Origin of the sequence: Antarcticimicrobium luteum (assembly GCF_004358185.1) — a bacterium.
GTDB classification, from domain to species: domain Bacteria; phylum Pseudomonadota; class Alphaproteobacteria; order Rhodobacterales; family Rhodobacteraceae; genus Antarcticimicrobium; species Antarcticimicrobium luteum.
Genome location: NZ_SMUV01000074.1, coordinates 1 through 53,046, shown reverse-complemented (window position 1 = coordinate 53,046; position 53,046 = coordinate 1). Strand labels below are relative to the sequence as shown.

At 67.4% G+C, this 53,046-nt stretch carries 62 protein-coding genes, 1 tRNA gene and 1 pseudogene (1 of these 64 only partly in view); 31 read left to right on the top strand and 33 right to left on the bottom strand.

Annotated features, from left to right (window positions below):
• Positions 1-207: the 3' portion of an acetyl-CoA carboxylase biotin carboxylase subunit gene (locus E1832_RS20335; protein WP_133361621.1), read on the top strand. 1,839 nt of this gene lie to the left of the window's left edge; 207 of the gene's 2,046 nt are visible here — the last part of the coding sequence; the start codon falls outside the window, past its left edge; its stop codon occupies positions 205-207.
• A gap of 87 nt (positions 208-294) precedes the next feature.
• Here E1832_RS20335 and E1832_RS20330 read toward each other — a convergent pair whose 3' ends face one another.
• A complete protein-coding gene (locus E1832_RS20330; RefSeq protein ID WP_133361620.1) occupies positions 295-747 on the bottom strand; it encodes a DUF4174 domain-containing protein in 453 nt (150 codons plus the stop codon).
• A gap of 108 nt (positions 748-855) precedes the next feature.
• Here E1832_RS20330 and E1832_RS20325 point away from each other — a divergent pair, with 108 nt between their 5' ends.
• The 7 genes from E1832_RS20325 to E1832_RS20295 all read left to right on the top strand — a co-directional run bounded on the left by E1832_RS20325 (position 856) and on the right by E1832_RS20295 (position 7,377).
• Positions 856-1,863 carry a hypothetical protein gene (locus E1832_RS20325; protein ID WP_245514067.1) on the top strand — a complete coding sequence of 336 codons (1,008 nt, stop codon included), beginning with the start codon at positions 856-858 and terminating at the stop codon, positions 1,861-1,863.
• Complete coding sequence (gene scpA / locus E1832_RS20320; RefSeq protein WP_133361619.1) at positions 1,826-3,955, top strand: methylmalonyl-CoA mutase; 2,130 nt, start codon at positions 1,826-1,828, stop codon at positions 3,953-3,955. Before E1832_RS20325 ends, scpA begins: the two co-directional genes overlap by 38 nt.
• On the top strand, positions 3,952-4,440 hold the full coding sequence (locus E1832_RS20315) for an MAPEG family protein (RefSeq protein WP_245514066.1): 489 nt from the start codon (positions 3,952-3,954) through the stop codon (positions 4,438-4,440). The genes scpA and E1832_RS20315 overlap by 4 nt, the downstream gene beginning before the upstream one ends.
• Before the next feature lie 87 nt (positions 4,441-4,527).
• Positions 4,528-5,139 (top strand): VOC family protein, encoded by a 612-nt coding sequence (locus E1832_RS20310; RefSeq protein WP_133361618.1) that lies wholly within the window; start codon positions 4,528-4,530, stop codon positions 5,137-5,139.
• Positions 5,140-5,249: 110 nt separating this feature from the next.
• Positions 5,250-5,930 carry a molecular chaperone DjiA gene (locus tag E1832_RS20305; protein ID WP_133361617.1) on the top strand — a complete coding sequence of 227 codons (681 nt, stop codon included), beginning with the start codon at positions 5,250-5,252 and terminating at the stop codon, positions 5,928-5,930.
• A complete protein-coding gene (locus E1832_RS20300) occupies positions 5,930-6,943 on the top strand; it encodes an endonuclease/exonuclease/phosphatase family protein (RefSeq protein WP_133361616.1) in 1,014 nt (337 codons plus the stop codon). The genes E1832_RS20305 and E1832_RS20300 overlap by 1 nt, the downstream gene beginning before the upstream one ends.
• Positions 6,944-6,981: 38 nt before the next feature.
• On the top strand, positions 6,982-7,377 hold the full coding sequence (locus E1832_RS20295) for a hypothetical protein (RefSeq protein WP_133361615.1): 396 nt from the start codon (positions 6,982-6,984) through the stop codon (positions 7,375-7,377).
• An 80-nt stretch (positions 7,378-7,457) separates the two neighbouring features.
• On the opposite strand, the gene E1832_RS20290 is transcribed toward E1832_RS20295, so the two are convergent.
• The 3 genes from E1832_RS20290 to E1832_RS20280 all read right to left on the bottom strand — a co-directional run bounded on the left by E1832_RS20290 (position 7,458) and on the right by E1832_RS20280 (position 10,854).
• Positions 7,458-9,002: a Ppx/GppA family phosphatase gene (locus tag E1832_RS20290; RefSeq protein ID WP_133361614.1), complete on the bottom strand. Its 1,545-nt coding sequence runs from the start codon at positions 9,000-9,002 to the stop codon at positions 7,458-7,460.
• Between the two features lie 78 nt (positions 9,003-9,080).
• A complete protein-coding gene (locus E1832_RS20285; protein WP_133361613.1) occupies positions 9,081-9,779 on the bottom strand; it encodes a P-loop NTPase family protein in 699 nt (232 codons plus the stop codon).
• Between the two features lies 1 nt (position 9,780).
• On the bottom strand, positions 9,781-10,854 hold the full coding sequence (locus E1832_RS20280) for an AI-2E family transporter (RefSeq protein ID WP_133361612.1): 1,074 nt from the start codon (positions 10,852-10,854) through the stop codon (positions 9,781-9,783).
• Between the two features lie 162 nt (positions 10,855-11,016).
• Between E1832_RS20280 and proS the strand changes: the two genes are divergently transcribed.
• Positions 11,017-12,411: a proline--tRNA ligase gene (gene proS / locus E1832_RS20275; RefSeq protein WP_133361611.1), complete on the top strand. Its 1,395-nt coding sequence runs from the start codon at positions 11,017-11,019 to the stop codon at positions 12,409-12,411.
• Positions 12,412-12,496: 85 nt separating this feature from the next.
• On the opposite strand, the gene E1832_RS20270 is transcribed toward proS, so the two are convergent.
• Positions 12,497-12,898, bottom strand: coding sequence for a hypothetical protein (locus E1832_RS20270; protein ID WP_133361610.1), 402 nt, complete (start codon positions 12,896-12,898; stop codon positions 12,497-12,499).
• A gap of 304 nt (positions 12,899-13,202) precedes the next feature.
• A complete protein-coding gene (locus tag E1832_RS20265; RefSeq protein WP_133361609.1) occupies positions 13,203-14,522 on the bottom strand; it encodes a ferredoxin reductase family protein in 1,320 nt (439 codons plus the stop codon).
• A 169-nt stretch (positions 14,523-14,691) separates the two neighbouring features.
• On the opposite strand from E1832_RS20265, the gene E1832_RS20260 reads away from it, so the two are divergent.
• The 4 genes from E1832_RS20260 to E1832_RS20245 all read left to right on the top strand — a co-directional run bounded on the left by E1832_RS20260 (position 14,692) and on the right by E1832_RS20245 (position 17,698).
• On the top strand, positions 14,692-15,978 hold the full coding sequence (locus E1832_RS20260; RefSeq protein WP_245514065.1) for a lipoprotein-releasing ABC transporter permease subunit: 1,287 nt from the start codon (positions 14,692-14,694) through the stop codon (positions 15,976-15,978).
• The gene (locus E1832_RS20255) at positions 15,971-16,654 is read left to right on the top strand and encodes an ABC transporter ATP-binding protein (protein WP_133361608.1); all 684 of its coding nucleotides are present in this window, start codon (positions 15,971-15,973) and stop codon (positions 16,652-16,654) included. The genes E1832_RS20260 and E1832_RS20255 overlap by 8 nt, the downstream gene beginning before the upstream one ends.
• A gap of 217 nt (positions 16,655-16,871) precedes the next feature.
• The gene (locus E1832_RS20250; RefSeq protein ID WP_133361607.1) at positions 16,872-17,279 is read left to right on the top strand and encodes a c-type cytochrome; all 408 of its coding nucleotides are present in this window, start codon (positions 16,872-16,874) and stop codon (positions 17,277-17,279) included.
• Positions 17,276-17,698: a c-type cytochrome gene (locus E1832_RS20245; protein WP_133361606.1), complete on the top strand. Its 423-nt coding sequence runs from the start codon at positions 17,276-17,278 to the stop codon at positions 17,696-17,698. The genes E1832_RS20250 and E1832_RS20245 overlap by 4 nt, the downstream gene beginning before the upstream one ends.
• 255 nt (positions 17,699-17,953) lie before the next feature.
• On the opposite strand, the gene E1832_RS20240 is transcribed toward E1832_RS20245, so the two are convergent.
• Positions 17,954-18,652, bottom strand: coding sequence for a hypothetical protein (locus E1832_RS20240; protein ID WP_133361605.1), 699 nt, complete (start codon positions 18,650-18,652; stop codon positions 17,954-17,956).
• Positions 18,653-18,657: 5 nt separating this feature from the next.
• On the bottom strand, positions 18,658-19,062 hold the full coding sequence (locus E1832_RS20235) for a PaaI family thioesterase (protein ID WP_133361604.1): 405 nt from the start codon (positions 19,060-19,062) through the stop codon (positions 18,658-18,660).
• 144 nt (positions 19,063-19,206) lie between these two features.
• On the opposite strand from E1832_RS20235, the gene E1832_RS20230 reads away from it, so the two are divergent.
• Positions 19,207-20,064, top strand: a complete 858-nt coding sequence (locus E1832_RS20230; RefSeq protein ID WP_165978940.1) for an alpha/beta hydrolase — start codon at positions 19,207-19,209, stop codon at positions 20,062-20,064.
• 7 nt (positions 20,065-20,071) lie between these two features.
• Here the strand turns inward: E1832_RS20230 and E1832_RS20225 are convergent, their stop codons facing one another.
• Positions 20,072-22,393 (bottom strand): response regulator, encoded by a 2,322-nt coding sequence (locus E1832_RS20225; RefSeq protein ID WP_133361602.1) that lies wholly within the window; start codon positions 22,391-22,393, stop codon positions 20,072-20,074.
• Positions 22,394-22,544: 151 nt separating this feature from the next.
• A tRNA-Tyr gene (locus E1832_RS22615) sits at positions 22,545-22,628 on the bottom strand.
• A 122-nt stretch (positions 22,629-22,750) separates the two neighbouring features.
• On the opposite strand from E1832_RS22615, the gene rlmB reads away from it, so the two are divergent.
• The 4 genes from rlmB (at position 22,751) to E1832_RS20205 (ending at position 25,056) form a co-directional block, all read left to right on the top strand.
• The gene (gene rlmB, locus E1832_RS20220; protein WP_133361601.1) at positions 22,751-23,554 is read left to right on the top strand and encodes a 23S rRNA (guanosine(2251)-2'-O)-methyltransferase RlmB; all 804 of its coding nucleotides are present in this window, start codon (positions 22,751-22,753) and stop codon (positions 23,552-23,554) included.
• 70 nt (positions 23,555-23,624) lie between these two features.
• Entirely contained in the window at positions 23,625-23,843 is a 219-nt protein-coding gene (locus tag E1832_RS20215) for a hypothetical protein (protein WP_425358989.1), read from the top strand.
• Positions 23,844-23,955: 112 nt separating this feature from the next.
• Positions 23,956-24,402, top strand: coding sequence for a YHS domain-containing (seleno)protein (locus E1832_RS20210; protein WP_245514064.1), 447 nt, complete (start codon positions 23,956-23,958; stop codon positions 24,400-24,402).
• Between the two features lie 183 nt (positions 24,403-24,585).
• Positions 24,586-25,056, top strand: a complete 471-nt coding sequence (locus tag E1832_RS20205; RefSeq protein WP_133361599.1) for a CoA-binding protein — start codon at positions 24,586-24,588, stop codon at positions 25,054-25,056.
• Positions 25,057-25,543: 487 nt separating this feature from the next.
• Here E1832_RS20205 and E1832_RS20200 read toward each other — a convergent pair whose 3' ends face one another.
• From E1832_RS20200 to E1832_RS20180, 5 genes are all read right to left on the bottom strand, one after another.
• Positions 25,544-26,791 (bottom strand): NAD(P)/FAD-dependent oxidoreductase, encoded by a 1,248-nt coding sequence (locus E1832_RS20200; protein WP_133361989.1) that lies wholly within the window; start codon positions 26,789-26,791, stop codon positions 25,544-25,546.
• 64 nt (positions 26,792-26,855) lie between these two features.
• Positions 26,856-28,055, bottom strand: coding sequence for a benzoate/H(+) symporter BenE family transporter (locus E1832_RS20195; RefSeq protein WP_133361598.1), 1,200 nt, complete (start codon positions 28,053-28,055; stop codon positions 26,856-26,858).
• Positions 28,056-28,166: 111 nt separating this feature from the next.
• A complete protein-coding gene (locus tag E1832_RS20190) occupies positions 28,167-28,481 on the bottom strand; it encodes a phosphoribosyl-ATP diphosphatase (protein WP_133361597.1) in 315 nt (104 codons plus the stop codon).
• Entirely contained in the window at positions 28,481-29,284 is an 804-nt protein-coding gene (gene hisF, locus E1832_RS20185) for an imidazole glycerol phosphate synthase subunit HisF (protein ID WP_133361596.1), read from the bottom strand. The genes E1832_RS20190 and hisF overlap by 1 nt, the downstream gene beginning before the upstream one ends.
• Positions 29,285-29,359: 75 nt before the next feature.
• Positions 29,360-29,797, bottom strand: coding sequence for a DUF2867 domain-containing protein (locus tag E1832_RS20180; RefSeq protein WP_133361595.1), 438 nt, complete (start codon positions 29,795-29,797; stop codon positions 29,360-29,362).
• A 360-nt stretch (positions 29,798-30,157) separates the two neighbouring features.
• On the opposite strand from E1832_RS20180, the gene E1832_RS20175 reads away from it, so the two are divergent.
• Positions 30,158-30,403 carry an EF-hand domain-containing protein gene (locus E1832_RS20175; protein ID WP_133361594.1) on the top strand — a complete coding sequence of 82 codons (246 nt, stop codon included), beginning with the start codon at positions 30,158-30,160 and terminating at the stop codon, positions 30,401-30,403.
• A 235-nt stretch (positions 30,404-30,638) separates the two neighbouring features.
• Here the strand turns inward: E1832_RS20175 and E1832_RS20170 are convergent, their stop codons facing one another.
• Together E1832_RS20170 and hisA are read right to left on the bottom strand one after the other, a co-directional pair.
• The gene (locus tag E1832_RS20170) at positions 30,639-30,929 is read right to left on the bottom strand and encodes a hypothetical protein (RefSeq protein ID WP_245514063.1); all 291 of its coding nucleotides are present in this window, start codon (positions 30,927-30,929) and stop codon (positions 30,639-30,641) included.
• An 8-nt stretch (positions 30,930-30,937) separates the two neighbouring features.
• The gene (hisA, locus tag E1832_RS20165) at positions 30,938-31,660 is read right to left on the bottom strand and encodes a 1-(5-phosphoribosyl)-5-[(5-phosphoribosylamino)methylideneamino]imidazole-4-carboxamide isomerase (RefSeq protein WP_133361593.1); all 723 of its coding nucleotides are present in this window, start codon (positions 31,658-31,660) and stop codon (positions 30,938-30,940) included.
• 136 nt (positions 31,661-31,796) lie between these two features.
• Here hisA and E1832_RS20160 point away from each other — a divergent pair, with 136 nt between their 5' ends.
• Positions 31,797-32,186: a DUF2147 domain-containing protein gene (locus E1832_RS20160; RefSeq protein WP_133361592.1), complete on the top strand. Its 390-nt coding sequence runs from the start codon at positions 31,797-31,799 to the stop codon at positions 32,184-32,186.
• 149 nt (positions 32,187-32,335) lie between these two features.
• Positions 32,336-32,743, top strand: a complete 408-nt coding sequence (locus E1832_RS20155; RefSeq protein ID WP_165978939.1) for a DUF2147 domain-containing protein — start codon at positions 32,336-32,338, stop codon at positions 32,741-32,743.
• 29 nt (positions 32,744-32,772) lie between these two features.
• Here E1832_RS20155 and hisH read toward each other — a convergent pair whose 3' ends face one another.
• The gene (gene hisH / locus E1832_RS20150; protein WP_133361590.1) at positions 32,773-33,411 is read right to left on the bottom strand and encodes an imidazole glycerol phosphate synthase subunit HisH; all 639 of its coding nucleotides are present in this window, start codon (positions 33,409-33,411) and stop codon (positions 32,773-32,775) included.
• A 62-nt stretch (positions 33,412-33,473) separates the two neighbouring features.
• Positions 33,474-34,061, bottom strand: a complete 588-nt coding sequence (hisB, locus tag E1832_RS20145) for an imidazoleglycerol-phosphate dehydratase HisB (protein WP_133361589.1) — start codon at positions 34,059-34,061, stop codon at positions 33,474-33,476.
• A gap of 130 nt (positions 34,062-34,191) precedes the next feature.
• Here hisB and E1832_RS23150 point away from each other — a divergent pair, with 130 nt between their 5' ends.
• Positions 34,192-35,391: a hypothetical protein gene (locus E1832_RS23150; protein ID WP_133361588.1), complete on the top strand. Its 1,200-nt coding sequence runs from the start codon at positions 34,192-34,194 to the stop codon at positions 35,389-35,391.
• Between the two features lie 78 nt (positions 35,392-35,469).
• On the top strand, positions 35,470-35,709 hold the full coding sequence (locus tag E1832_RS20135) for an Lrp/AsnC ligand binding domain-containing protein (RefSeq protein ID WP_133361587.1): 240 nt from the start codon (positions 35,470-35,472) through the stop codon (positions 35,707-35,709).
• Positions 35,710-35,806: 97 nt separating this feature from the next.
• On the opposite strand, the gene E1832_RS20130 is transcribed toward E1832_RS20135, so the two are convergent.
• Both E1832_RS20130 and E1832_RS20125 read right to left on the bottom strand, forming a co-directional pair.
• Complete coding sequence (locus tag E1832_RS20130) at positions 35,807-36,211, bottom strand: hypothetical protein (RefSeq protein ID WP_133361586.1); 405 nt, start codon at positions 36,209-36,211, stop codon at positions 35,807-35,809.
• 10 nt (positions 36,212-36,221) lie between these two features.
• Positions 36,222-37,424 (bottom strand): pyridoxal phosphate-dependent aminotransferase, encoded by a 1,203-nt coding sequence (locus tag E1832_RS20125; RefSeq protein WP_133361585.1) that lies wholly within the window; start codon positions 37,422-37,424, stop codon positions 36,222-36,224.
• Between the two features lie 92 nt (positions 37,425-37,516).
• Here E1832_RS20125 and E1832_RS20120 point away from each other — a divergent pair, with 92 nt between their 5' ends.
• The 3 genes from E1832_RS20120 to E1832_RS20110 all read left to right on the top strand — a co-directional run bounded on the left by E1832_RS20120 (position 37,517) and on the right by E1832_RS20110 (position 38,751).
• On the top strand, positions 37,517-37,924 hold the full coding sequence (locus E1832_RS20120; protein ID WP_133361584.1) for a helix-turn-helix domain-containing protein: 408 nt from the start codon (positions 37,517-37,519) through the stop codon (positions 37,922-37,924).
• Entirely contained in the window at positions 37,921-38,178 is a 258-nt protein-coding gene (locus tag E1832_RS20115) for a succinate dehydrogenase assembly factor 2 (RefSeq protein WP_133361583.1), read from the top strand. Before E1832_RS20120 ends, E1832_RS20115 begins: the two co-directional genes overlap by 4 nt.
• 75 nt (positions 38,179-38,253) lie before the next feature.
• Entirely contained in the window at positions 38,254-38,751 is a 498-nt protein-coding gene (locus E1832_RS20110) for a MarR family winged helix-turn-helix transcriptional regulator (RefSeq protein WP_133361582.1), read from the top strand.
• Here E1832_RS20110 and E1832_RS20105 read toward each other — a convergent pair.
• The 5 genes and pseudogenes from E1832_RS20105 to E1832_RS20085 all read right to left on the bottom strand — a co-directional run bounded on the left by E1832_RS20105 (position 38,745) and on the right by E1832_RS20085 (position 43,208).
• Positions 38,745-39,483: pseudogene (locus E1832_RS20105) on the bottom strand (DUF1194 domain-containing protein). The gene E1832_RS20110 and the pseudogene E1832_RS20105 overlap by 7 nt on opposite strands.
• Positions 39,480-40,271 (bottom strand): DUF1194 domain-containing protein, encoded by a 792-nt coding sequence (locus E1832_RS20100; RefSeq protein WP_206021083.1) that lies wholly within the window; start codon positions 40,269-40,271, stop codon positions 39,480-39,482. Before E1832_RS20100 ends, E1832_RS20105 begins: the two are co-directional and overlap by 4 nt.
• Positions 40,238-40,666: a VOC family protein gene (locus E1832_RS20095; protein ID WP_133361581.1), complete on the bottom strand. Its 429-nt coding sequence runs from the start codon at positions 40,664-40,666 to the stop codon at positions 40,238-40,240. Before E1832_RS20095 ends, E1832_RS20100 begins: the two co-directional genes overlap by 34 nt.
• Before the next feature lie 76 nt (positions 40,667-40,742).
• Positions 40,743-42,146: a surface lipoprotein assembly modifier gene (locus E1832_RS20090; protein WP_133361580.1), complete on the bottom strand. Its 1,404-nt coding sequence runs from the start codon at positions 42,144-42,146 to the stop codon at positions 40,743-40,745.
• 9 nt (positions 42,147-42,155) lie between these two features.
• Entirely contained in the window at positions 42,156-43,208 is a 1,053-nt protein-coding gene (locus tag E1832_RS20085; RefSeq protein ID WP_133361579.1) for a hypothetical protein, read from the bottom strand.
• A 199-nt stretch (positions 43,209-43,407) separates the two neighbouring features.
• Between E1832_RS20085 and thyX the strand changes: the two genes are divergently transcribed.
• The 3 genes from thyX to E1832_RS20070 all read left to right on the top strand — a co-directional run bounded on the left by thyX (position 43,408) and on the right by E1832_RS20070 (position 45,700).
• Entirely contained in the window at positions 43,408-44,313 is a 906-nt protein-coding gene (thyX, locus tag E1832_RS20080; RefSeq protein WP_133361578.1) for an FAD-dependent thymidylate synthase, read from the top strand.
• Positions 44,314-44,317: 4 nt separating this feature from the next.
• Positions 44,318-44,869 carry a hypothetical protein gene (locus E1832_RS20075; protein ID WP_133361577.1) on the top strand — a complete coding sequence of 184 codons (552 nt, stop codon included), beginning with the start codon at positions 44,318-44,320 and terminating at the stop codon, positions 44,867-44,869.
• Positions 44,870-45,283: 414 nt separating this feature from the next.
• Positions 45,284-45,700, top strand: coding sequence for a DUF1810 domain-containing protein (locus E1832_RS20070; protein WP_133361576.1), 417 nt, complete (start codon positions 45,284-45,286; stop codon positions 45,698-45,700).
• Positions 45,701-45,749: 49 nt separating this feature from the next.
• On the opposite strand, the gene E1832_RS20065 is transcribed toward E1832_RS20070, so the two are convergent.
• Positions 45,750-45,956, bottom strand: a complete 207-nt coding sequence (locus tag E1832_RS20065) for a cold-shock protein (protein WP_133361575.1) — start codon at positions 45,954-45,956, stop codon at positions 45,750-45,752.
• A 218-nt stretch (positions 45,957-46,174) separates the two neighbouring features.
• On the opposite strand from E1832_RS20065, the gene E1832_RS20060 reads away from it, so the two are divergent.
• Together E1832_RS20060 and E1832_RS20055 are read left to right on the top strand one after the other, a co-directional pair.
• On the top strand, positions 46,175-46,492 hold the full coding sequence (locus E1832_RS20060) for an arsenate reductase family protein (RefSeq protein WP_133361574.1): 318 nt from the start codon (positions 46,175-46,177) through the stop codon (positions 46,490-46,492).
• A 43-nt stretch (positions 46,493-46,535) separates the two neighbouring features.
• The gene (locus E1832_RS20055; protein ID WP_133361573.1) at positions 46,536-46,904 is read left to right on the top strand and encodes a hypothetical protein; all 369 of its coding nucleotides are present in this window, start codon (positions 46,536-46,538) and stop codon (positions 46,902-46,904) included.
• 36 nt (positions 46,905-46,940) lie between these two features.
• Here the strand turns inward: E1832_RS20055 and E1832_RS20050 are convergent, their stop codons facing one another.
• The 6 genes from E1832_RS20050 to E1832_RS20025 all read right to left on the bottom strand — a co-directional run bounded on the left by E1832_RS20050 (position 46,941) and on the right by E1832_RS20025 (position 52,914).
• The gene (locus tag E1832_RS20050) at positions 46,941-47,504 is read right to left on the bottom strand and encodes a DoxX family protein (RefSeq protein WP_133361572.1); all 564 of its coding nucleotides are present in this window, start codon (positions 47,502-47,504) and stop codon (positions 46,941-46,943) included.
• Positions 47,505-47,507: 3 nt separating this feature from the next.
• Complete coding sequence (locus E1832_RS20045) at positions 47,508-48,263, bottom strand: HvfC/BufC N-terminal domain-containing protein (RefSeq protein ID WP_133361571.1); 756 nt, start codon at positions 48,261-48,263, stop codon at positions 47,508-47,510.
• Positions 48,260-49,117, bottom strand: coding sequence for an MNIO family bufferin maturase (gene bufB, locus E1832_RS20040; protein WP_133361570.1), 858 nt, complete (start codon positions 49,115-49,117; stop codon positions 48,260-48,262). The genes E1832_RS20045 and bufB overlap by 4 nt, the downstream gene beginning before the upstream one ends.
• Before the next feature lie 71 nt (positions 49,118-49,188).
• Positions 49,189-49,494, bottom strand: a complete 306-nt coding sequence (locus tag E1832_RS20035) for a BufA1 family periplasmic bufferin-type metallophore (RefSeq protein ID WP_133361569.1) — start codon at positions 49,492-49,494, stop codon at positions 49,189-49,191.
• A 218-nt stretch (positions 49,495-49,712) separates the two neighbouring features.
• Entirely contained in the window at positions 49,713-51,659 is a 1,947-nt protein-coding gene (gene thrS / locus E1832_RS20030) for a threonine--tRNA ligase (RefSeq protein ID WP_133361568.1), read from the bottom strand.
• Positions 51,660-51,873: 214 nt separating this feature from the next.
• Positions 51,874-52,914 (bottom strand): NADP-dependent oxidoreductase, encoded by a 1,041-nt coding sequence (locus E1832_RS20025; protein ID WP_133361567.1) that lies wholly within the window; start codon positions 52,912-52,914, stop codon positions 51,874-51,876.
• Between the last annotated feature and the right edge of the window lie 132 nt (positions 52,915-53,046).

Below are 53,046 nucleotides of genomic sequence, written 5' to 3'. Positions count from 1 at the left end.
CTTCTGCTGTGCCCGATGCCCGGCCTGATCGTGAAGGTCGATGTCGAGGTCGGCGACGAGGTGCAGGAGGGGCAGGCGCTCTGCACTGTCGAGGCGATGAAGATGGAGAATATCCTGCGCGCCGAGCGCAGCGGCGTGGTCTCCGGTATCAACGCCGCGCCGGGCGACAGCCTGGCGGTGGACGATGTGATCATGGAGTTCGAGTAACCCAATGATACGGCGCGCGGCAGATCCACGGCCCGATGCCCCGGTGCGGATACGCGCCGGGCTCCGGGGGCCGGGCCGCGCGGCGATCTACTTGTCTGGCGCGGCCCGACGCTCTTCGACCTCGCGCTGGCGCATCGGCATCTTGTCGATGGTGCGGGTGATCTCGCGCACGCTCAGCGGCGCCGGTTTGCGCAGTGCGACGGTGCCGTCCTTGGCGATCAGCACGAACTGGAACCCGCGCGGGCGCAGTTTTTGCCGCGCCGGGCTGCGGGCGCCGGGATCGGTGTCGGTCAGGATCACCACGTCACGCTCGGTCAGCCGTGCGGCCTCGGCCTCCAGCATGGCGATCTGGTCGATGAACCGCGGGTCCGAGGGCGTGTCGGAAAAGATCAGGATCGGGCGCCTGAGCCAGAGAAAGGCGCCAAGCTCGGTCTCGCCCACCGGCTGGATCAGGGCCTCATCTGCCGGGCCGGCCTCTTCGGCCGCGAGGGCCGAGAAAGGGATAAATGTAGCAATAACAAAGGCTAGGATGCGTTTCATGCGATCTCCTGTCCGGGCAAATATAGGCTCGTGGGCGGGGAATGCGACCATGGTTTTCGCATCTGGCGGCAAAAAGTTCATCGTTAATCGCTTTGTCAGGGGTTGTGCATGACCATCTTGCCATTCCCCGACAGCGGGCCGACCGGGGCGGCCCGACGGACAAGGACCGGCAAAGCGATGGATGTCATTCTGCACATCGGCGCGCATCTGTGCGCCACCACCACCTTTCAGGACTATCTGCACCAGAACCGGACGCGGCTGGCGGCGTCGGGCTGTGCGGTCTGGGGCCCGCGCCGCACCCGGCACGGGCTTTTCGCGGGGCTGATGCCCGATGACCGGCCCCTGAGCGGGCGCGACGGCGCGCCCCGGGCGGCGGGCCGTATCCGGATCAATCTGGCCGCCTGCGCCGAGGCCGGGGCGCAGCGGCTGATCGTCAGCGATCCGGGTGTCATGGGCGCGCCGCGCGTCAATCTCCGGCTCGGCGGGCTCTATTGCGGGCTGGGCGAGCGGATGGCGCGCCTGGGCCGGGCCTTCGACGGGTACAGGCTGACCGTCGCGCTGAATATCCGCGCGCTTGACGCTTATTGGGCGGCCGTGCTGTCACAGGCGGTGACCCGGGGCGCGGGGGTGCCGTCCGCGGCGGCGCTGGAGCGGCTGGCATCGGCCGGCCGAAGCTGGCGCGACGTGATCGCAGAGGTCGCCGGCGCCATTCCCGGGGCGGATCTGGTGGTCCTGCCCTTCGAAACCTTCGGCGGACGGCCCGAGGCGCAGCTCGAGGCGATCGCCGGCCTGGCGGCGCCCCGGACCCATGCGCGCGGCTGGCTCAATGCCACCCCCCGGCTGCCGGAACTGCGCGCCTGGTTGCCAAAACCCGAGGCGGCCCTGCTGCCGCCGGACGACGACCGCTGGCGGCCCTTCTCCGAGGCCCAGGCCGCCACCCTGCGCGAGGGGTATGCCGACGACATGATGTGGATCATCGGCGGGGCCGGCGGGATCGCCCGGCTGGCCGGGGATCCCGACAGGAAACAGGCGGCGGATCCGATCCCGCCGCACAGGAATGCGACAAGAGGAATATGCGATGACAAAGAAGATAGACGACTGGCGGGCGCTGGCTGAGAAAGAGCTGCGCGGCCGCCCGTTGGCGGATCTCGACTGGACCACGCTGGAAGGCATCGAGGTCAAGCCGCTCTATACCGAGGAAGACACCGGCGATCTGCCCCATATGGGCACGCTGCCGGGCTTTGCGCCCTTCACCCGGGGGGTGAAGGCCACCATGTACGCCGGCCGTCCCTGGACAATCCGGCAATATGCGGGGTTCTCGACGGCCGAGGAATCCAACGCCTTTTATCGCCGCAACCTGGCCGCCGGTCAGCAGGGCGTCTCAGTCGCCTTCGACCTGGCCACCCACCGTGGCTATGACAGCGATCACCCGCGCGTTGTCGGCGATGTCGGCAAGGCGGGTGTCGCCATCGACAGCGTCGAGGACATGAAGATCCTGTTCGACGGGATTCCGCTGGACAAGGTGTCGGTGTCGATGACGATGAACGGCGCGGTGATCCCGATCCTGGCGAACTTCATCGTCACCGGCGAGGAGCAGGGCCACGACAAATCGCTGCTGGCGGGCACCATTCAGAACGACATTCTGAAGGAGTTCATGGTCCGAAACACCTATATCTATCCGCCCGAACCCTCGATGCGGATCATCTCGGACATCATCGAATACACCTCGAACGAGATGCCGAAATTCAACTCGATCTCGATCTCCGGCTATCACATGCAGGAGGCCGGCGCGAACCTGGTGCAGGAGCTGGCCTATACCCTGGCCGACGGCAGGGAATACGTGAAGGCCGCGATCGAGGCCGGCATGGACGTGGACAAGTTCGCAGGCCGGCTGTCGTTTTTCTTCGCCATCGGCATGAACTTCTTCATGGAGGCGGCCAAGCTGCGTGCCGCGCGGCTGCTCTGGCACCGGATCATGACGGAATTCGGCGCGCAGAACGAGCGTTCCAAGATGCTGCGCACCCATTGCCAGACCTCGGGCGTCAGCCTGCAGGAGCAGGATCCCTACAACAACGTGATCCGCACCGCCTATGAGGCGATGAGCGCGGTTCTGGGCGGCACCCAGTCGCTGCACACCAACGCGCTGGACGAGGCGATCGCGCTGCCGACCGATTTCTCGGCCCGGATCGCGCGCAACACCCAGCTGATCCTGCAGGAAGAAACCGGCATCACCAATGTGGTCGATCCGCTGGCGGGCTCCTATTACGTCGAAAGCCTGACCGCGCAGCTCGCCGAAGAGGCGTGGAAGCTGATCGAGGAGGTCGACGGGATGGGCGGCATGACCAAGGCCGTGGCCTCCGGCATGCCGAAACTGCGGATCGAGGAGACCGCCGCGCGCCGGCAGGCGATGATCGACCGCGGCCAGGAGGTGATCGTCGGCGTCAACAAGTATCGCAAGGACAAGGAGGATCCGATCGACATCCTCGACGTCGACAACGTCGCCGTGCGCGAGAGCCAGATCGCCCGGCTGGAGCGGATCCGCGCCACACGGGACGAGGTCGCCTGCAATGCGGCGCTGGATGAACTTGCACGCCGCGCCAGCGAGGGCGGCAACCTGCTCGAGGCGGCGGTCGAAGCGGCCCGTGCCCGGGCCACCGTGGGAGAGATCAGCATGGCAATGGAAAAAGTGTTCGGCCGGCACCGCGCCGAGGTCAAGACGCTGGCAGGCGTCTATGGCGCGGCCTACGAGGGCGACGAAGGTTTTGCCGCGATTCAGAAATCGGTCGAGCAGTTCGCCGAGGACGAAGGGCGGCGGCCGCGCATGCTGGTCGTGAAGATGGGCCAGGACGGCCACGACCGCGGCGCCAAGGTGATCGCCACCGCATTCGCCGACATCGGCTTCGACGTCGATGTGGGCCCGCTGTTCCAGACCCCGGAAGAGGCCGCTCAGGACGCCGTCGACAACGATGTGCATGTGGTCGGCATCTCGTCGCAGGCGGCGGGGCACAAGACGCTGGCGCCGCAGCTTGTGCAGGCGCTGAAGGATCAGGGCGCCGGGGACATCATCGTGATCTGCGGCGGGGTGATCCCGCAGCAGGATTACCAGTTCCTCTATGACAATGGGGTCAAGGCGATCTTTGGCCCCGGCACCAATATCCCGCACGCGGCCCAGGACATCCTGAAGCTGATCCGCGAGGCGCGGGGGTGACAGCCAGGCGCCGGATCATTCTGGCGGGCATGGCCGCCGGCGCCTTCTGGGCGCTGGCGGTGCTGTCGGCGCCGGCGCTGATGGGGGTGCCCTATCTGCCGGCGCCGGTGGCGCTGCCCGCTGCATTCCTGGCGCCGGGGCTGGTGCTCGCGGCGATGATCGGGCGGCTGGCGGCGCGGCGGTTTTTCGACGATGCGCTGATCGACGGGGCGGAGCCGGCACCGGGCTCGGCTGCCGACATCGACCAGCGGGTGCTGCGCAACACGCTGGAACAGCTGGCGCTGGCGCTGGCGCTCTGGCCCTTTGCCGCGCTGACGCTGGGGGGGGCGGTGGCGATCGCGCTGGGCCTGTCCTTTGCGCTGATGCGGATTTTGTTCTGGATCGGCTATCACCTGTCGCCGCCGCTGCGGGGGCTGGGGTTCGCCGGCACCTTCTATCCGACGGTGCTGGCGGGGCTCTGGGCGCTGGTGTCCTGGGCGGTCTGAGCGTGAATTTGTACAGTCTGCGGTCGCGGCTTGTCGTGCCCGGGGCCACCGCCTAGGCTGACGCCGGATCAAAGCGGAGGGGCGCGGATGGAACTGGACCACATCGCGGTATCGGGCGAAACGCTGGAGGAGGCCACCGAGGCGGTCGAGGCGGCGCTGGGCGTGGCGATGGGGCCGGGCGGGCAGCATGACGTCTTCAACACCCACAACCGTCTTCTGGGGCTGGAGGACGGGCTGTATCTGGAGGCGATCGCAGCCGATCCCGCGCGCCCCGCGCCGGAGCGGCCGCGCTGGTTCGATCTGGACAATTTTTCGGGGCCGGCGCGGCTGACCAACTGGATCTGCCGCTGTGATGATCTCGACGTGCTGCTGGCCGCCCTGCCTGTCGATGCCGGCGCGCCGGTGTCGCTGACCCGCGGCGATCTGCGCTGGCGCATGGCGGTGCCGGCGACCGGCAGGCTGCCGTTCGACAACCTGTTTCCGCCGCTGATCCAGTGGCAGTGCGATGTTCACCCCGCCAGCCTGTTGCCCGCCTCGGGCTGCCGCCTGCACCGCCTGGTGGTGTCGCATCCCGACGCGTCGGCGCTGCGCGATCTGCTGGCGCTGCATCTGGCCGATGCCCGCCTGGCGTTCGAGCCGGGCGATCCGGCGCTGAGTGCGGAAGTCGACACGCCGCACGGGCGGCGGATCCTGCGTTGAACAGCCGCCGTGCCGGGCGGCGGCCGGACCTTGTGCCGATGCGGAGAATCGGTCAGACCGCGACCCGAGCCCGCACCTGACACCGCCCTATTGGCGGGGTAAGCTGAAGAATGTCGATCTGGACCCGCATAACCGATGCGCTCACCGCGCTGCGTCAGGGCGAAAGCCTGACCGAGGTGTTCGACCGTCTGCGCACGCCGCCGCAGCGCAGCGTCGCCTTTGCCATCGCGGTGATCGCACTGGGCGCCAAGATGGCCAAGGCCGACGGGCAGGTGACCCGCGACGAGGTCACCGCGTTCCGCGAGGTGTTCCAGATCGCCCGCGCCGACGAGGCGGGCGCGGCCCGCGTCTTCAACATGGCGCGTACCGATGTGGCCGGGTACCGCGAATACGCCCGGGGCATCCGCCGCATGTTCGACAACGACCGTCAGACGCTCTGCTATCTGATGGAGGGGCTGTTTCACATCGCGATGGCGGACGGGTTCTTTCACCCGGGCGAGAATGATTTTCTTGCCGATGTGGCAGGGATCTTCGGGCTCAGCCCGGCAGAGTTCCACGCGCTCAAGGCCCGGTTCGTCCTGGACGCGGAACCCGACCCCTATGCCATTCTCGGCGTGGCGCCTGGAACCCCCTTGCCAGAGGTGCGCCAGGCCTGGCGCCGCCTGGTGCGCGAATGCCATCCCGACCGGATGATCGCCCGCGGGGTGCCGCCCGAGGCGATACGCCTTGCCGAAAAGCGCATGGTCGACATCAACCGGGCCTGGTCCGAGATCAACGGCGATCAGGGCTGATGCGGCTGGCGACCTATAACGTCGAATGGTTCGCCAACCTCTTTGACAACGAGGATCAGCTTCTGGTCGACGACCAGTGGTCGGGGCGCGAGGGGGTCACGCGCGCCCGGCAGATCGAGGCGCTGGGCAAGGTGTTTACGGCGCTGGAGGCCGATGCGGTGATGGTCATCGAGGCACCCAATACCGGGCACCGGCAGAACACGGTCAAGGCGCTGGAGGGGTTCGCCCGCGCCTTTGACCTGCGCCAGCGCCGCGCGATCATCGGCTTTGCCAACGAAACCCATCAGGAGATCGCGCTGCTCTACGATCCAGATGCGATCACCGTGCGCCATGACCCGAAGGGCGCTGAGACCGGCAAAAAGGGCAGCGACGGCGCGCCGCGCTTTGACGGGGTATTCCGCATCGACCTGGACAGCGACGGGACCGAGGATCTGGTGCGTTTCTCCAAGCCGCCGCTGGAACTGGCAGCCGAGACCGCCGCGGGCACCCGGCTGCGCCTGATCGGCGCGCACCTGAAATCCAAGGCACCGCATGGCGGCGGCAACCGCGACCAGATGCTGCGCGCCTCGATCGAGGCGCGGCGCAAGCAACTGGCACAGGCGATCTGGCTGCGGGCGCGGATCGCGGCGCATCTGGGCGACGGCGAGCCGGTGATTCTGCTGGGGGATATGAACGACGGGCCGGGCCTGGACGAGTTCGAAGAGCTTTTTGGCCGGTCGTCGGTCGAGATCCTGTTGAACGACGACATGTACGACCCGCATGCCCGCATGGCGTTCAAGGCCCACGCGCCGGCGGTCCCGACCTCGGCGCGGTTTCATATCGAGCCGGAGGGCCGGTATCTGCAGGCCCTTCTGGATTACATCATGGTGTCGCAGGATCTGATGGCGCGCCGCCCCGCATGGCGCATCTGGCACCCGTTCGAGGACGAGACCTGCTGGGCCTTCGAAGAGCTGCGCGAGGCATTGCTCACCGCGTCGGACCATTTCCCGGTGACGCTCGATATTGACATATGACCCTTACGCAACCAACGCCCCGGCCTTATATTGGGGTCATGAAACACCGTCTTGCCCTTGTCCTTTCGCTGGTCCTTGCCGCCCCTGCCGCGCCCGTGGTCGCGCAGGAGGAGGGGGACGGGCGTTCGCTGATGGAGGAGGGGCTGCACCTCTTCATGGACGGTCTGCGCCGGGAAATGGAACCGGCAATGGACGATCTGCGCGATTTCGCCGAGCGGGCGGGCCCGTCGATGCGCAGCTTTTTCCAGGAAATGGGCCCGGCCCTGGCCGAGATGATGGACGAGGTGCAGGACTGGACGCGCTACTTCCCGCCCGAAATGCTGCCCAACGGCGATATCATTCTGCGCCGCCGTCCCGAACCTGAGCCGGGGCCTGAGCCCGAAGCAGAGCCGGAGACGGACGCGCAGCCGCCCGCAGGCCCGACCGATATCTGAGTTGCGGAACCGAGCATCGTCCGAAACCCCTGCCGCGGACCGGTAAGCCGAGCCTGGCTGCGCCCGGCGCCCTGCGGTGACTAGTCCCGGATCCTGACGCCGACCTCGGCCTGCAGCGCCTGCGCCAGAGACATCAGCCGCGCCTCGGCCACCTCGCCATAAAGCGGACTGGCCTCTTCCGGCAATGTCAGTTCCAGCCGCCGTTTCTTGGGGAACCAGGTCAGATGGCCCATATCGGCGTCGGGTTTCATCACGAACATCGCGCCGAACCGCATCGCCTTGCCCAGGATTTCGGCCTGTCTTTGGCCTTTCTCGTCCAGCAGCTCGTAGAGCGGCGCAAATCGGGTGCCTTCGCGCTTGTTGCGGTAGCGATGTTGCAGCGCCAGACCCAGGAACACCCGTTCGGAATGTTTCAGCCCGCCCAGATTCGCGCGCGTGGCATAGTCAAAGCAGACCTCGGCGCGGTAATCGGGATGGGCGCGCCAGCTGACGTCGTGCAGCAGGCAGGCGGCCTTGATCAGCCTCAGCTGTGTCTGCGGCGCCTGCGGGAACAGCGGCGCGACAAAGTTGAACAGCGTCTTGCCGAAACCGGGCAGCCGGGCATCCTTGTTCTCGGCGAAATAGCAGGCCTCGATCAAAGGGTCGCGGTCGCGCAGCCGTTGCGGCATCTGTTCGTAAAGCAGCCCCTCGCGGATGCCATAGCTGGAAATGGCGATATCCTTGGGTTTGAAACAGCGCACCAGACGGTTCAGAACGTCGATCGCATAGGGCACCAGCGCCATCCGCGCCGCCGAGACCCCGGCCTCGCTGCGCAGGGTTTCAAGTTCGCTGGTCTCGATGAAGCGAGCGGTCTCGCGCACCGATTTGGCGGTCATGCGGTATTCATGCAGCACCTTGAGCGGATAGCCGCGCCGCGTCATGTCGATCCGGGCGATGGCGCGCCAACTGCCGCCGACCAGGAACAGCCGGTCGCGCTGCGGGCCCATCCGCTCTTTCAGGTCTTCCAGCACCGCCTTGATATGCGCCTTTCGCCCGCGCCGGCCGCCCTTGACGTCGCGCAGCTTCAGCGGACCCAGCGGCGAGGTGAGGCGCCGGCCCACATGGCCGCCCGAGATTTCGGCCAGTTCCATCGACGAGCCGCCGATGTCGCAGACCAGCCCATAGGAGCCGGGCCAGCCCAGCAGCACCCCCTGGGCAGAGAGCCGCGCCTCTTCCTCGCCGTCGATCACCCAGATCTTCAGCCCGGTGACGCGCAGCACCTCGTCGCAGAACTCCGGCCCGTCCTCGGCGTCGCGCACCGCTGCGGTGGCGACAACCGACAGCGGCGGCAGCCCCATCCCCAGGGCCAGATGCTGAAACCGGTTCAGCGCCGACAGCGCCCGCGCGCGCCCCTCGGGGTTGAGGCGGCCGGTTTCCGACAGCCCGGCGCCGAGCGCACACATGATCTTTTCGTTGTAGAAATAGGCCGGCGAGCGGGCGGCGCCGTCGAACACCACCAACCGAACCGAGTTCGATCCGACGTCGATCACCCCGACCCGGGACAGGGCGCGTGCGCTGGCATCATTGAACAGAGGGCGGCCGAATGGCCCCCAGTCGGGCGTCTGAGGTTCCGGGTTGAGCGTCATGGCTTCCCTTGGTCTTGCCGGGTCAAAATGCGGGATCGGTCGGGGCGGGTCAATCGTGACGGTATCGGACCGGCGGTTTCACGGCGTGTCCTCCACGTCCTGCGCCGGCGGATCGCGTTCCAGCAGCTTTGCGGCCAGGGCTCGGGTCAAGGTGCGTCCCTCGGCCATGGCCACGCGGTCGAGCCGCTCGACCAGCGCGCCGGCGGCGGCAAAGGTGCGGTCCATCCGCGTCACCAGATAGGAGATCACATCGGGTTTGGGCGCCAGCTGCCTGTCGGAAAAAAGCTTGGTCAGCACCGCCATCAGCAGCGCGTCGTCCGGCGGGTCCAGCGCCACATGCTGCGCCGATTGCATCCGGCTTTGCAGGTCGGGCAGGCCAAGCTGCCAGAGCGCCGGGTCGCGCCGCCCGGTCAGCAGCAGCGCGTGCCCCTCGCTCAGCACCAGATTGTAAAGGTGAAACAGCGCCTCCTGCGGGGCGCGCGCCGCGGCGATTTCCGGCACGTCCTCGACCGCGACCGGGCCGCTGGCCAGATCGGGAACGTCCTGGTCGAGCAGGTCCGCGGCGCGGACGATCCGGGCGCCGGTCTCGGCCGCCCAGACATGGGTCAGGTGGGTCTTGCCGGCCCCTGCGGGACCGCTCAGAACCAGCCGCCCGCCGGGCCAGGGGACGGGGCTTTCGACCATGGCGACCGCCAGTGCGTTGGCCGGGGAGACAAAGAAATCCTCGCGCCCGAGGGCCTGCCGGACCGGCAGATCGAAACTCAGCTGTTCGGCCATGCTATTCCGCGTCCTGATCGGGATGCGACAGGCCGCGGTACAACCGGCTGTCGCGATATTGCTGCACCCCAAAGCGCGCCAGAACCCCCAGCGCCGCCGCCACCGGAACCGCCACCAGCATGCCGACGAATCCGAACAGCGTGCCGAAGACCGACAGCGCCAGCAGCAGCCAGACCGGGTGCAGCCCGACCGAGCCGCCGACCAGTTTCGGGGTGAGGAAATTGCCCTCGGCCACCTGACCGAGCACAAAGATGCCGGCCACCAGACCGATCGACAACCAGTCGCCCCAGAACTGGAACAGCGCCAGGCCGATGGCCAGCGTACCGCCGATCAGCGCGCCCAGATAGGGGATGAAGGTGACAAGGCCGGCGATGGCGCCGATCACCAGCCCGAACTGCAGCCCCACCAGCATCAGCGCCACTGCGTAATAGGTGCCCAGGATCAGGCAGACCGTGCCCATGCCCCGGATGAAGGCGGCCAGCGTCTGATCGACCTCTGCGGCCAGTTGGCGGATGACCGGCGCGTGATCGCGCGGCAGCAGCTCGTCGATCTGGGCGGTCATCCGGTCCCAGTCCAGCAGCAGATAGACCGACACCACCGGCACGATGACCAGCAGCAGCACGATGTTCAGCGCCGACATCGCCGAGCCCAGCAGCGTCTGCACCAGTTCAAGCCCGCGCGCCTTCAGCGTCTCGCCCAGCGTTGCCAGCGCCTGGTGCAACTGGCTCTGGCTGTCCAGCAGCGACGGGAAACGGGTGTCGACAAAGCTGCGCAGGTCGCGGAACAGCTGCGGCATCAGCTGCACCAGATCCACCAGCTGGCCGATCAGTGTCGGCAGAACCAGCAGCGTCGCGATGACGAAGATCAGCACCGTCGCGATGGTGATCACAGCGGTCGCGGCCAGCCGCGACAGTCCCCAGCGCTCCAGCTTGTCGGCGACCGGGTCAGTGAAATAGGCGATCGCGCCGCCCAGAACGAAGGGCAGCAGCACATCGCCGAGAAACCACAGCATCAGCACGAACACCGCCAAGGCGATGCCCCAGTATCTGAGCTGATCCCTGACCGGAAGTGCCATGCGCGCCCCTGTTTGCGTCTTACGTTCCTTGGCCCATCGGGGCCGTTGTTGCAAGGCCCGGCGTTTCGCGCTGTTTCCGGGCGGTGATGGGCCGCCTTGCCGATTGCCTGCCCGCCCGGATTGGCTTAGACCCGGCAAAAAGCGTTACCGGAAGGATCGTCCATGCGCCTGAGCCGCTATTTCCTGCCTGTTCTGAAAGAAAACCCCGCCGAGGCCCAGATCGTCAGCCACCGGCTGATGCTGCGCGCCGGCATGATCAAGCAAGCCAGCGCCGGGATCTATTCCTGGCTGCCGCTGGGGTTCAAGGTGCTGCGCAAGATCGAGAATATCGTTCACGAGGAGCAGACCCGCGCGGGCCATATCCCGATGCTGATGCCGACGCTGCAATCGGCCGATCTGTGGCGCGAGAGCGGGCGCTATGACGATTACGGCGAAGAGATGCTGCGGATCAGCGACCGGCACGGGCGCGACATGCTTTACGGTCCGACCAACGAGGAGCTGATCACCGATATTTTCCGGAGCCACGTCAACTCCTACAAGGACTTGCCGATGACGCTCTATCACATCCAGTGGAAGTTCCGGGACGAGATCCGCCCGCGCTTCGGCGTGATGCGGGGCCGCGAGTTCCTGATGAAGGACGGCTATAACTTCGATCTGACCAAGGAAGACGCGCTGCACGCCTACAACCGCCATCTGGTCAGCTATCTGCGCACCTACGAGCGGATGGGGCTGCAGGCGATCCCGATGCGCGCCGATGGCGGGCCGATCGGCGGGGATTACACCCATGAATTCCTGGTGCTGGCCGAAACCGGGGAATCCGAGGTGTTCTATGACAGCCAGGTCACCGACCTGACCTTTGGCGACCGCGAGATCGATTACAGCAGTGTCGAGCAGTGCCAGTCGGTGCTGGAGGAATTCACCAGCCGCTATGCGCGCACCGACGAAACCCATGATCCGGCGCTGTTCGAGCAGATCCCCGAGGACCGCCGCCGCGTGGCCCGCGGTATCGAGGTCGGGCAGATCTTCTACTTCGGCACCAAGTATTCCGAACCGATGGGGGCCACCGTGCAGGGCCAGGACGGCAAGCCGGTTCCGGTGCACATGGGTAGCCACGGCATCGGCGTCAGCCGCCTGATGGGCGCCATCATCGAGGCCAGCCATGATGACAGGGGCATCATCTGGCCCGAGGGGGTGACGCCGTTCCATTGCGGTATCGTCAACCTGAAACAGGGCGACGCAGAGGCCGATACGGCCTGTGACAAACTCTATGCCGCGCTGACCGCCGTGGGGCTGGAGCCGCTATATGACGACCGCAACGAACGCGCCGGTGGCAAGTTCGCCACCATGGACCTGATCGGCCTGCCCTGGCGCATCACCGTCGGTCCGCGCGGGCTGAAAAACGGGGTGGTGGAGTTGACCAGCCGCCGCACCGGCGAGAGCGAGGAGCTGCCCCCCGAAGAGGCGGTCAAGAAGGTTGCCGAGATCTATCGGCCGCATCATCAGGCCGCGCCCCATTGGGAGCCGATGGCCAAAGGCTCGTTCCACACCTGGCTGTGAGGCGCCCGTCGGCGGACAGGCCTCTATCGGCGGAATTCGCGAGGGCCGGTCCGGCAGGGCCGGCCTTTCGCGTGATCGGGGTGGATCAGCCGCGCGGGCGCGAACAGAGGACGCCGGCGGCCGGATGTCCGGGCAGTGGCCGCACGGCGGGGCGGCCGAGGCGGGCCGAAAGCTCTCGCAGCCCGGCGCCGAGGTAACGCATCGAACAGATGCAGGGGCCGTCCGGGGCGCGGGTCAGGCAGAGCCGCCCGTTGCGAAAGGCCAGCGCATAGCCGCGCCGGGCCAGGGCCTGCTCCAGCGCCTCCCAGCTTGGCGACCGGGCGATGAGCGGCCGCAGGATGCAGCGCAGCAGGGCCGCGGCCTCGCTGTCGATCGGGGGGCTGTCGAGATCCACCAGGCCGATCGGGCCAATCGGGGTCAGGGCCGGGGTCAGGGCCGAGACGGCCGAAGCGTTCAGTGTCGGTGTCGGAACCATTTTGTCCTCCATTCCGCTGTCCTGTCCCCCAGGTTCGCAAATGGAAAGCTCACAAGAGCCGGTGCGTGACGCAAGAAATATCTTTCGATTCTGTGGATTATGGGGCTCAATTGAGGCAGTTTCTGGCGCTTGTCCCACCGGATGCGCAAAGATTGTCCACAGATCGGGGACAGGCCGGCGCGCCCCAGTCGGTTTGCCGACCCGCTCTCAGAACAGTCCGCGCAGGGCAAAGGCCAGCAGGGCTATCAGCCCCACCGCGTTGAGGCCGGCAAAGGCCAGCGCGGTGCGGCGGCGCAGCGGCTGGCGCGACAGCCATCTAATCATAGCTGAACCTCTCCGACAGGATGTTGCGCGCCGGAACGCCGAGATCGATCAGTGCGTCCTCGACCGCCGCGAGCATCGGCGGCGGGCCGCAGAGCATGTAGACCCACTGGCGGTGCTCGGGGCCCCCGAAGTGGGCGCGCAGCAGGTCGGGCGTGACCTGTCCGGTTGCCCCCTGCCATCCCTCGGGCGGCTCGCTCAGAATATGGGTCAGGCGGGTGCCGTGGTCGCGGGCGAGGGCCTCTAGCTCTGCGCGGCAGGCGATCTGTTCCTCGGTGCGGTTGCCGTAGATCAGCGTGGTGGGGCGCGAATCGCCGCGCGCGCGCAGCTCGCGCAGGGTGCCCAGCATCGGCGCGATGCCGACGCCGCCGGCGATCAGGGCGATGCCCGGGGCGGCGCGTTCGGTGACGGTCAGGTGTCCGTGGGGGCCGTCCAGATAGGCGCGGCTGCCGGGTTCGACCTGGCCGATGGTGGCGGTGAAATCGCCCAGCTCCTTGATGAGAAAGCGCACCTCAGGCCCGGCGGTGGGGGCCGAGCTGATCGAGAAAGGGTTTTCCCAGGGGCCGAAGGGGCTGTCGCGGATGTTCAGCCAGGCGAACTGTCCGGCGCGATAGCGAAAGGTGAAATCGCGGGCGGGATGCAGCGCCACCTCCCAGGTCCGCAGGGCTACGGGGGTGACCGAGCTTACCCGCCAGGGGTGGCGCAGCTGGGCCATCGGGGTCAGGACGTAGACATAGATCAGCGCGAAAAGCGCGACGCCCAGCAACGCCAGCCACAGATAGCCCATCGCCGGATCGGCGCTGTAGCGACCGGCACGCAGGGCGTGCAGGACGCCGAATCCCGCGATCAGCGCGGCCCCAAGCCCGTGCATCAGCCGCCATGTCTCGTATCGATAGCCCAGCGTGGTGCGCCCGATCGCCATCAGCACCAGCGCCGGCAGCAGAAGCCAGGCGACGATGCCTGGCCAGAGCGCCGCAAACTCCGCCGTCACGAAAAATTGCCGCTGGGTGTCCCAGTCCGGCGCCGGCGCCCGGCGGGACGTGTAGAGAAAGGGATGGACGATCGCCAGGATCGCCGCCCCCCGCGCCAGCAGCTGGTGCATCCGCATGACGATATCGGTGCCCAGCCGCCGCGCCACAAAGCGATAGCGGCCCAGCAGCAGGAATTCGGCGAGGATTACCGTCAACGCCAGAATCCCGGCGCCCGAGGCCAGCTCGTCGGCGATGGAGCGCGGTGTTAGTCCCTGCGCCCAAGCCAGTCCCAGCGGCAAAAGCGCCGCGATCAGGTAGAGAAGGATCAAGAGTCCGGCCGGCATGAACAGGTGCCCTCATTTCGTGCCACCAAGGGCTAACGCCACGCCGGGCCAAATGCCAGAAAAAGCCGCGCCGCAGCGGCCAGAAACGATGCGATCCACCGCTCGGGTTGCCGCTTGACCCCTCGCGGCGTTCGCCGCACTGTCCGCCCCGAGCTGAACAGGAGCCGTCGTGGCCAATCGTACGCCCCCCTTTGCCCCCTTCGAATGGATGATCGCCTGGCGCTATCTGCGGGCCCGCCGGGCCGAGGGCGGCGTCAGCGTGATGACCTGGATCAGCCTGATCGGCATTACCCTGGCGGTCTTTGCGCTGATCGCCACGCTGGCGGTACGCTCGGGCTTCCGGTCGGAATTCGTCGGCACCATCCTGGGTGCCAACGCGCATGTCACCGTCTACAATCAGGGCCAGGTCACCGACCAGGGCACGATTGACCGCAGCATCCCCGATTACGCCGCCATGGCCGGGCGTCTGGCGCAGGTGCCCGGCGTGACCCGCGCCGCGCCGCTGGTGCGCGGTCAGGTGTTGGCGGCCCACCGCGGCCGCAATGCCGGGGTCGAGGTGTTCGGCATTCATGCCGCAGACCTTGCCACGCTGCCTGCCATCGCCGGCGGCGAGCAAGCGCAGGGCGATCTGGGCGATTTTCCCGCCGGTCTCGCCATCGGCTCTGGTGTGGCACGCGAGCTGGGGGTGACGGTGGGCGACCGGATCAAGCTGATCTCGCCCGAGGGGGCACGGACCCCCTTCGGCACCAGCCCGAGGGTCAACGCCTATGAGGTGGTCTATGTCTTTACCGCCGGGCGCTATGACATCGACCGCACCCGCGTTTACATGCCCTTTGCCGAGGCGCAGTCCTATTTCAACCGCGAAGGCGTGGCCGACGAGATCGAAGTGATGGTCGAGGCGCCGGAGCAGGTCGAGGCGCTGATCCGAGGCTTGCGCAATGCGGCGGGCGAACGCGCCCAGGTCTGGACCTGGCGCGATGCTTCGGGCGGCTTCCTGCGCGCGTTGGAGGTCGAGGACAACGTGATGTTCGTGATCCTGTCGATCCTGGTGCTGATCGCGGCGATGAACATCGTCTCGGGGCTGATCATGCTGGTCAAGAACAAGGGGCGCGATATCGGCATTCTGCGCACCATTGGCCTGTCCGAGGGCTCGGTGCTGCGCGTGTTCTTCATCTGCGGCGCCTTCACCGGGCTGATCGGCACCGCGCTGGGGGTGATCCTGGGGTGCCTGTTTGCGATCTATATCGACCCGATCTTTTCCTTTGTGAATTTCGCGATGGGCGGCGGCGTCTGGGATCCGTCGATCCGCGGCATCTATGCGCTGCCGGCCGAGCTGCATCTGGCCGATGTGCTCAAGGCGGTGGCGCTGTCGCTGGGGCTGTCGTTTCTGGTCACCATCTTCCCGGCCCGGCGCGCCGCCCGGCTGAACCCGGTGGAGGCGCTGCGCTATGAGTGATCCGGTGCTGAAACTGGCGGGGGTCGCCAAGGGCTATAACCTCGGCACCCCGGGCGAGGTGCAGGTGCTACGCGGCGTCGATCTGAGCATCGCGCCGGGCGAGACGGTGGCGCTGGTGGCCCCCTCCGGCGCGGGGAAATCGACACTGCTGCATATCTCCGGGCTGCTCGACACGCCCGATGCCGGAACCGTCGCCATCGGCGGGCAGGACATGACCGGGCGGGGCGACCGGGCGCGCACCGGGGTGCGGCGGCGCGATGTCGGCTTCATCTATCAGTTTCACCACCTGCTGCCCGAATTCACCGCCGCCGAGAACGTGATCCTGCCGCAACTGGCCGACGGTGCCGGGCGGCGGCAGGCCACGGCACGGGCGGCCGAATTGCTGGACCGGGTCGGCCTGTCGGCGCGGGCCGATCATCGCCCCGCGGCGCTGTCGGGGGGCGAACAGCAGCGCGTCGCCTTTTGCCGGGCGCTGGCCAATCGCCCGCGCCTGCTGCTGGCGGACGAACCGACCGGAAACCTCGACCCCTACACCTCGGACCGGGTGTTCGACGTGCTGATGGCGCTGGTGGCCGAGACCGGCCTTGCCGCGCTGATCGCCACCCATAACCTGGAACTGGCGGCCCGGATGGACCGGGTGCTGCGGCTGGAGAACGGAACGGTTGCGGCGCAATAGTCGGGCCGCTGCCGATGCGTTGATCTGTGTCATTGATCGCCCAGGCACCCCGGATAAGTCTGGAGCGTGGATTGCCCCCCGGACCGGGCGGCGGCGGTCGCGGATCACAGGAGGGCGGGGCGGCAACGGGTGGCCGATGCCGCTGGCCTGTGGCCGGAGTGTGTTGAGGTTCAAGGGGAATTGTGATCCTGTGGCACCAGGCAAAGGGAGAATGCCAATGCGTCTCGTTCAATGGATTTCCGGGCTTGTTCTGGCCACTGCGGCCGTGCCGGCACTGGCGCAGGATGCCGCCAAGGGGGCGGAACTTTATCGGGTGCACTGCGCCACATGCCATGGCGTCGACGGCGCCGGGCAGGGGCCGATGGCGGGGGTGCTGGTGGTGCAGCCCAGAGACCTGACCACGCTGGCCGAACAGAACGGCGGTGCCTTGCCGACCGAGCGCGTGGTCAGACGCATCGACGGGCGCGATCCGCTGGTCAGCCATGGCAGCCCGATGCCGGTCTATGGGTTCTTCTTCGAAGAGGGCAAGGGCAAGGCGGTCAAGACCACCAGCGGCCAGCCGATCATGACGACCGAGCCGATTGTCGATCTTCTGGCCTATCTGGAGACCCTGCAAAGCAAATGACCGATGCCGTTTCGTTCAGATCTCTGATTGCCGTCCCGGTTCTGGCCGTGCTGGCCGCCTGCGCCGCCGAGGACGAGATGCCCGGCCCGCAGGAGGGCGCGATGCTGTTCGCCGAGAACTGCACCGCCTGCCACGATTACGGCGGTCAGGGCGGCAGGCTTGCGGGGGGGCGGGCGGCGCCTGACCTGACCCGGATCTCGGCCCGTAGCGACGGCGCGTTTCCCCGCGCCCGGGTTCTGTCGCAGATCGACGGCTATGGACATGGCAAGGTGTCGGCCCAGATCATGCCGGAATTCGGCGCGCTGCTGGAGGGCGAGCTGGTGCCGGTCGACATAGACGGCACACTGACCCCGACGCCGCGACCGCTGGCCGCGCTGCTGGCCTATCTGGAAAGCATCCAGGTGGACGGCGAGGGCTGAGGCGCTTTGCGGGGCGATAAGCCCCTCCCCAGCGCGGAACAAGCCCGCAGGGCGCCGCGCAAGCGCCGGACCGTCCCGGCGGTCTGGCGCTCTGTCGATCTGGGCGCTCCGAGCAGATGTCGTCCGGACTTGGCTGAGATAAAGCGCGCCGATCAGCGGTTGCAGCGCCAGCCCACGGTCCGGCGTTTGCGCGGCTTGTTCTGCGATGAAATAGCCGGCGAGGGGGGGGGGCGCCGCTGACCAGATCTCCCGGTTTCAGTCGCAGATGCCGTCGATTCGGGCGTCTTTCCAGGGCAGGTAGACAGCGCTCTCGCGGCCCGTTTCGGGCAGCGGTGCAACCGGAAACGCCGCCGACAGCATGTCATGCAGCCGCCGGGTCCGGGCCGCCTGCGGCGCCAGCGACCGGCAGCAGACGTATTCCTCGACGATCGCGCCCTGCTGTTCGTAGCCAAAGCTCTGTAAATCCGGCGCGGCGGAGAGGTCGAACAGATAGGGGTCGTCCGCCGCCCCGTGTTCGGCGGCGGCCCGCAGCGGGCTGTAGCCGGTGCGCGCCCGGTTCTGCCATTGCCACACATGGGTCAGCTCATGCGCCAGCAGCATCGCCTCGACCAGATAGAGCCGGTCGGGATAGCCGGGGGTATAATCGTCGATGTACCACTCTTTCGACAGAAAGATGCGGTTGAACAACGTCACCGCAGCGGGCCGGGCGGTGATCACCGCGTCGGTCTCGGGCGGCGCGATCCGTTCGCGGCAGGTAACCGGCGGGCGCGGTTTGCGGTGAAAGGTGATCTTGCCCAACGGCGCGCCGCGGACCAGCCGCACCCGCTCCAGCGCCATGTCGTCGCCCTGAAGGGTGGCGGCAAAGGCCATCTCGCGCTGGGTCAGGGGGCGGCCGCAGCCGGTCAGCAGGGCCAGGGCGGCCAGCGCGCCGAGGAGGCGGGCGGCGTGGCGCATCGGCGTCAGGGTGCGTAGAAGGTCGCCGTGGCGCTGGCGACCATCCTGCTGTCGTCCGCGCCGGTCATCTCGGCGCGCGCAAAGACCAGCGCCTTGCCCGCGCGGACGATCCGGGCATGGCACAGGATAGCGCTGCCGGTCCCGGGGCGCAGGAACTGGGTGTGCAGGTCGGTGGTGGCAAAGGGCCTGAACCGGCCGGCATGGGCGACAGCGGCCAGCACCATGGTGGTATCGGCCAGCGCCGCCAGCGCCTGGCCCGAGACGATGCCGCCGACCCGCGCCAGATGATCGCCCAGCGGCATCCGCATCAGCACATGTTCCGTGTCGGCCTCCTGCACCGTCAGGTCCAGCGCCTGCACCCATGCGGCGAAATTTTCGGACAGGATCTGTTGCAGCGTCTCGGGGGTCATCGGTGGCCTTTCGGTTGTGATGGCGGCACCCTAGCCCCCGGGCAGAGGCCGCGTCGAGGGGCTTTGCCGCTTTTCCGCCGCCGGCAAACCGCGTATGCCTCGGGCCGCTTGACCATCGCGGTACGGAAGGAAACCAGGATGCGCGTGCCCTATACCCGCCTCAGCCGGGCAGAGCTCGATCAGCAGCTGTCGCCCAGCCGGTCGGCCAAGGATTTCATGGGGGTGCTGGCCCGGCACGAGGCCGAGACCGCGGCGCTGGACAGCGCCGGGGAGCTGGCACGATGGCGCGATGTGGCCTGCGGTCCCGGGGCGCGGCAGCGCTATGACGTGACGGCGCCGCGGGGCGCAGCGGGCGCGCCCTGCCTGGTCTTCATCCATGGCGGATTCTGGCAGGAGGGGTCCAAGGACTGGTCCGGGTTCGCCGCCCGCAGCTGTGTCCGGGCGGGCTGGGCGCATGTGGGGCTGGGCTATACGTTGGCGCCAGAGGCCCCGCTGGCCGGGATCGTGGCCGAGATCGCCGCGGCGCTCACCCATCTGCGCGGCCATGCGGGGGACTACGGCATCAACCCGGACCGCATCGTGCTGGCCGGCCACTCGGCGGGGGCGCATCTGGCCGCCGCCATCCTGGCCGGTCTGGGTGGCGACGAGCTGCCCGGAGCGCTGGCGGGCTATGTGCTGATCAGCGGGGTCTATGACCTTGCGCCGGTCGCGGCCTCTTATGTCAACGACCGTCTTGGCCTCAGCCCGGGCGAGGCGGAACGGCTCTCGCCGCTGCTCTACTGGCCCGCCGCCGACCGGCCGGTGCATCTGCTGATCGGCGCCGACGAGCCGGACGCCTTTCGCCGCCAGAGCGATGCTCTGGCGCTGCTCTGGGGGCGGGAGCTTCGCCGGATCAGCCTGGCACGGATCCCGGGGCGGGATCATTTCGACGTTCTGGACGAGATGACGCGCCCCGGCTCGGAAACCTGGACCCGGATCCTGCGCATGGGGCAGGCGGGCTGAGCCGGGCTCAGCCGGCGTCGCTGGTTGCGGTGCGCGCCTCGGACCGCGCCGCCAGCCGCTCCACCGCCGCATCCAGCGCGTCGATCAGGTCGGCCTTGCGAATCGGCTTGGTCAGGAACCCGTCCATACCGGCCGCTTCGCTGCGGTTGCGGTCCTCGAGCATGGCATGGGCGGTCAGGGCCAGGATCACGCAGGGCGACAGGCCGGCGCGCCGCTCCAGCGCGCGGATCTCGGTCGCGGCGGTCAACCCGTCCATTACCGGCATCGAGATGTCCATCAGGATCAGATCCGGCCGCTCGCTCAGGTACATGTCGACCGCCTCCTGACCGTTGGCCCAGGTGGTGAAACGGGCAACCCGGTCGCCGATCATCTTGCGGACGATGAACTGATTGGTCTTGTTGTCCTCGGCCAGGCCAACGCGCAGCGCGACCCTGTCGGGGGGGGTGCCCGCTGCCCGCGCTGCGGCGCCCGGGCGGGCATCGCCCCGCGCCGCGTCGCCGACCTGCATGGCGTTGCACAGGGTTTTGAACAGCATGTCGGTGCGCACCGGTTTGTTCAGAAATCTCTCCTGATCGGACCCGGGCAGCGCGGCACGCAAGGTCTGCAGGTCGCCCGATGACAGGATGACGACCGGCAGCTTTTGCAACCCGGGCAAGGTCCGCAGCACGCGCAGCATCCCGGCCCCGTCCATGCCCGGCATATGGTGATCCGAGATCAGAATGTCGGGCACCGGCTGACGCCCGTCCCTGAGCGCGGCCAGGGTCGCGGCGGCGCCGTCATAGGCGATGCTTTGCATTCCGAAACTGGACAGCCGGGAGGTCAGGATGCGGCGGTTGATCTCCAGATCATCCACCACCACCGCGGTCTTGCCCCGCAGCGCCACGGGGTCGAGAAACAGCACCGGCGTGTCGGTCTGGGCGTGTTCCGGCGGCGCGGTGGTCGGCAGCGGCAGAACCATCTGGAAGACCGAGCCGTGCCCCGGGGTGCTGTCGACTGAAATGTCGCCCCCCATCAGCCGCAGCAGCCTTTGGGTGATCGCCAGACCCAGCCCGGTGCCGGACTGGCTGCGGGTGTCGCCGCCCTCGACCTGCTCGAAATCGCGGAAAATCGCCTCGAGCTTGTCGCCGGGAATGCCGATCCCGGTATCGCTGACCTCGATCTCGATCCTGTCGCGCCCACGGTCCGCGACGTGGATCGTCACATGGCCGGAGTCGGTGAACTTCAGCGCGTTTCCCGCCACGTTGAGCAGGCACTGCCGCAGCCGGGCCTCGTCGCCGACGACCCAGGCCGGCAGCGGCTTTTGGAAATCCACGCACAGTTCCACCCCCTTGCCGTTGCCGGCGGGAAACAGAAGGCCGGCGGCATCCTGAACGCAATTGTGCAGATCGAACGGTTTCGCCTCGATCGACAGTTTGCCGGCCTCGATCTTGGAGAAGTCGAGGACATCGTTGATGATGGTCAGCAGCGCCGAGGAAGAGGCGAGGATGGTCGCCGAATACCCATGCTGATCCTCGGTCATGTCCGTCTCGTTCAGCAGTTCCGCCATGCCCATGATGCCGTTGAGCGGTGTGCGGATCTCATGGCTCATGTTCGCCAGGAACTGCGCCTTGGCCTGTTCGGCCTGAGACGCCTCGTCACGGGCCTGCTTCAGATCGCGGTTCAGGATCGACATCCGGAACCAGGCATAGGAAATGGCGGCGATCGGGATCAGGCTGGCCAGGGTCAGGATCACCACCAATGCAATGCTGAACTGGCGGAAGGAGCGGTTGATCGTGGCGCGATTGGCCGAGATGTCCACGAACACCTCGGCGGCGCCCACGATCTCCCCATCGGCCCGGATCGGCAGCACGCTGCGCGAGAAAAAGAGGCCGGGATCGTTGCGCTGCCATCCTTTGGAGACGTCGGTCACCATCTGGCCGTCGGTCAGGACCGCCCGGACCCGCGCGATATCCCCGGCGTTCGGCGCGGGGGGCGTTAGCGGGGCGGGGTGATCGTTGTCCGCCGCATGTTCGGCCGGGGCCGATACCAGGACCAGCCGCCCCCATCTGTCATAAACGCGGTAGAAAAAGATGCTGCCGAACGTGTCGGCATCGTTCCGCATGGCGGGTGTCACGCTGTCCTGCGGGTCAAGTTCGGCCAGCTCTGAAAAGTGGCCCATATGGATCACGTGGTGATCGGACCAGGTCTGCGCGGCCGACTCGGCGGTGGCCATCAGGGTCGATTCGGTGATGGAAATCCGGGTGTTGATGATCAGCCGCCCGGCCACGAAGATGACTGCGGCCAGCAGCAGAACCGACCAGATCGCGATTTTCAGCTTGCTGGTGCCCAACGATCTTCTCCCGATTTCCCCGCCCTCGCGATTGGAGGGCAAAAGGACTAAATTCGGGTTAAGTCGCGCGGTGGGACGGACAGGGCGATGCGCGGCGCGGAACACTGCCTCGCTTTGACAGAATTCTTGTGGTCATCGATGTGGGGGTGGATGGTGGGCGACCCTGGAATCGAACCAGGCGTGCGTCTCCGCGAGGGAGTTACAGTCCCCTGCCACACCTTGCGGCCTGTCGCCCATCCACGTGCGCTGTTGCGCCCGCTGTGACGGCGTGATTACAAGCGCCTCAAAGGGGCGTCAACAGGAAAATCCCCTGTCCTGACGCAGGAAACCGAAGATGTTCAGCCGGGGAGCCGCGCGATGAAAAAACCCAAATGGGTGGTCGAAAAGGAACAGGCCCGCAAAGCCGCCGGGAGTGAAACCGTGTGGCTCTTTGGCCTGCACGCGGTGCGCGACGCGCTGCTCAATCCGCGGCGGGAAAAGCTGCGCCTGATCGTCACGCGCAACGCGCAGGACAAGCTGGCCGATGCCATCGCCGAGGCCGGGGTCGACCCCGAACAGGCCGATCCGCGCAGGTTCACCGCGCCGATTGACCCCGGCTCGGTGCACCAGGGCGCGGCGCTGGAGGTGAAGCCGCTGAACTGGGGGAGCCTTGCCGAGGTCTGCATCGGGCGCGAGGCCGAGGGGGCGCCGCCGCGGGTGATTCTGCTGGACCGGGTCACCGACCCGCATAACGTGGGCGCGGTCCTGCGCAGTGCCGAGGTGCTGGGCGCCAGCGCGGTGATCGGGACCCGCCACCATTCGGCGCCCGAGACGGGCGCGCTGGCCAAGACCGCCAGCGGCGCGTTGGAGCGGCAGCCCTATCTGCGGGTGCGCAACCTGGCCGACGCGATCGTCGAGTTGCAGGGCATGGGGTTTCTCGTACTCGGGCTGGACGGCGAGGCCGGGCAGACCATCGAGGCCGCGCTGGCGGGGCGCCGCGATCGTCCGGTCGCCCTGGTCCTGGGGGCCGAGGGGCCGGGGCTGCGGCAGAAAACCAAAGAAACCGTGGATCATCTGGTCAAGATCGACGCAGCCGGCGGATTCGGCTCGCTCAACGTCTCCAACGCGGCGGCGATCGCCCTATATGCGTCTTTGACCCACTCACCCACTGACGCAGCATAGCGAGGCGATTCCCATCCCACAGTCGACCAAGATCGCCACATGCTGCTATTGCGGCGCCCGCGCCGCGCTGGTGCTGAGCGGCCAGATCCGGCGCGAGCTGAGCTGCGCGAGCTGTGGCGCGCCGCTGCACGATCTGAAGATGCTGCGCCTCGACAGGGCCGGCGCGGGTGGCGCGGCGCCGGCCCCGGCCGCGAAACCGCCAAAGCGGAAAAAGGCCAGGCGCAAAAAGGGTCTTGTGGCCCGGGTTCTGGATGAGGCGCTGGATCTGGTCGAGGATATCTTCGACTGAGGCGCCCGGGGCACGGATGGCTCCGCTTCCTTCACAACCGCGTCAGCGGGGCTTTGCAGACCCGCGCTCGGAGGGCATCTTGTCCTTAGTCCAGAAAGCCATTGCCAACCCCATGACCCTGCGCCCGATCCTGTCTGTCCTCGCCGCGTTGCTGATGATGACCGCCGTGGCGCGGGCGGATATGCCTATGTTCTATTCCAGCAAGGGCGCGGCGATAGGCGGTTATGACACGGTGGCCTATTTCACCGCCGGCAAGGCGCAGCGCGGCCGATCCGATATCGCGGTGATGTGGAAGGGGGCGATGTGGCTGTTCTCCAACCGCCGGAACCGCGATATTTTCGAGGCCAACCCGCGCGCCTATGCGCCGCAATACGGTGGGTATTGCGCCTATGCGATGTCGAAGGGGCGGGCGCTGGGGACCGATCCGGAGTCGTGGAAGATCGTGGATGGAAAACTGTACCTGATCCACAACCGCACCAACATGAAGGTGTGGGTCCGCAATCCGCCGCAGTATATTGTGTTGAGTGATGGGAATTGGCCGGAGGCGCTGGGGCACTAGGCGGAGGGCCGCTCACGAATGTGAGAGGTCCTCTTTCTTTTTTGGAAATGATGCCTAAATCCCACAGTGACCGCGGACCGGAACTGCCGCGGGTCATTTCACTGTCCCTCGTTCCACACTGGCGCCCTTAGCATTCATGCTTTGGGCGCTTTTTTCTTTCTGCGCGCAGAGCTAGGATGGGGCATGGCAGAATATTCCGATCAAATGCTGAAAGATGTCCTAACCCGCACCAAGCGGATCGCGGTGGTGGGCGTGTCGATGAACCCGGTGCGGCCGAGCTACTACGTGGCGCGCTATCTGACGCTGAAGGGCTACTCGGTGGTCCCGGTCAACCCGGGGCACGCAGGCAAAATGCTGTTCGGTCAAAAGGTTGTAGCCAGCCTGCGGGAGATAGAGGGCGGGGTGGACATGGTGGATGTCTTCCGCCGCTCCGAGGCGGTGCCGCCGATCGTGGACGAGGCCCTGGAGGTGTTTCCGGACCTGCAGACGATCTGGATGCAGATCGGGGTGGAACACGCGGAGGCCGCCGCCAAGGCCGAGGCGCGCGGCGTGACCGTGATCCAGGACCGCTGTCCCAAGATCGAATATCAGCGGCTGTTCGGCGAGCTGCGGATGGGCGGGTTCGCCACCGGGGTGATTTCTTCCAAGCTGTGAGAGCCGCGCAACGGGCGGGGCCGCAGGGGTGGTTAACGCGGCGGCATTTGTCCTGCGGGTTTTCCTGCTGTGTGGCGGTGCGGTCGCAGGCCGGGCCGGGGGCCGGTTCGGTTCGGGGAGTTTGCGGGGCGTTTTGTACAGTTTGCGGGCCGGCGGCGGGGCGCCTGCGGGCCGGTTTGGGGGATTCGGCGGCGGTTTTGTACAGAAGCGGGGGCTTGGGGGCATTGCGCAACGGACGGGGCGGTTACGGCGGTTAATGCGGGGTGAGTCGGGGAGAACACCGGGGCGAGATCTTCCTTTGCCCGGAACAAGGCGCGTAGCGCCGCCGGGCAGCGCCCGACCGCCCCTATGGGCGGGCGCTTCTGCAACTGCCGTGCGCAGAACTGAGGCGTGATGTTCTGGCTGCGATAAAGGGACGCTTTCACAGCGAAGGGGCGCCCACCCGCGGTCGGGCGCGGCCCGGCTTCACTCTCAGGTCAGTTGTCCTTCACAGCGGCGCATAGCTGCGACCGGGGCGGAACGGGGCGATGTCCAGGTTGGGCTGCCGCCCCTCGGCGAGATCGGCGACGATGCGCCCCGAGATGCCGCCGAGCGTCAGGCCGAGGTGCTGATGCCCGAAGGCGTGGATGATGCGGTCGGAGGTCGGGCTGTAGCCCAGCACCGGCAGCGCGTCGGGCATGGTTGGGCGGTAGCCCAGCCAGTGGCTGTCGGGCGCGGGCAGCGGCCCCAACATCTCGGCCCCCTTGCGGCCGATATAGGCCAGCCGCCCGGCATTTTCAGGGGCGTCGAGCGCGGCGATCTCCACCGTGCCGGCCAGCCGCAGGCCGCGCGCCATCGGCACCGCGTAAAAGCCGCCCTCGCCCCAGCCCACCGGGCGGGTGAGGCGATGCCCCTCGCCGGCGAACAGCAGGTGATAGCCCCGCTCGGTTCCCAGCGGCAGGCCCTCGGCGCCGGCGCGCCGGACCCGTCTGGAGAAGGCCCCGGCGGCAAGCACGGCGCGCCCGGCGGTCACGGTATCATCGCCGAGCCGCAGGGTGACGCCGGTGTCATCGGCGCGGACCTCGGTCGCGGCCTGCTGCCGCCATTGGCCCCCCAGTGCGATGAAGCGGGCGTGCAGGCGGCGCACCAGTTCCTCGGGGTCGCGGATGTGGCGGGCGCCGGTGAAATGCACCGCCCGGGCGATCGGCAGGGTCAGCCCCGGTTCCATCGCACGGGCCTCTTCGGCCGACAGTTCGGTGAAGGGCACGCCGAAGTCCCGGCGCAGGGCCAGACCGGCCTCTGCCCCCTCGGCGCCGGCCTCGGTCGACCAGATCGAGAGCTGGCCGCGCGAAACCACCAGATCCTCGGCCCCGGCCTCGGCGATCAGCGGGTTCAGCCCGGCGTCGGCATGGGCCAGCAGGCCCGCGAGGTGACCGGCGATCTCTCTCGCGCGCGCGGCGCGGCAATTGGCCAGGAACGACAGCATCCAGCGCGGGTTGCGCAGGGCGTGGACGTAGGAAACCGCCAGCGGGCTTTCCGGTCCGAACATCAGCTTTGGCAGGCCGGTCAGCACCGAGGGGTCGTTGACCGGCAGGCAGGCATATGTGGCCAGCGTGCAGGCATTGCCGGAGCTGGTGCCGGAGCCGGGCGGGTTGGGATCGGCCAGCAGCACCCGGTGCCCGCGCATCTGCGCCCAGAGCGCGGCGCTGGTTCCCAAGATCCCCGCGCCGATCACGGCGATGTCGAAATCCTGCATGGTGTCCTCGCTGCTGCCTGCGGGATGTTTGGAGCCGGGCGTCCGGCGTGTCAATTCGCTGCGCTCAGGGTCTGGAAAACGCCGCGCGCTCCAGCAGCAGGCTGGCCAGAACGCCGAAGACCAGCCCCCAGAACGGCGCGCCGATGTTGAACACCGGCAGCCCGGCCAGGGTGACGAGAAAGGCCACCAGTGCCCCCAACGGGAAATTGGCGCCGAAGGAGGTCTGGAACGCCGCCTGCAACGTGCGCAGCAGCGCCAGCCCCGCCAGCGTGCTGAGAAAGGCCGCCGGCGTGGCAAGCAGCAGCGAGGTGACCAGCGGCGCGAAGATGCCGAACAGGATGGCGAAGAGGCCCAGCAGCACGGCGGCGATCCAGTGGCGGTCCTGTTCGCCGCCGGAGACCAGAATCGCGTTGGAGGGGCCGGTGAGGCAGGTGGAGACGCTGCCGAACATCGCGGTCAGGGCCGAGGCGCCGCCGCAGGCGGTGGTGATGGCGTTGACCGGCGGGGTGTGCCCGGCAGCGCGCAGGATGACGATGCCCTGTGCGTTCTGCGCCGCGACCACGGTAATGGTCAGCGGCACCACCAGTTCCAGCGCGGCGGCGAGCGAGAACTCGGGCCAGTAGAGGGCCGGATGCGCCAGAATCGGGCCGGGATGCGGGGCGGCTGCCGCGCCGTTGTCCTGAAGCGCGAGCACGGCGAGGCCAACGGCAAGGGCGACGATCATCGGCGGCAGGAACTTCTGTGCGCGGGGCAGGGCGGTGAGGGCGAAAAAGGCCGCGCTCATCGCCGCGACAAGGGTGAAGTCGGTCTCGAACGCACGGATCCAGTCCAGCCCGAACTGGACAAAGACGCCGGCGACCATGCCCATGACGATCGGCATCGGCAACCGCTCCATCGCCAGCCGCACCCAGCCGGTGAGGCCGAGCACCAGCAGCAGCAGCGCGGTGAGAAGATAGGCGCCGATCACCTCGGCGAAGCTGAGCGATTGCAGCGCCGAGCCGACCAGAACGGTGCCCGGGATGGTCCAGAAAAACGCCAGCGGCTGGCGGTAGGCGTAGGACATGCCGATACTGAGCGCGCCGTTCAGGGCAAAGGCGGCAAAGATCCATGAGGCGAGATCGGCATCGCTGAGCCCGCCGCGCAACCCGGAGCCGAGGATGATGGCGACCGGGGCCGAGGCGGCGAAGAGAAAGGCGACGAAGGCGTTGACCGTCTCGATGACCGGCAGGTACGGCGCGCGCCGCGCGGTGTCATGGTTTGCCATCTGCTCTCCCCCATTCCTCCGCGCTTGGGTATCCGGGGCGGTGACGGCGCGTCAAGCGCTGCCGGGGCGCAGATCGGCGGGCGGCCGGAATTCGGCGCGCCGGAGGCCGGCTCAGGGTTTGCGGGCGGCTTTTTCGTCGAGGCCGCTGATGCCCTGGCGGCGGGCCAGCTCGTCGAGCACGTTCGACAGAGGCACGTCGCGCGATTGCAGCATCACCAGCAGGTGATAGAGCGCATCGGCGGCCTCGGAGGTGAGGCGGTCGCGGTCGCCTTTCACCGCCTCGATGATCGCCTCGACCGCCTCCTCGCCGAATTTCTCGGCGCATTTCTCGGGGCCCTTGGCCAGCAGCTTGGCGGTCCAGCTGCTGTCCGGATCGGCTGCCGCGCGCTCGGCGATGGTCTGGGCGAGCTGGTCGAGGATATGCATCAGGCGTACTCCAGCCGCATCGGGATGCCGGCGGCGGCCATGTATTCCTTGGCCTCGCGGATGGTGAAATCCCCGAAGTGGAAGATCGAGGCGGCGAGGACGGCGCTGGCGTGGCCCTCGGTGACGCCCTCGACGAGGTGCTGGAGCGTGCCGACGCCGCCGGAGGCGATCACCGGCACGTCGACCGCGTCAGCGATGGCGCGGGTGAGGGGGAGGTTGAAGCCCGCCCGCGTGCCGTCGCGGTCCATCGAGGTGAGCAGGATTTCCCCGGCGCCCTTGGCCACCACGGTGCGCGCGAATTCCACCGCGTCGATCGGGTTGCCGTCGGCGTCGAGCGCGGCTTTGCGTCCGCCATGGGTGAAGATGCCCCAGCGGGTGCCGACGCCATTGTCGTCGGTCTCGATGGTCTTGGCGTCGATGGCGCAGACGATACACTGCGAGCCGAAGTGGTCGGCGGCCTCGGCCACCACGTCGGGGTTGGCGACGGCGGCGGAGTTGAAGCTGACCTTGTCGGCGCCAGCGAGCAGCAGCGCGCGCACATCCTCGCGGGTGCGGACGCCGCCGCCGACGGTCAGCGGGATATAGCATTGCTCGGCGGTGCGCTGGACGAGATCGTACATGGTGCCACGGTTTTCGTGGGTGGCGTGGATGTCGAGAAAGCACAGCTCGTCCGCGCCGGCGGCGTCATAGGCCTTGGCGGCCTCGACCGGATCGCCGGCATCGACCAGATCGACGAAGTTGACGCCCTTGACCACACGGCCGTCGGCGACGTCGAGGCAGGGGATGATGCGGGTTTTCAGCATGGGGCCGCTCCTTTGCCGCCTACATAACGTCGCGGGGGCAGAGGGGGAAGGGGGCAGCCCGCGCGAACCGGCCGCCTATCGGGCGGCGGCGATGCGGCGCAGCGCGCTGCGCAGGATCAGCCGGTGGAACGGGGTGATCAGCGCGAGGTAGGCCCACCCCAGCGCGTTGTTGCGGTGCACCCAGGTGGCGATATGCACGGTGCCGCCGGATTTCAGCACGGTGATGCGGAAATCGAGGTGGCAGTCGTCCATGCCGACGATGAGTTCCTCGTCGCTTTCATATTCCACCGGGAAGCCTGTCCGGGCGTCATCCGCGGCGGTTTTGAGGCCGAAGGGGCGCACCACCGCGTCGCGCAGGCGCAGGAGCGCCTGGGCCCAGGCGGGCGAGCGCAGGGCCAGATCCAGCGCCTCGCGCGGGGTGAGGGGGGTGGCGATGGCGTAATCGTCGAGGAAATCGCCCGGTTGCACGCGGGCCCAGATGCGGGCGTGGCGGGGCAGGGTGGTGGCGGTCATCGGCTATCTCACTGGCTACATAATACGAGGTGCAGGAAAACACGACATGCGTGTTTGGGCCAGTGGGCAGATCGCCTCAGGCGGCAGGTTTCGGGGCGATGGTCAACGGCTCCCGAGCGCGACGGCGGGGCATGGGCCGGAACCTGCGCGAAGCGGGGGAGCGGGTCGGCGGAGAAAGGATCACAACGCGGGATCGGCGGAAGGGCGCGTGGAATTTTTGCAGAAAAGGCAAGGTCTTGCCGGAAATCTGTGGGCAAACCGAGACCCCTCGCAGAGCCGGAAAAGCGCGCCTAGCTTCCTCTCACGGTTCGCCGGATGGTCCGGGAGCCACTGACAAAACTTATATGAAGGAGAGTTGTCATGAAGACGTTTGCCCTGAAATCGGTCGCCCTTGCCGCGCTGATCGCCAGCCCGCTGGCCGCCCAGGCGCTGACCGCCGAGCAGGATGTTGACGGCAATGGCACCTATTCGCTGGAAGAGTTGCAGACGGCTGTTCCGGACCTGAGCGCAGAGGCTTTTGCCCAGATCGACGTGAATGCCGATGGCGAGGCCGACATGACCGAAGTGGAGGCCGCGCAGGCGGCGGGGCTGCTGCCGAAGGGCTGACCCGGACCCTTCTGCCCCATCCTCCCTGTCGACCGGCGATGTCCCCCATGCGCCGGTCCCGCACCCGGTCTGTCTGCGAGTGAATCGGCAGGCCGGGCCCCAGCCTGGCCCCGCGTTTCGCGGGGCCAGGTTTTTTTGTGTGGGGGGCGGGGCGTCGATTTGCGGTTCGCCCGGCGTTTGCGCCGGGCCGCGCCTGCCTGAGCTGGCGCGGCCCTCCTCGCTTTTCGGCAGGCGCTTAGCCGCGCCGCCGCAGCAGCCTGTGCAGCAGCGCTGTCAGCCCCCAGAGCAGGCCGATGCCGAAAGACAGCGGGCCAAGGAAAAACAGCCCCCAGGCGGCGATCATGCCGAGGCTATAGGCGGTTTCGCCCCAGTCCTGCCCGGCGATCATGCAGGGGTGGCTGCTGCCTTCGTCGATCCGGCAGCCGATCGGGCCTGAGAGCACAAGCGTCGCGACGACGGCACCGATCCAGATCAGCAGCGGCGCGACCGTGGCGGCGGCGAAGATCCGTGACAGCGTGCGGAGCAAGGCGCGCCTCAGCCTTTCAGAACCTTCAGCGCCTCTTTCAGGTCGATGGCGCCGTCATAGAGCGCACGGCCCGAGATCGCGCCGTCGAGTGCTGCGCCGCAATCGCGCAGGGCGATCAGGTCGGCGATCGAACTGACGCCGCCCGAGGCGATCACCGGGATCGAGACAGTGCGGGCGAGCGCCGCGGTCGCCTCGACGTTCGGGCCCTGCATGGCGCCGTCGCGGTTGATGTCGGTATAGATGATCGCCGCCACGCCGGCGTCCTCGAAGGAGCGGGCGAGGTCGGTGGCGTCCACGTTGGTCTCCTCGGCCCAGCCCTTGGTGGCGACCATGCCGCCCCTTGCGTCGATGCCGACGGCGACCTGACCGGGGAAGGCGCGCGCGGCCTCGCGCACCAGATCGGGGTTCTCAACCGCGACGGTGCCGAGGATGACGCGGGCGAGGCCCTTGTCGAGCCAGGCCTCGATGGTGGCCATGTCGCGGATGCCGCCGCCGAGCTGGGCGGGCACGTCGCATTGGGCGAGGATCGCCTCGACCGCAGCCGCATTGACCGGCTCGCCCGCGAAGGCGCCGTTGAGGTCCACGAGATGCAGCCATTCGCAGCCCGCCTCGACAAAGGCGCGGGCCTGGGCGGCGGGATCGTCGTTGAACACGGTGGCCTTGTCCATCTCGCCGCGCAAAAGGCGCACGGCCTGTCCGTCCTTGAGGTCGATGGCGGGGTAGAGGATCATCGGCGGGCCTTTCCGGTGCTTGCGGGCGTTTCGCGTCCTATTGCACCGGGGCGGCGAGAAATGCAACGCGACCCTGGGTCAGCCTTGCCCGACTCGGGGCGGGCGGGTCAGACTGTGGCAAACGGGAGGATTAGCGATGAAACATGTTTTGCTTGCCGCGGCGATGAGCCTTGGGGTGGCCGGGGCGGCCTGGGCGGCCGATCCGCTGGAAGGCACCTGGAAGACCGAGGTCGACGACGGATCTTACGCGCATATCGATATTGCGCCCTGCGGCGCGGCGCTGTGCGGGGTGATCGCGCGGAGCTTCAACGGGTCGGGCGAGTATCGGTCCGAGAATCAGGGCAAGACATTGGTGATCGACATGGTCCCCAAGGGCGACGGAAGCTATGCGGGCAAGGTCTGGCGGCCGTCGAACGACAAGATCTATATCGGCAAGATGGATCTGGACGGCAACACGGTGGCGCTGCGCGGCTGTGTGGCCGGCGGGCTGATCTGTTCGAAACAGACCTGGAGCCGGGTGAACTGAGCCGTCGGCGCCATCGCGCCGGGCAGCGGGGCGGCTGCGAAATTCCATTGCGCACCCGGGCCTGGCGCGTGTAATCTGTGTCCGGCTTTGTTCTGCCGGGCCGGGACAGACGGCAGCAAATGCCAGTATCGCTGAATGGAGTGATGTTGGTGAAAAAGACAATTCGACATATCAAACGGACTCTGGCCGCCGCGATCTGCGCCGGGCTGATCCCCATGGCGGTGGCGGCGGATACGCCGCTGGGCACCTGGCTGACGCCGCCGGACGCCAACGGCATCGTCGCCCATATCGAGGCGCAGCCCTGCGGGGCGGCGGCCTGCGGCGTGATCGCGCGGACCTATGACAGCCAGGGCCGCCCGGTGCAGACGCCGAACCTGGGCGTGCGGGTGTTCTGGGACATGACGCCGGCCGGGGCCGGGGTGTGGACCGGGCGCGCCTTTGTGCCCGCCCATAACCGCAGCTACACTGGCACCATGAAGGTGAGGGGCAACCGGATGACGGTCAGGGGGTGCCTGGGGCCGGTGTGCCAGTCGCAGGTCTGGGCGCGGGTGAACTGAGGGGATCGCCGGGCGGCTCCGGGGACGGCTCAGGGCCGCCAGCGCAGGAAGTTGCCGATCAGCCGGAGGCCGGTCTGCTGGCTTTTCTCCGGGTGGAACTGGGTGCCCAGCATGGTGCCGCGGCCGATGATGGCGGTGACCTCGCCGCCATAGTCCACATGCGCCAGCCGCTCGTCCGGGTTGGTGACGCGCATCTGGTAGGAGTGGACGAAATAGGCGTGATCGCCGGTTTCGATGCCGTCCAGAACCGGGTGGGGATGGTCGATCACCAGATCGTTCCAGCCCATATGCGGCACCTTGAGGGCGGGGTCGAAGGGGGTGATCCTGACCACTTCGCCGCCGATCCAGTCGAGGCCCTCGGTGTCCTCGTATTCGCGCCCCCAGGTGGCCATCAGCTGCATGCCGACGCAGATGCCCAGGAAGGGGCGACCGCGGGTCTCCACCGCCTCGACCAGCGCGTCGAACAGGCCCGAATGGCCGCGCAGGGCAGCGGAGCAGGCCGGAAAGGCGCCGTCACCGGGCAGCACCACGCGGTCGGCGCGGGCCACCACATCGGCGTCGGCGGTGACCACGACGGTGCCGCCGCCGACCTCGCGCGCCATGCGCTGGAAGGCCTTTTCGGCGGAATGCAGATTGCCGCTTTCATAGTCGATGATGGCGGTCAGCATGGGGGTCTCCATCTGGTCTGTGCGGAGCGAGGGAGGGGCGGGGCCCTCCGGTGGGACGCGCCTTACAGCGCGCCCTTGGTCGAGGGGATCGCGTCGGATTTGCGCGGGTCGGTCTCCACCGCCATGCGCAGGGCGCGGGCCACAGCCTTGAACGCCGCCTCGGCGATGTGGTGGCTGTTGAAGCCGTGCAGCTGGTCCACGTGCAGCGTGATGCCGCCATGGGTGCTGAGCGCCTGGAAGAACTCGCGCACCAGTTCGGTGTCGAAGCTGCCGATCTTGGGCGTTGGCAGCGCGACGTTCCACACCAGATAGGGGCGCCCCGACAGATCCAGCGCGCAGCGCACCTGGGCGTCGTCCATCGGCAGGTGGCATTCGCCATAGCGCCGGATGCCAGTCTTGTCGCCGAGCGCCTGCGCCAGCGCCTGACCCAGCGCGATGCCGACATCCTCGACCGTGTGGTGGTCGTCGATGTGGTAATCGCCCTGCGCGCGCACGGTCATGTCGATCAGCGAATGGCGGGCCAGCTGGTCCAGCATGTGGTCGAAGAACCCCACGCCGGTCTGGTTGTCATAGCGGCCGGTGCCGTCGAGGGTCAGCTCGACCGTGATGTCGGTTTCCGCCGTCTTGCGGGAGATGCGGGCCTGTCGCATGGGGGCGCTCCTGTGATGCCGGGCCGTTATAGGGCCGGTTCGCCGCGAGGCCAAGAGTGCGCGGCGGGCGAAGGGGCGGGCGCCCTTAAACCGCTTCCCTTTTTGCCGCATCTGCGGCCATGATGGCGCCATGAGATACCTGGCCGATACCGCAGGACTGGTCCGCGACGGGGTGCTGAGCCCGATGCAGGCCGATGAGATCGCCCGCCGTGCGCGCGAGGACATGATGGGTTTTGCCGTCAATATCGTGCTGTTCACCGGCATCCTCGCGGTGATCGGCGGCATGGCGGCCTATCTGGACGATGCGGCGCAGTTCACCGCGCTGGGCGCGGCGGTGACGCTGGCGGGGGCGGCGGCGTTGTTGCGGGCGCCGGAGGCCTACCGGCTGCTGTCCAATGCCACGGCGGTGATCGGGGCGGTGATGCTGGTGGGCGGCGCGGTGGCCTGGGGGGTGGAGGCGACCGAACGGTTCGCGGTGGCCGCCGCGCTGGGCCTGCCGATCGCGCTGGGCGCCTATGCGGTCTGGCGCCGGGGGCCGGAGCGGCTGGCCTTTCTGGCGGGCTGGCTGACCTGCCTCGGGCTGGCGGCGCATCTGACCGGGGTGCTGGCCGAGCCGCTGGGCGGGCTGCCGCCCTGGATCCTTTATCACTATGCCGCAGCGGCGCTGATCCTGTGCGGCGTGGCGCTGGATTTCCGGCTGGTGAGTGCGCTGTCGATCCCGGCGCTGGCGGCGGCGTTGTCGTCGCGCAGTTTCTACCAGACCGGGGTCTATGGGCTGGCGATCTATGAATCGACGCTGACGGTGGTGCAGATGGCGCTGCTGGCCGGGGCCTGCCTGTGGCTGATCCGCGCCGCGCCGGAGCGGATCGCGCGCCATGCCACGATCCTGGGGCGGCTGGCCTTCATCTGGATGAACATGGCGTTCTGGATCGGCTCGCTCTGGGGCGACCGGGTCGGCGCCCACCTTTGGGGGCCGAAGTGGTCGGATTTCAGCGCCGATCCCGGATGGCACGCCGATGAGGCGGCCCGGGCGGCCTATGAGGCGGCGCAGATGGCGTTCATGGAACGGGTGACGGTGATTTCCGCCGATGCCTATGCGCTGGTCTGGGCGCTGGTGATTCTGGGCGTCGGGCTGTGGGCGGCGATGGGGGCGCGGCGGGCGGTGTTCAACACCGCCGTCACCTTTGGCGCGATCCACCTATATACCCAATATTTCGAGCGGCTTGAGGCCGCGCCGGGGACCGTGGTGATCGCCGGGCTGATCGCCATCGCACTGGCCTATAGCGCCTGGCGGATGAACGTCTGGGTGCGGGACAGGGCGAAGGGGTGAGGTGAGGGCAGCGGGGATTGCGCCCGGCCCGCCGCCATGCCAGTTTGGCCGCCGAACAATCCCCTAAGGCTGCGTCCCATGTCGACCTGCGTTTTCATCCAGATCCGCTGCAAACCCGGCACCACCTATCAGGTGGCCGAACAGATCGCCCTGCGCGAGATTCATTCCGAGCTGTATTCCACCAGCGGCGAATACGACCTGATGATGAAGCTCTACATCCCGGCGGATGCGGATGTGGGCAAATACATCAACGATCACCTGCTCGATATCGACGGGATCGAGCGGTCGCTGACCACGATGACCTTCAACGCCTTCTGATCCGGTGGTGCGCTGAGAGCCGCGCGCCCGGATCGCGCGGCGCACTTCTTCTGGGCTGCAAATTCGTATGTCCCGGCGGCGGGGGCCGAGCGGGCGGTCAGTCTTTGCGGTCCTTCATCAGCCGCTCGGCCTTTTTTCGGACCAGCACGCCGCGCAGGTCGTGCATGGCCAGCAGCAGCGCGTCGGTCACCGCCTCGAGCTGGGCCTCGCTGGCGCGGGTCTGGGCCCAGTGGGCGGTGAGGTTGAGGTGATCGACGGTCCGCAGGATGTCGTCGATGTCGCGGCGCGCGAGGATCTCGGCGCGCTCGGCCATCCAGGCCTTGATCTGCTCCAGATCGGCGTCGGTGAGCACCTTGTCGCCCTGTGGCTTGATCTCGCCATTGCGGATGTTGACGGCGGCGATCTGCACCATCTCGATGCGGCGGTCGCGGTTCTCGGTATCGACGCGAAAGACAAAGGCGCCGTTCTCGCGCACCCGGAAATAGTATTTCGGCAGGTCCATCCCGGCCCCCTCAGGTCAGCGCCGCGCAGAAGGCGGCGATGCGCGCGCAGGCCTCGGTCAGATTGTCGTCCGAGGTGGCGTAGCTGACGCGGAAGTTGGGCGAGAGGCCGAAGGCCGCGCCGAACACCACGGCGACGCCGGTTTCCTCGAGCAGCGCGGTGGCGAAGGCCTCGTCGTTTTCGATCAGGGTGCCCTTTGGCGTGGTCTTGCCGATCAGCCCGGCGATCGAGGGATAGACGTAAAAGGCGCCCTCGGGCGTCGGGCAGGTGATGCCGTCGATGGCGTTCAGCGCCGCGACCACCAGATCGCGGCGGCGTTTGAACGCCGCGTTGTTGGGGGCGAGGAAATCCTGCGGGCCGGTCAGCGCCTCCAGCGCCGCCCATTGGCTGATGGTGCAGGGGTTGGAGGTGGATTGCGACTGGATCTTGCGCATCGCCGCGATCAGATGCTCCGGGCCGCCGGCATAGCCGATGCGCCAGCCGGTCATCGCATAGGCCTTGGAGACCCCGTTGCAGGTCAGCGTGCGGTCGTAGAGCGCCGGTTCGATCTGCGCAGGGGTGCAGAACTCGAAGCCGTCATAGGTGAGGTGTTCGTACATGTCGTCGGTCATCACCCAGACATGGGGATGGCGCATGAGAACGTCGGTCAGCGCCTTCAGCTCGTCGCGGGTATAGCCGGCGCCGGTGGGGTTCGAGGGCGAGTTGAAGATGAACCATTTGGTTTTCGGCGTGATCGCCGCCTCGAGCTGATCGGGCGACAGCTTGAAGGCGTTTTCCAGCGAGGTCTCCACCGCGACGGGCGTGCCGCCGGCCAGCAGCACCATGTCGGGGTAGCTGACCCAGTAGGGGGCGGGGATCACCACCTCGTCGCCCGGGTTCAGCGTGGCCATCAGAGCGTTGTAGAGGATCTGTTTGCCGCCGGTGCCGACGCTGATCTGCTTGGGCGTGTAGGTCAGGCCGTTCTCGCGGGCGAACTTGTCGCAGATCGCCTGTTTCAGTTCGATCATCCCGTCGGGGGCGGTGTATTTGGTCTTGCCGGCGGCGATGGCGGCGACGGCGGCGTCCTTGATGTTCTGCGGCGTGTCGAAATCGGGCTCGCCGGCGCCGAGGCCGATCACGTCGCGGCCCTCGGATTTGAGCTCCTGGGCCAGGGTGCTGACCGCGACCGTTGGCGACGGTTTGACGCGAGAGAGTGTCGTGGACAGGAAACTCATGGCGGGCCTCGGTTTGTATGTTGTACCTGACTGTCATAGGGTGCCGCCGAATGGCGATCAACCCGCACCGAAAGCATCGGAGGGAGAGAAGCATGACCGACAACGACACCGATTGGTACGGCCCCGATGCCGCCACATTCGGCGACCGGGTGGCCGGCGCGCGCGAGGCCTCGGGGATGACCCAGGCGCAGCTGGCGCGGCGGCTGGGGGTGAAGAAGACCACCGTGCGCGGCTGGGAAGAGGATCTGTCCGAGCCGCGGGCGAACAAGCTGTCGATGATGGCGGGTCTGCTGAACGTCTCGATCATGTGGCTGCTGACCGGCGAGGGCGACGGCATGGACGGCCCGGCGAACGAGACCACCGAGGCACAGGATCTGGCGGCGGTTCTGGGCGAGCTGCGGGCGATTCGCGCGGACATGCGGGCCACCGGCGAGCGGGCGGCGCGACTGGAAAAGCGGGTGAAGCAATTGTTGGAACAGTCCGAGCAGGCACAGGTATGAACGAGACGCGGGAGATCCGGATCAAGCGGCTGAAGATGCGGTCGATGCGGCGCGGCATCAAGGAGATGGACCTGATCCTTCAGGCCTATGCCGGGCGCGCGCTGGAGGGCATGGCGCCCGAGGCAATGGACCTTTACGAGGCGCTGCTGAACGAGAACGATCAGGATCTGTACAAATGGGTGACCGGGCAGATCGAGACGCCGGCGCCCTATGCCGGGCTGGTGGATGAGATCGCGCAAAGCTTTCAGCCCTAGGTCGTTCAGGATTTAACCTATTTTTCGCCTTTTCGCGTCACCCTCTCACACGAGCCGTTCGTGTTGGAGGAACGTATGAGTATTGAAATGCAGATGAGCCTGGCCTCGCGGCAGGGGTTCATGTCCGGGTATCTTGAGGCGCTGGCGCTGGTCGAGCGGCTGCACCGGTTGCTGCTCGATGTGATCAAGGATGAGTTCGAGCGGGTCGGCATTCTGGAGATCAACTCGGTCCAGGGGCTGCTGTTGTTCAACATCGGTGACAACGAGGTCACCGCGGGCGAATTGAAAAGCCGCGGCTACTATCAGGGCAGCAATGTCAGCTATAACCTCAAGAAGCTGGTGGAGATGGGATACATGCACCATCAGCGCTGCGAGATCGACCGCCGCGCGGTGCGGGTGCGGCTGACCCAGCAGGGGCGCGAGGTGCGCGACGTCATCGAGGCGCTGTTTGCCCGCCACGCCGAGGGACTGGAGCAGAAGGGCGTGATGACGGCGGCGGGGGTCGAGGACATCACCAGCGCGCTGAAACGCGTCGAACGCTACTGGACCGATCAGATCCGGTATATCTATTGAACGATGTGTCGCCTGCCGAGCGCCGAGAGCGCCGGCAGTTCCAGCTCGCGCAGCAGCTTGCGGGCCATGGCCTCGCCATAGGCCGGATAGCCCGGCGCGGTCTGGACAAAGGCGCCGGGGCCGGTCAGCACCCAGGCGCGGAAATAAGACGGTAGCGCGCCGGGGCCCGCCTGGCGGCGATCTGCGCCGCGGGGCGTATCGGCACCGATCACCAGCGCGTTGATGGTCAGCCCGCTGCGGGCCAGCGCGGAGCGGACCTCGCGCGGGTGGGGCGGCTGGTTGTGGCGACCGTCACCGGACAGATCGAGGGTGCGCCGCCAGCAGCCCGGCTGGCGCGCCAGCAGGTCCGCGCCAAAGCGCATCGCGGCGCCGATCCCGGTCTGCGGCGGGGCCGGGCGGCGCGGGGTGGCGGCGAGCCGCGCGGCGATGCGGTCGAGCGTGGCGCGGTCGGCGATCGCGGTCCAGTCCAGCAGCAGACGCTGATAGCCCGCCCCGCTCCATTCATAGACCGCAAGGCGCACCGGCGCGATACCGGGGGCGAGCAGCGCGGGCGACTCGCGGATCGGTGAGGGCGGCGGCGAGCCCGTCCAACTGCAACCGGTATTCGCGCGCATCGACCGAACCGGAGACATCGAGCCCCAGCGCCAGCGCCTGGCGGCATTGCGCCGCGGCGGGCGGGGTCAGCACGAACAGTGCGGTCAGCAGCGCAGCCAAGTGCAGCGCGCGGATCATCCCGGCGCGCCCGGACCGGGGCGGGGCTGCGCGCCCGCCGAATCGACCGGGTCAGCCGTATCCGCCGTATCCGCCGCGCCCACCACGCGCGGGGCCAGCTCGCGCAGCAGCTTGCGGCGCATGGCGCGTTGGTAATCCTCGAACCCATGCGCCACCTCGAGAAAGGCGCCGGGGCCATGCAGGACGGTGTCGCGGTAGTAGGCGATCAGGTCGATCTCGGCGCCATCGTCGGGGGCGTTGACCACCAGCCCGTTGACGGTGACATCGGCAAAGGGGAACTCCGCATAGGCGGCGGCGGGGGGGAAGCCCTCGTTGTTTTCTCCGTCGCCGGCCATGTCGAGGGTGCGGTAGAGGCACGCGGGTCCGCGCGCCAGCAGACTGGCGCCGTAGCCCAGCGCGTAGCCCAGTGCGGTGGGAAACTCGGTCTGGCCGCGTTCGGAGCGGCCGATGGTTTCGGCCAGCTCCAGCAGATCGGCGCGGGAGCGGATCAGCCGCCAGTCGGCCAGCAGCGTCTGCTTTTCCCGACCGCTCCACTCATAGGCGGCGATGGCCACGGGCAGGGGGGCCGCGAAGACCGCCTGTTCGACTTCGGGTGCGATCAGCGCGGCGGCCAGGCCGCCGCGCTGGAGCGCGTCCTCGGCGGCGCTGACCGAACTGGACACGTCCAGCGCCAGAACCAGCGCCAGCCGGCACTCCGCCGCCGCCAGCGGTGCCGGGAGCCCGGCCGCCAGCGTCAGCGCGAGGGCCGCCGCCCTTACCAATGGCCGGTGTTTTCCATGCTGGTCCATGGCTCGGCCGGGGGCAGCGGCTCGCCGTTCTGCAGCAGCTCGATCGAGATGTTGTCGGGCGAGCGGACAAAGGCCATGCGCCCGTCGCGCGGCGGCCGGTTGATGGTCACGCCATTGTCCATCAGATGCTGGCAGGCCTCGTAGATATTGTCGACGCCATAGGCGAGATGGCCGAAATGGCGGCTGTCGCTGGGCAGCCCGTCGTCGCCGTCCCAGTTGTGGGTCAGCTCGATCGGGCACTCCTCCTGGCCCGGGGGGGCCATGAAGACCAGCGAAAATCGGCCCTCTTCGCTGTCGTACTGGCGGGTCTTTTTCAGGCCCAGCAATTCGTAGAAGGCCATGGATTTCTCCAGATCCTTCACCCGGACCATGGTGTGCAGGTATGTCAGCGCCATGTCTGGCCGCTCCCCTTCTTGTTGGATTGTGTGACCAACTTAATGCCGGGGGGCGGCTTGTCGAGCGGATTGGGGATCAGAAGGCCGACTGGATGCCGAAATTCACCCCGACCCGGTTGGCGTCATAGAGCGCGATGTTGCTGTCGGTGCGCGAGGCCGAGAGCTGCATCGTTGGGTTGAAGCCATAGTAATCGATCTTGTCGAAGGTCAGCGTCAGATCGGCCTGGAGGCGATCCTCTTGCCGGCCGTCGGGGCTGTGAGGGGAAATGTCGTAGCTGCGGTTGCGCGCCCAGAGGCCCATTTGCAGGGTGGCGCCGGCGACCGGTCTGGCCAGCGTCAGCTCGGCGCGCAGGCCGATCTCGCGGAACTCGTCGGCGGCGCTGGGCGACTGGGCGGCGGCCAGTGTCGCGCCGGTCCAGAGCGTGGCGCCCTTCAGAATGCGGGTGGTATAGGAGAAATCGGCGCGCAGGGTGTCGCTGTCGGCGGTGGCGATGCCGAACTGACGCTCGCCCGCCAGCCGCAGGTTGACCCGGTCGCCGGAGGCCAGGCGATAGGACTGGCCGGCCGAGAGCCGGGCGAAACGGGCATATTCCGCGCCGCCGTAAAAGCTTTGCCCGGCGTCGGCCACCACGCGGTATTCGCCCCGCCGGTCCAGGTTGAGGCCCCGGTGGCCATAGCCCAGCGAATAGGTGGCGAAGGCGAAATCGCTGCCCCGGGCGGTGGGGGCGAGGGATTTGGCCTCGGCCGACAGGGTGTAGCTGCGCAGATCGGCGGTGAAGATCAGGTCATTGGCGCGGGCATCGGTCTCAGCAAAGCGGTAGCGGGTGGTCATTCCCAGCGCGGTCTCGACCCCCGAAAGCGCCCGCGCGGTGCCGCCCAGTTCGTATTCGACCGGCTGGCCGAACAGCAGCTCGGACAGTTTGTAGTTGAGAAAGGAGGAGCGCGCCGAGGAGCCGTTGTTGATGTTGGACTCCGGCGTGACCGAAAACGAGAGCTGGGTCGCCCAGGGGTTGCGGGCGCGCACATAGCGGAAATCGCCGATCGCCTTGCGCTCGGCGGCCTCGTTGGGGGCGTGCTGGACGGCGCGGCGCAGCCACCATTGCGCCCGGGTGCGGTGACCGGCGGAGGCGAGCGCCTGGGCCATCAGCAGCGAGCTGGAATAGCGCTGGGCGTCGTCGCCGGCCAGCTGCCAGGCGGCGCGGGCCGAGGTCCGGGCCAGCTCGAACCGGCCCAGGTCGCGGGCGGCGCGGGAATGGACCATCAGCGCGGTGCGGTCGGCCGGATCGCGCGCCAGCAGCGCCTGGGAATAGCGCAGCGCGCGCGGCGCGTCGCCGCCGCGCAGGGCCATCAGCGCGGCCAGGCGCATCTGGTCGGGGGCCAGTTCCAGGCCTTCGGCCGGGGCCCGGACGGGGGCCGCCAGCACCGTCAGCGCCGCCAGCAGGGCCAGCGCCCGGGTCAGGCTGATGCGCATCGCGGACACCGCCGCCCCCTAGCGATAGACGATGAAGCCGCTGGTTTCGCGTACGCTGTCGGCGACCGGGTCGATGCTGTTTTCCAGCACCACGACGCCGACGATCTTGCCGGCCTTCTTGCCCGAGACGACGGCGTAGTACTTGCCGTCCTCGAACACCTGGCTGGCGCCGGTGCTGTCGGTGTAATAGCTCTGAACCTCGCCCAGAATCTCGCCGTTGTCGTCCATCACGCCGGGGCCGACCCTGAAGGTGGCGGTGGGATAGCGGCGCAGGGTGATGTCGTTTTCGACCTCGATCCGCTTGATCACGTCGTCGGTGATGTCGGCGCCGTCGGTGTCGAAGATCCGCCGGTTGGTGATGCTGCCCTTCACCGCGTCGCCGCGCCCGCCGGTATCTTCGTTGAAATCGTCGAAGTCGATGGCGACCTCGATATCGGCTGTGGTGTATTCCAGCCCGCCGGCGCCGTTGAAATCGCGCAGGCCGGCCATCACGCCGCTATAGATCGCCTGGCCGGTCGAGGGCAGGGTGACGGTGTTTTCGCGCTGATAGACGAAACCGCCGAAGCCATAGCCGACATAGGCGCCGGTGCGCACGATGGCGAACTTGGCGTTGCCGTCCCGGCTGGCCCCATAGATCGCCCGGTGCTTGAACTGGGTGACCGGCTTGCTGCTCTCGGGGTCGGTGAAATGTTCGTCGGCCTCGTAGACCGCGTATTTGCCGGCCAGCGAGCTGACCTTGGTGCCCCGCGAATATTCGTTGTCGCCGTCGAAGGCGAGGTTGTCGACGGTGAAGGTATCCTTCTTGGCGTCGTAGCTGATGTCGGTGGCATAGCCGTTGCCGTAATAGGCCCCCTCGGTCGAGGTCGGCTCGCTGCGGAAGATCGTGGTATCGGCCCCGGGCGAGGCGGTGCCGGGCGGCAGGGTGCGGCCGCTGTCGATCCCGCTGCCGGTATCGGTGCCGGTGTCCGTGCCCGTGTCGGTGCCGCCGCTTTCGCTGGCGAAGGGGTTTGAGCCACCGCTGCACGCCGACAACGCCAGCGCGGTCGCTGCCGCGACGAGAAACTTGGTCATGACTGCCTGCCTCTGTTCGTTTTGGAACAAGTTTTTTTCACAAGGTTCTGGAAACAGGGGGAAAAGTCAATCGCCAATCCCGGGCGGCGGCGCCTTGTTGAGTAAAAATGGCGGAAATGCAATACCGGATATTGCGGTTTCACGGCGTTTTTCGGCAATATATAGTGGCGCACGACTCATGTAGTGAAAGGATCCCGCCATGCCGCTGTCGCCCGAGCAAGAGGCCGAAATCGCAGACCAGCGCGGCCAGTCGCAGCAAACCCTGCGCGCCGTCGCGCCGGGGATGGAGGATCACCTCTATACCGCCTACCCGGTGCTGGACCACGGGTTCGTGCGCGTGATCGACTATATGGGCGACGATGCGGCGATCTGCCAGGCGGCGCGCGTCAGCTATGGCAAGGGCACCAAATCGGTCAGCAACGACGAGGGGCTGATCCGTTACCTGATGCGGCACTGGCATTCGACGCCCTTCGAGATGTGCGAGATCAAGCTGCATGTGAAACTGCCGGTGTTCGTGGCGCGGCAGTGGATCCGCCACCGCACCGCCAATGTGAACGAATATTCCGCACGCTATTCGATCCTGGACCGCGAATTCTATATCCCGGCGCCGGAGCATGTGGCGGCGCAGTCGACGGTGAACAACCAGGGCCGCGGCGCACCGCTGGAAGGGGCGGAGGCCGCCCGGGTGCTGGAAATCCTGAAAGCTGACAGCGCGCGCGCCTACGACAATTACGAGGCGATGATCAGCGACGAGGGCCAGCAGGGGCTGGCGCGCGAGTTGGCGCGGATGAACCTGCCCGCCAATATCTATACCCAATGGTACTGGAAGGTGGACCTGCACAACCTGTTCCACTTTCTGCGGCTGCGGGCGGATGCCCATGCGCAATACGAGATCCGCGTCTATGCCGACGAGATCTGCAAGCTGGTCGCCGACTGGGTGCCCTTTGCCTATCGCGCCTTTGAGGATTACCGCATGGGGGGAGCGACGCTCTCGGCCACCGCCCTTGATTGCATTCGGCGAATGGTGAAGGGTGAAGAGGTGACGCAGGAAAGCTCCGGCATGTCCAAGGGGGAATGGCGGGAGTTTATGGGGGTGATGGGGTGAGGGTTTGATCAGTCAAGTTCTCAACTCACCAGCATTCCAAAATGGTTTCTGGGTATTTGTAGGGATCGTCGCGGGCGCCTTCATTCAATATTTCCTGGGCTATTTGCAGGGACGGAAGCAGGCGAAGAATGCCCTCAAGGTCATGCAAATCGAAATCGAGTATAATTTGGGCGAGGTGAAAGCTCTACTCGATCATATTGAATGGATGCGATCCAGAATTTCTGCGGGCCAAATTTTGGTAGGGGACCTGTTTTTCCCGATGGAGAAGTTTGACTACTCGTCTATCGCACCGTTGGCGAACTCCGGTTACTTTCACATTCTTCTGGGGCCCGAAAGAGTGAAGAAATACCTAGAGTTCAATAACTTCTTTCGAGTTGAAAACGGATCCAGCTTGACCTCTATGCTGCGTACTGAGCATGGCGCAGAGAACTCTTTGAATTTCTTGGATAATGTCAAAGTGAGAGCCTTGGAGCTAGCTAAGGGACTTGACCAGATTGCCAACTCGCGGCTTACCTTCGTCAGGTTAAAGCTAGTCCCAAAGAAATCTGGCGAATAGCTCTGGGTAGGAATTTTTTTGTTCCAATTTCTGGCCTTTGTTTTTGCGGCAGGCGACGGGTGCGCGCCTCGAATGAACAAGCCACGCCAGCGCCGGACCGGGGGCTGGCGCTGCGCCCTCTGACCGGCGCGCTTTATCCCTGCCACATCCGGACAACATTCGAGCGGCGCGCCACCGTCGACAGAGCGCCAGACCGCGGGACCGGTCCGGCGCTGGCGCGGCGCCCTTCGGGCTTGATTCCGCGCTGGGGCTTGGTTCGGAGGGGGGAGATGTGGACGGAACGGCCCGGCGCGGCTGCGGACAGTGTCATGCCTTGCAAGGCACGAGAGGCACCCTTCGGCCTTGATTTCGCGCCGGGGGGCTCTGCGGAGGGGGCGCTTTTGACCTGGACCCGCTTTGCGCTACACTCCCCCCATGCCCGATCTCTCCCGCTTCCACGAGGCCCAGGCCGCCACCTATGACACCGCTTTGGCGGAGCTGGCGGCGGGGGCCAAGGTCACCCACTGGATGTGGTTCATCTTTCCCCAGCTGCGCGGGCTCGGCCGCTCGGCCACGGCGCAGTACTACGGGCTCGAGGATCTGGACGCGGCGCGCGCCTGGCTCGCCGATCCGTTGCTGGGCCCGCGGCTGATCGAATGCGCCCGCGCCCTGCTGGGCCACAAGGGCGCCGCGCCCGAGGCGATCCTGGGGCCGGTCGACGCGAAGAAGCTGCGCTCATCGGCGACGCTGTTCGAGGCCGCCGGCGGCGGGCCGGAGTTCGCCGAGCTGCTCGGGATGTTCTATGGCGGACGCCGCTGTTCGCGCACGCTGGAGCTGCTGCGCGAGGGCTAGGGCCCGCCCCGGCGCGGGGCCGGGAGGGGCGGAATGCGTGTCTGAGATTTCAGAGGGGTTTCAGATCCGCGGCCATCTGCCGGCCGTCCCGTCCATCCTGCAATTCGTAAGCAACCTTCTGATTGTCGGCGAGCCCGGTCAACCCGGAGCGTTCGACGGCCGAGATGTGCACGAACACATCCTTGCCGCCGTCATCCGGCGCGATAAAGCCATAGCCCTTGGTGGTATTGAACCATTTCACGGTGCCACTCGGCATGTCCCGTGTCTCCTTCTGACTTGCACTTGGCCCCGCGCGTCGCATGTGCACGGGGGCGCGGCCGGCCGCTCAGAGGACCGGCTTATGTCGTCATAGGCGGGTGTCTGATCGGCGGCGGCGCGGGGTCAGGATTGCACGGCTTTTGCAAAAATCAAGAAAAAGGGGATGAAACCCGCGCGCGTGCCGGTTATTTCGGCAGGCGAACCGGGAGGCGAGAGATGATCCTTTATGGTCTGAAAACCTGCGATACCTGCCGCAAGGCGCTGAAATCATTGCCGGATGCTGAATTCGTCGATGTCCGTGCCGATAGGGTGCCAGAGGCGGTCCTGCGCACGGCCCATGCGCAGTTCGGCGCCGCGCTGCTCAACACCCGCTCGACCACCTGGCGCGGCCTTGCCGAGTCGGAGCGCGCCGGCGCGCCGCTGGATCTGCTCGCGGCGCACCCGGCATTGATGAAGCGGCCGCTGATCGAGGCCGGCGGAAGGCTCTATCTGGGCTGGACCGCAGAGGTGCGCGCGGCCCTTGGCGCGGGCTGACCGCGCGCTTATGTGAGACGTTCGACACAGGAGGCGAGACAAGATGCGCAATGCGGCCCTCGTACTGGGGATCATCGCCGGGGTGGCGGGGATGATCGTGGGGTTCTTCAGCTATGGCTATACCGCCTTCGTCGAGCAGTTCGGCGAGGTCGAGGGGCTGGCCGAACAGGTCACCGATGTGCAGCTGGTCCGGGTGACCTCGGTGCTGGCGCCGATGCTGGCGATCGCCGGCGGCGCGATGGCGCGGGCGCGGGCGCTCTGGGGCGGGATCCTGCTGCTGCTGTCGGCGGCGGGGATGTATCACGCCTTTGGTTTCAATGTCTTCACCATGTTCCCGATCGCCTTTGCCGGGCTGGCCGGGGTGCTGGCGCTGGCCGCCGGCAAGCCCGACGAGCCCAAGGCGCATTTCTGAGCCGGATCAGGCCCGGGCGTCCTCGGGGCCGCTGGCCTAGACCCGGACCGGCGCCATCCGCCGCCGCAGCAGCGTGTCGAGCGACAGCGCGCCGGCGCCCTTGATCGCCGGCACCGCCAGCAGCAGGACCCAGAACAGCCGCTGATCGAAGAGGGTGCCGTCGGGCATCCGGTCGAACCAGGCGCCGATCGTGGCCGGGTCGGTCAATCCGTGGCCAAAGATGTCGGTCAGCGATTGCAGGATCACGAAACCGATCATGCCGAGCGCGGCCAGCCGGGTGAAGAGGCCGGCGACGATCAGCGCCGGCAACAGGAACTCCGCCCAGGTGCCCAGCGTCACCACCAGCCAGTGCAGGGCCGAAAGCTGCGTGGCATCATAGCCCACCGCCTCGAGCTGGCGGGGAAAGATCTGCGCATAGGCGCCGGTCGAGGGGCGCAGCAGGCCCAGCGGCCCGTCGCCCAGCTTGGTCAGCGCCGAGGCCCAGTAGTACCCCAGCAGCGTCGCCGCGAAGGCCAGTCGGGCCAGCAGCGGCAGGATCTCGTCGCCGGCGCGGTCCAGCGTTCCGGCCAAGTGGTCATAGAGGCGGATCAGGGGCTGCATCTGCTATCCTTCGGTCATGAGGTCGGTGATCGCCCCGCCCTGAAGCAGCAGCGTCAGCGTTGGCGTCAGGTCGAAACCTGCGGCCTCGGCGCGGGCGGCATCCTCGGCCGCGCCCCAGCTTTGGCCGGTCTGCAGCGCCGCGATCCAGGCGGCCCCGCCGGGGGGCAGGGGCTGCGGGGCGGGGTCATACCCGGGGCGGGTGATCAGCACGTCCTGCGCCGCGGCCTGCGGCTGGGGCGCGCCGGGTTCGGTGGCATAGCGCCAGATGTCGAAGACCGGCCAGGGCGAGCGCCGCAGGCGCAGCGCCGGGGCGAGGGCGAGCCGCGCGGCGAGCAGCGCCTCAGGCGCGGTCTGTCCCAGACGCTCGGGCGGGATCGGGGCGGCGTCGGCGGCGTGGTAGGATTGGCGCAGCGCCAGCTCCAGACGCGCCACGTCGGCGAGGTAACCCAGGTGGGACAGTTGTTCGAGACCGGCCAGGAAGTCCGGAAAGGCCTCGCCGTAGAGCATCAGCAGCGGCGAGGCCGGCGGATGGGCACGCAGGAACATCCCGGCGATGCCGTCCATGTTGGTCTTGCCCAGCAGGCTGGCGACGGCGGGGAAGCCGTCGTGCAGCGCCTCGGTGAGGGAAACCGCCACATTGTTGCGGTAGACGTCGAAGCGCCGCCCGGCGGGGCGCGCGGCGGCGTCCTGCAGGCCCGTCGGGGCGGGCCGGTCCGCGTCCAGCAGCGCGGCGCGAAAATCGGTCTGGCTCACGCTCATGCGGGCACCCGATGCAGGGCGGTCTGGGCGCGGGCAGCCTCGGCCGCAAGCTGAGGCCAGTCGGGCACATCGTTGTCCCATTCGATCAGCAGCGGCTGCGCGCCGGAGCGCGCCAGGGTATAGTCCAGCAGCGCCCAGACCGGATCGGCGACCGCGCGCCCGTGGCTGTCGATCAACAGCGGCGCGCCGTGATCGTCGGCTTGTTCGTCATGGCCGCCGAGGTGGATTTCGCCCACCGCATCGAGCGGGAAGGCGTCGATATAGCCCTGCGGCGAGAACCCCAGATTGGTGGCCGAGACGAAGACATTGTTGACGTCCAGCAGCAGCCCGCAGCCGGTGCGGCGGGCGATCTCGGCCAGGAATTCTGGCTCGGCCCAGGTGCTCTCGGCGAAGGCGAGATAGCTGGAGGGGTTTTCCAGCAGCATCCGGCGGCCCAGCGTGGTCTGGACCTGATCGATATGATCGGCGACCCGGGCCAGCGTGGCATTGGTATAGGGCAGCGGCAGCAGATCGTTCAGAAAGGCGCTGTCGTGGCTGGACCAGGCCAGATGTTCGGAAAAACTGGCCGGGGCCAGCCAGTCGCAGAGGTGTTTCAGCCGGGCCAGGTGATCGCGGTCGAGCGCCCCCTCGCCGCCGATGGAGAGGCCGACGCCATGCACCGAGATCGCAAACCGTTTGGACAGCTGGCGCAGTTGCGCCAGCGGACGGCCGCCGTCGCCCATGTAGTTCTCGGCATGGATCTCCAGCCAGGTCACGGCGCCGGGATCGGAGGTCAGGTCGGCGAAATGCTGCGGTTTGTAGCCGACGCCGGCGCTGTGCGGCAGGCGCGGGCGGCGGGCGGACTGGTCCAGCATGGGCATGTCCCCGGATCACAGGAAAGGAAAACGGGCGGCGCTGTGACGCGCCGCCCGGTGCGGTGGCCCGATCAGCTCGGGATGTCGCGATCCAGCGGCTCCAGCGAGCCCATGCGCGCGGTGCCGTCTGCCATCGCCGGCAGTTCCATCGAGGTGCAGGCGCCCTCGTCGACCAGCTTCCAGGAGTTGCCCTGATAGTCGACCTTGGAGGTGCCGGCGCAGGTGGTGCCGGGGCCGGCGGCGCAGTCGTTCTTGCCTGCCATCGACACGCCGTAGCATTTTTCCTTGGCCTGGGCCGAGGCGCTGTGGGTGGTGGCGGCGGTCAGGGCCGCGGCCACGGCGCCGGCAACGGCCAGGGTCTTGATGGTGGTGTTCATTGCGAGTCTCCTCTTTATCGCTGATGTGTTGGTATGTCGCAGGGAGACTGTAGCGCGGCGGCCTTGTCGGGGTGAATTCACGACGCCGTGCGTCACGCCCGCGTCAGATCATGTGACCGAAGCGGACCTTTCCGGCGCTGGAAACCGTGGAAACGCCCGAAAATGTTACGCCCCGGACCGTTTGGGCGGGCCGGGGCGCGGGATCGGGGCGGGAAATGTTACAGAAGGTCGGGCGGCGTCGCTTCCCGCGTGAGTGCCCTTGCAACATCCTCGAGCGGCTGGACGCTGGTCTGTTTCTCGCCCAAGCGGCGGACCGAGACGGTGCGCTCCTCGACCTCGCGGGCGCCGACGGCGAGGATCGCCGGCACCTTGGCGACCGAATGTTCGCGCACCTTGTAGTTGATCTTTTCGTTGCGGACGTCGGCCTCGGCGCGGACACCGGCGGCCTGCAACTTCGCCACCACTTCGGCGACGTAATCGTCGGCCTCGGAGGTGATCGAGGCGACCACGACCTGGCGCGGCGCCAGCCAGAACGGCAGCTTGCCGGCGTGTTCCTCGATCAGGATGCCGATGAACCGCTCGAAACTGCCCAGCGTGGCGCGGTGCAGCATGACCGGGCGGTGCTTGGCCCCGTCGGCGCCGATATAGGTGGCGTCCAGCCGCTCGGGCAGGACGAAATCCACCTGCAGCGTGCCGCACTGCCAATCGCGCCCGATGGCGTCGGTCAGCACGAATTCCAGCTTGGGCCCGTAGAAGGCGCCTTCGCCCGGATTCAGCTCGATGTCATTGGTCACCTTGCGGGTGGCCGTGAGCAGGGCCTCTTCCGCGCGGTCCCAGACCTCGTCCGTGCCGGCCCGCATGTCGGGGCGGTCGGAGAACTTGATCTTGTAGCTGGGAAAGCCCAGATCGCGGTAGATGGCGCCGAGAAAAGTGATGAATTTCTCGGTTTCCGAGGCGATCTGATCCTCGGTGCAGAAGATATGGGCGTCGTCCTGGGTAAAGCCGCGCACGCGCATGATCCCGTGCAGCGCGCCCGAGGGCTCATAGCGGTTGCACGACCCGAATTCGGCCATGCGCAGCGGCAGGTCGCGGTAGGATTTCAGCCCTCGCTTGAAGATCTCCGCATGGCAGGGGCAGTTCATCGGTTTCAGCGCGTTGACGGACTTCTCGCGCGCGTGTTCCTCGTCAACCTCGACGATGAACATATGCTCCTGGTATTTCTCCCAGTGGCCCGAGGCCTCCCACAGGCGGCGGTCGACCACCTGCGGCGTGTTCACCTCGACATAGCCGCCGCGCTTTTGCTGGCGGCGCATGTAATCCTGCAGGGTGGTGTAGACGGTCCAGCCGTTGGGGTGCCAGAACACCTGGCCCGGGGCCTCTTCCTGCATGTGAAACAGGTCCATCTCGCGGCCCAGCTTGCGGTGGTCGCGCTTGGCGGCCTCCTCCAGCATGGTCAGGTAAGCTTTCAGCTTTTCCTTGTTCTGGAAGGCGACGCCGTAGATCCGTTGCAGCATCGGCCGGTTGCTGTCGCCGCGCCAATAGGCGCCGGCGATGCTCATCAGCTTGAAGGCGTCGCCCGGCACCTGGCCGGTGTTCTGCAGGTGCGGGCCGCGGCAGAGATCCTGCCAGTGGCCGTGCCAGTACATGCGCAGCGGCTCGTCGCCGGGGATCGCCTCGACCAGCTCGACCTTGTAGGGCTCGTTGTTGGCCTGGTAATATTCGATCGCGCGGGCGCGCTCCCAGATCTCGGTGGTGACCGGATCGCGGCGGTTGATGATCTCTTTCATCTTCTTTTCGATCGCGCCCAGATCCTCGGGCGTGAACGGCTCTTCGCGGTCGAAGTCGTAGTACCAGCCGTTCTCGATCACCGGACCGATGGTGACCTTGGTGCCGGGCCAGATCTCCTGAACGGCGCGGGCCATGATGTGGGCCAGATCGTGACGGATCAGCTCCAGTGCCTGCGGCTCGTCCTTGAGGGTGTGGATGGCGATCTCGGCGTCTGCGTCGATGGGCCATTGCAGATCCCAGTGCCGGCCGTTGACGGTGGCGCTGATCGCCTTCTTGGCCAGCGAGGTCGAGATGTCGGCCGCGACCTGCACCGGCGTGATGCCGGCGTCGAACTTGCGCGCATTGCCATCGGGAAAGGTGAGTGAGATTTGGGCCATGTCTGGCACTCCTCGTCGGTTTGGCGCCCACGGAACGCCCGGTTGCGGGTTATGATGTGCGGTTGATTTGGCAGGCGCGCGGGGGCAAGTCAAGCGGGTGCGGCAATGCGGCATCGCAGGCGCGCGGCCCGGACGGGGCCCGCCGGGGAGTGCCCGGCGGGGGTGTGCCCGGCCCTGCGGCCGGGCGATCGGGGTCGCCGTCAGATCGGTCCGATCAGATCACCTTGACGATCTGCTTGCCCACATTGCCGCCGCCCAGCATCGAGATGAAGGTCGCCGGCGCGTTTTCCAGCCCCTCGGCGATGTCCTCCAGATAGGCGATCTCGCCGCCCAGAACCTTGGGCGCGACCTCTTGCAGGAACTGCGGGAAGCGGTCGAAATGGTTGGAGATGATGAAGCCGTTGACCGACAGGAAATTCACCAGGATGTTGCGCCAGAGGCCGGGTGCGGTGAGCCCCTGATCGCGGGCGCCGGCACCAAGGCCGCCGGCGTTGTACCAGGCGATCATGCCGCAGATCGGGATGCGTCCGAACGGGTTCATCAGCGGCATCACCGCCTCGAGCACCTTGCCGCCGACATTCTCGAAATAGATGTCGATGCCGTCCGGGCATTCCTGTTTCAGCGCGGTACGCAGGTCGCGGGCGTTCTCATAGGCGCGGTGATCGAGGCAGGCGTCGAATCCGAACCTGCCGGTGGCCAGTTCGCATTTGTCGGCGCCGCCCGCGATGCCGACGGTGCGAAGGCCCGCCAGGCGCGCCACCTGACCCACCATGGAGCCGACCGGGCCGGTGGCGGCGGCAACCACGAGCGTTTCGCCCGCCTTCGGTTTGCCGTACTCGGTCAGCCCGTGCCAGCCGGTGAAGCCGGGCATGCCGAGCACGCCCAATGCTGTGGTGATCGGCGCCTGGGCCGGGTCCAGCTTGCGCAGGTGGCTTGCGGGCAGGCAGCCGTGGGTGGCCCAGCCGAACATGCCGAAGGCGAAATCGCCGGGTTTGAAGTGCGGGCTCTGCGAGGCGATCACCTCGCCCACCGCGCCGGCCTCCATGGTGCCGCCGACGGGCACCGGGGCGGCATAGGATTTGGCGTCATCCATCCGCCCGCGCATATAGGGATCGAGCGACATGTAATGGACACGCACCAGCACCTCGCCCGCGCCGGGGGTCGGGATCTGGGCGGCCTCGTAACTGAAATTCTCTGCTGTCGGTGCGCCCTCGGGGCGGCTGGCCAGGGCGATACGGTACATCTGGTCTGTCATGGGCGGTCTCCTCTTCGCGCTGCGGCCACGGTGGCGGGCGCGGGCCGGCTTGGCAAGCCGGGCGTGGCGGAACGTGGCGGCAATCGCCGGGGCAACTTGCCAAGGAGGCGCGCCCCCTTGGCAAGTTGCCCC

Bases quoted from the DNA above. Each gene is read 5' to 3' on its own strand.
- E1832_RS20025 (WP_133361567.1), bottom strand. From the start codon at position 52,914: ATGACAGACCAGATGTACCGTATCGCCCTGGCCAGCCGCCCCGAGGGC.
- E1832_RS20280 (WP_133361612.1), bottom strand. From the start codon at position 10,854: ATGGCACTTCCGGTCAGGGATCAGCTCAGATACTGGGGCATCGCCTTG.
- thrS (WP_133361568.1), bottom strand. From the start codon at position 51,659: ATGGCCCAAATCTCACTCACCTTTCCCGATGGCAATGCGCGCAAGTTC.
- E1832_RS20330 (WP_133361620.1), bottom strand. From the start codon at position 747: ATGAAACGCATCCTAGCCTTTGTTATTGCTACATTTATCCCTTTCTCG.
- bufB (WP_133361570.1), bottom strand. From the start codon at position 49,117: ATGCTGGACCAGTCCGCCCGCCGCCCGCGCCTGCCGCACAGCGCCGGC.
- E1832_RS20115 (WP_133361583.1), top strand. From the start codon at position 37,921: ATGAACGAGACGCGGGAGATCCGGATCAAGCGGCTGAAGATGCGGTCG.
- E1832_RS20070 (WP_133361576.1), top strand. From the start codon at position 45,284: ATGCCCGATCTCTCCCGCTTCCACGAGGCCCAGGCCGCCACCTATGAC.
- E1832_RS20235 (WP_133361604.1), bottom strand. From the start codon at position 19,062: ATGACCCCCGAGACGCTGCAACAGATCCTGTCCGAAAATTTCGCCGCA.
- E1832_RS20250 (WP_133361607.1), top strand. From the start codon at position 16,872: ATGCGTCTCGTTCAATGGATTTCCGGGCTTGTTCTGGCCACTGCGGCC.
- E1832_RS20240 (WP_133361605.1), bottom strand. From the start codon at position 18,652: ATGCGCCACGCCGCCCGCCTCCTCGGCGCGCTGGCCGCCCTGGCCCTG.
- rlmB (WP_133361601.1), top strand. From the start codon at position 22,751: ATGAAAAAACCCAAATGGGTGGTCGAAAAGGAACAGGCCCGCAAAGCC.
- hisA (WP_133361593.1), bottom strand. From the start codon at position 31,660: ATGATCCTCTACCCCGCCATCGACCTCAAGGACGGACAGGCCGTGCGC.
- E1832_RS20180 (WP_133361595.1), bottom strand. From the start codon at position 29,797: ATGACCGCCACCACCCTGCCCCGCCACGCCCGCATCTGGGCCCGCGTG.
- E1832_RS20130 (WP_133361586.1), bottom strand. From the start codon at position 36,211: ATGGACCTGCCGAAATACTATTTCCGGGTGCGCGAGAACGGCGCCTTT.
- proS (WP_133361611.1), top strand. From the start codon at position 11,017: ATGCGCCTGAGCCGCTATTTCCTGCCTGTTCTGAAAGAAAACCCCGCC.
- E1832_RS20175 (WP_133361594.1), top strand. From the start codon at position 30,158: ATGAAGACGTTTGCCCTGAAATCGGTCGCCCTTGCCGCGCTGATCGCC.
- E1832_RS20205 (WP_133361599.1), top strand. From the start codon at position 24,586: ATGGCAGAATATTCCGATCAAATGCTGAAAGATGTCCTAACCCGCACC.
- E1832_RS20210 (WP_245514064.1), top strand. From the start codon at position 23,956: ATGACCCTGCGCCCGATCCTGTCTGTCCTCGCCGCGTTGCTGATGATG.
- E1832_RS20085 (WP_133361579.1), bottom strand. From the start codon at position 43,208: ATGACCAAGTTTCTCGTCGCGGCAGCGACCGCGCTGGCGTTGTCGGCG.
- E1832_RS20290 (WP_133361614.1), bottom strand. From the start codon at position 9,002: ATGACGCTCAACCCGGAACCTCAGACGCCCGACTGGGGGCCATTCGGC.
- E1832_RS23150 (WP_133361588.1), top strand. From the start codon at position 34,192: ATGAGATACCTGGCCGATACCGCAGGACTGGTCCGCGACGGGGTGCTG.
- E1832_RS20300 (WP_133361616.1), top strand. From the start codon at position 5,930: ATGCGGCTGGCGACCTATAACGTCGAATGGTTCGCCAACCTCTTTGAC.
- E1832_RS20050 (WP_133361572.1), bottom strand. From the start codon at position 47,504: ATGCAGCCCCTGATCCGCCTCTATGACCACTTGGCCGGAACGCTGGAC.
- E1832_RS20160 (WP_133361592.1), top strand. From the start codon at position 31,797: ATGAAACATGTTTTGCTTGCCGCGGCGATGAGCCTTGGGGTGGCCGGG.
- thyX (WP_133361578.1), top strand. From the start codon at position 43,408: ATGCCGCTGTCGCCCGAGCAAGAGGCCGAAATCGCAGACCAGCGCGGC.
- E1832_RS20195 (WP_133361598.1), bottom strand. From the start codon at position 28,055: ATGGCAAACCATGACACCGCGCGGCGCGCGCCGTACCTGCCGGTCATC.
- E1832_RS20245 (WP_133361606.1), top strand. From the start codon at position 17,276: ATGACCGATGCCGTTTCGTTCAGATCTCTGATTGCCGTCCCGGTTCTG.
- hisF (WP_133361596.1), bottom strand. From the start codon at position 29,284: ATGCTGAAAACCCGCATCATCCCCTGCCTCGACGTCGCCGACGGCCGT.
- E1832_RS20100 (WP_206021083.1), bottom strand. From the start codon at position 40,271: ATGGACCAGCATGGAAAACACCGGCCATTGGTAAGGGCGGCGGCCCTC.
- scpA (WP_133361619.1), top strand. From the start codon at position 1,826: ATGACAAAGAAGATAGACGACTGGCGGGCGCTGGCTGAGAAAGAGCTG.
- E1832_RS20310 (WP_133361618.1), top strand. From the start codon at position 4,528: ATGGAACTGGACCACATCGCGGTATCGGGCGAAACGCTGGAGGAGGCC.
- E1832_RS20045 (WP_133361571.1), bottom strand. From the start codon at position 48,263: ATGAGCGTGAGCCAGACCGATTTTCGCGCCGCGCTGCTGGACGCGGAC.
- E1832_RS20055 (WP_133361573.1), top strand. From the start codon at position 46,536: ATGCGCAATGCGGCCCTCGTACTGGGGATCATCGCCGGGGTGGCGGGG.
- E1832_RS20295 (WP_133361615.1), top strand. From the start codon at position 6,982: ATGAAACACCGTCTTGCCCTTGTCCTTTCGCTGGTCCTTGCCGCCCCT.
- E1832_RS20325 (WP_245514067.1), top strand. From the start codon at position 856: ATGACCATCTTGCCATTCCCCGACAGCGGGCCGACCGGGGCGGCCCGA.
- E1832_RS20200 (WP_133361989.1), bottom strand. From the start codon at position 26,791: ATGCAGGATTTCGACATCGCCGTGATCGGCGCGGGGATCTTGGGAACC.
- E1832_RS20265 (WP_133361609.1), bottom strand. From the start codon at position 14,522: ATGCCGGCCGGACTCTTGATCCTTCTCTACCTGATCGCGGCGCTTTTG.
- E1832_RS20255 (WP_133361608.1), top strand. From the start codon at position 15,971: ATGAGTGATCCGGTGCTGAAACTGGCGGGGGTCGCCAAGGGCTATAAC.
- E1832_RS20060 (WP_133361574.1), top strand. From the start codon at position 46,175: ATGATCCTTTATGGTCTGAAAACCTGCGATACCTGCCGCAAGGCGCTG.
- E1832_RS20065 (WP_133361575.1), bottom strand. From the start codon at position 45,956: ATGCCGAGTGGCACCGTGAAATGGTTCAATACCACCAAGGGCTATGGC.
- hisB (WP_133361589.1), bottom strand. From the start codon at position 34,061: ATGCGACAGGCCCGCATCTCCCGCAAGACGGCGGAAACCGACATCACG.
- E1832_RS20035 (WP_133361569.1), bottom strand. From the start codon at position 49,494: ATGAACACCACCATCAAGACCCTGGCCGTTGCCGGCGCCGTGGCCGCG.
- E1832_RS20095 (WP_133361581.1), bottom strand. From the start codon at position 40,666: ATGGCGCTGACATACCTGCACACCATGGTCCGGGTGAAGGATCTGGAG.
- E1832_RS20305 (WP_133361617.1), top strand. From the start codon at position 5,250: ATGTCGATCTGGACCCGCATAACCGATGCGCTCACCGCGCTGCGTCAG.
- E1832_RS20120 (WP_133361584.1), top strand. From the start codon at position 37,517: ATGACCGACAACGACACCGATTGGTACGGCCCCGATGCCGCCACATTC.
- E1832_RS20125 (WP_133361585.1), bottom strand. From the start codon at position 37,424: ATGAGTTTCCTGTCCACGACACTCTCTCGCGTCAAACCGTCGCCAACG.
- hisH (WP_133361590.1), bottom strand. From the start codon at position 33,411: ATGCTGACCGCCATCATCGACTATGAAAGCGGCAATCTGCATTCCGCC.
- E1832_RS20135 (WP_133361587.1), top strand. From the start codon at position 35,470: ATGTCGACCTGCGTTTTCATCCAGATCCGCTGCAAACCCGGCACCACC.
- E1832_RS20270 (WP_133361610.1), bottom strand. From the start codon at position 12,898: ATGGAGGACAAAATGGTTCCGACACCGACACTGAACGCTTCGGCCGTC.
- E1832_RS20285 (WP_133361613.1), bottom strand. From the start codon at position 9,779: ATGGCCGAACAGCTGAGTTTCGATCTGCCGGTCCGGCAGGCCCTCGGG.
- E1832_RS20190 (WP_133361597.1), bottom strand. From the start codon at position 28,481: ATGCATATCCTCGACCAGCTCGCCCAGACCATCGCCGAGCGCGCGGCA.
- E1832_RS20110 (WP_133361582.1), top strand. From the start codon at position 38,254: ATGAGTATTGAAATGCAGATGAGCCTGGCCTCGCGGCAGGGGTTCATG.